At 73.5% G+C, this 55987-nt stretch carries 49 protein-coding genes, 3 tRNA genes and 1 pseudogene (1 of these 53 only partly in view); 18 read left to right on the top strand and 35 right to left on the bottom strand.

Annotation, left to right across the window (positions count from 1 at the left end; all coding sequences use genetic code 11):
* Positions 1–58: 58 nt before the first annotated feature.
* Positions 59–817 (top strand): IclR family transcriptional regulator, encoded by a 759-nt coding sequence (locus AC5K6T_RS25025; protein WP_493212432.1) that lies wholly within the window; start codon positions 59–61, stop codon positions 815–817.
* A 100-nt stretch (positions 818–917) separates the two neighbouring features.
* A tRNA-Lys gene (locus tag AC5K6T_RS25020) sits at positions 918–994 on the top strand.
* Between the two features lie 221 nt (positions 995–1215).
* Here the strand turns inward: AC5K6T_RS25020 and AC5K6T_RS25015 are convergent.
* From AC5K6T_RS25015 to AC5K6T_RS25005, 3 genes are all read right to left on the bottom strand, one after another.
* Positions 1216–1821, bottom strand: a complete 606-nt coding sequence (locus tag AC5K6T_RS25015) for a lytic polysaccharide monooxygenase auxiliary activity family 9 protein (RefSeq protein WP_493212430.1) — start codon at positions 1819–1821, stop codon at positions 1216–1218.
* Between the two features lie 96 nt (positions 1822–1917).
* Complete coding sequence (locus AC5K6T_RS25010) at positions 1918–2988, bottom strand: SPFH domain-containing protein (RefSeq protein ID WP_493213457.1); 1071 nt, start codon at positions 2986–2988, stop codon at positions 1918–1920.
* Between the two features lie 943 nt (positions 2989–3931).
* Entirely contained in the window at positions 3932–5311 is a 1380-nt protein-coding gene (locus AC5K6T_RS25005; protein ID WP_493212428.1) for a peptidoglycan-binding protein, read from the bottom strand.
* 239 nt (positions 5312–5550) lie between these two features.
* Here AC5K6T_RS25005 and AC5K6T_RS25000 point away from each other — a divergent pair.
* The 3 genes from AC5K6T_RS25000 (at position 5551) to glxA (ending at position 9856) form a co-directional block, all read left to right on the top strand.
* Positions 5551–5624 (top strand) — tRNA-Lys (locus tag AC5K6T_RS25000).
* A gap of 354 nt (positions 5625–5978) precedes the next feature.
* A complete protein-coding gene (locus tag AC5K6T_RS24995) occupies positions 5979–7922 on the top strand; it encodes a glycosyltransferase family 2 protein (RefSeq protein WP_493212426.1) in 1944 nt (647 codons plus the stop codon).
* Complete coding sequence (gene glxA / locus AC5K6T_RS24990; protein WP_493212425.1) at positions 7919–9856, top strand: radical copper oxidase GlxA; 1938 nt, start codon at positions 7919–7921, stop codon at positions 9854–9856. Before AC5K6T_RS24995 ends, glxA begins: the two co-directional genes overlap by 4 nt.
* 122 nt (positions 9857–9978) lie before the next feature.
* Here the strand turns inward: glxA and AC5K6T_RS24985 are convergent, their stop codons facing one another.
* The 13 genes from AC5K6T_RS24985 to AC5K6T_RS24925 all read right to left on the bottom strand — a co-directional run bounded on the left by AC5K6T_RS24985 (position 9979) and on the right by AC5K6T_RS24925 (position 23479).
* On the bottom strand, positions 9979–11067 hold the full coding sequence (locus AC5K6T_RS24985; protein ID WP_493212423.1) for a glycoside hydrolase family 6 protein: 1089 nt from the start codon (positions 11065–11067) through the stop codon (positions 9979–9981).
* 77 nt (positions 11068–11144) lie between these two features.
* Positions 11145–11810 (bottom strand): class F sortase, encoded by a 666-nt coding sequence (locus tag AC5K6T_RS24980; protein WP_493213455.1) that lies wholly within the window; start codon positions 11808–11810, stop codon positions 11145–11147.
* Between the two features lie 5 nt (positions 11811–11815).
* Positions 11816–12376, bottom strand: a complete 561-nt coding sequence (locus AC5K6T_RS24975) for a hypothetical protein (protein WP_493212421.1) — start codon at positions 12374–12376, stop codon at positions 11816–11818.
* A 118-nt stretch (positions 12377–12494) separates the two neighbouring features.
* Positions 12495–13274 (bottom strand): HAD-IIA family hydrolase, encoded by a 780-nt coding sequence (locus AC5K6T_RS24970; protein WP_493212419.1) that lies wholly within the window; start codon positions 13272–13274, stop codon positions 12495–12497.
* 240 nt (positions 13275–13514) lie between these two features.
* The gene (locus AC5K6T_RS24965; protein WP_493212418.1) at positions 13515–14567 is read right to left on the bottom strand and encodes a 2-aminoethylphosphonate ABC transporter substrate-binding protein; all 1053 of its coding nucleotides are present in this window, start codon (positions 14565–14567) and stop codon (positions 13515–13517) included.
* Between the two features lie 82 nt (positions 14568–14649).
* Complete coding sequence (locus tag AC5K6T_RS24960; protein ID WP_493212416.1) at positions 14650–15447, bottom strand: ABC transporter permease; 798 nt, start codon at positions 15445–15447, stop codon at positions 14650–14652.
* Positions 15434–16360, bottom strand: coding sequence for a 2-aminoethylphosphonate ABC transporter permease subunit (locus AC5K6T_RS24955; RefSeq protein WP_493212414.1), 927 nt, complete (start codon positions 16358–16360; stop codon positions 15434–15436). Before AC5K6T_RS24955 ends, AC5K6T_RS24960 begins: the two co-directional genes overlap by 14 nt.
* A complete protein-coding gene (locus AC5K6T_RS24950; protein WP_493212413.1) occupies positions 16353–17405 on the bottom strand; it encodes an ABC transporter ATP-binding protein in 1053 nt (350 codons plus the stop codon). The genes AC5K6T_RS24955 and AC5K6T_RS24950 overlap by 8 nt, the downstream gene beginning before the upstream one ends.
* A complete protein-coding gene (locus AC5K6T_RS24945; RefSeq protein WP_493212411.1) occupies positions 17402–18070 on the bottom strand; it encodes an HAD family hydrolase in 669 nt (222 codons plus the stop codon). Before AC5K6T_RS24945 ends, AC5K6T_RS24950 begins: the two co-directional genes overlap by 4 nt.
* A gap of 7 nt (positions 18071–18077) precedes the next feature.
* Positions 18078–19202, bottom strand: a complete 1125-nt coding sequence (locus AC5K6T_RS24940; RefSeq protein ID WP_493212409.1) for a TIGR03364 family FAD-dependent oxidoreductase — start codon at positions 19200–19202, stop codon at positions 18078–18080.
* A gap of 470 nt (positions 19203–19672) precedes the next feature.
* Entirely contained in the window at positions 19673–20428 is a 756-nt protein-coding gene (locus tag AC5K6T_RS24935; protein WP_493212407.1) for a GntR family transcriptional regulator, read from the bottom strand.
* Positions 20429–20535: 107 nt separating this feature from the next.
* Entirely contained in the window at positions 20536–21420 is an 885-nt protein-coding gene (locus AC5K6T_RS24930; RefSeq protein WP_493212406.1) for a hypothetical protein, read from the bottom strand.
* 649 nt (positions 21421–22069) lie between these two features.
* On the bottom strand, positions 22070–23479 hold the full coding sequence (locus AC5K6T_RS24925; protein ID WP_493213453.1) for an ROK family transcriptional regulator: 1410 nt from the start codon (positions 23477–23479) through the stop codon (positions 22070–22072).
* Between the two features lie 89 nt (positions 23480–23568).
* Here AC5K6T_RS24925 and AC5K6T_RS24920 point away from each other — a divergent pair, with 89 nt between their 5' ends.
* The gene (locus AC5K6T_RS24920) at positions 23569–24762 is read left to right on the top strand and encodes a Gfo/Idh/MocA family oxidoreductase (protein WP_493212404.1); all 1194 of its coding nucleotides are present in this window, start codon (positions 23569–23571) and stop codon (positions 24760–24762) included.
* A complete protein-coding gene (locus AC5K6T_RS24915) occupies positions 24759–25289 on the top strand; it encodes a heme-degrading domain-containing protein (RefSeq protein ID WP_493212402.1) in 531 nt (176 codons plus the stop codon). The genes AC5K6T_RS24920 and AC5K6T_RS24915 overlap by 4 nt, the downstream gene beginning before the upstream one ends.
* A 138-nt stretch (positions 25290–25427) precedes the next feature.
* Here AC5K6T_RS24915 and AC5K6T_RS24910 read toward each other — a convergent pair whose 3' ends face one another.
* The 4 genes from AC5K6T_RS24910 to AC5K6T_RS24895 all read right to left on the bottom strand — a co-directional run bounded on the left by AC5K6T_RS24910 (position 25428) and on the right by AC5K6T_RS24895 (position 28550).
* Positions 25428–26285 (bottom strand): fumarylacetoacetate hydrolase family protein, encoded by an 858-nt coding sequence (locus AC5K6T_RS24910; RefSeq protein WP_493212400.1) that lies wholly within the window; start codon positions 26283–26285, stop codon positions 25428–25430.
* A 150-nt stretch (positions 26286–26435) separates the two neighbouring features.
* On the bottom strand, positions 26436–27131 hold the full coding sequence (gene yidC, locus AC5K6T_RS24905) for a membrane protein insertase YidC (RefSeq protein ID WP_493212399.1): 696 nt from the start codon (positions 27129–27131) through the stop codon (positions 26436–26438).
* Positions 27132–27296: 165 nt separating this feature from the next.
* Positions 27297–27605 (bottom strand): DUF6412 domain-containing protein, encoded by a 309-nt coding sequence (locus tag AC5K6T_RS24900; protein ID WP_493212397.1) that lies wholly within the window; start codon positions 27603–27605, stop codon positions 27297–27299.
* Between the two features lie 51 nt (positions 27606–27656).
* Positions 27657–28550 carry a class E sortase gene (locus AC5K6T_RS24895; protein ID WP_493212395.1) on the bottom strand — a complete coding sequence of 298 codons (894 nt, stop codon included), beginning with the start codon at positions 28548–28550 and terminating at the stop codon, positions 27657–27659.
* Positions 28551–28686: 136 nt separating this feature from the next.
* Here AC5K6T_RS24895 and AC5K6T_RS24890 point away from each other — a divergent pair, with 136 nt between their 5' ends.
* Positions 28687–29703, top strand: coding sequence for an SEC-C metal-binding domain-containing protein (locus AC5K6T_RS24890; protein ID WP_493212393.1), 1017 nt, complete (start codon positions 28687–28689; stop codon positions 29701–29703).
* A 110-nt stretch (positions 29704–29813) separates the two neighbouring features.
* On the top strand, positions 29814–32954 hold the full coding sequence (locus tag AC5K6T_RS24885) for a DEAD/DEAH box helicase (RefSeq protein ID WP_493212391.1): 3141 nt from the start codon (positions 29814–29816) through the stop codon (positions 32952–32954).
* Here AC5K6T_RS24885 and AC5K6T_RS24880 read toward each other — a convergent pair.
* Positions 32887–33819 (bottom strand): GlxA family transcriptional regulator, encoded by a 933-nt coding sequence (locus AC5K6T_RS24880; RefSeq protein ID WP_493212389.1) that lies wholly within the window; start codon positions 33817–33819, stop codon positions 32887–32889. The genes AC5K6T_RS24885 and AC5K6T_RS24880 overlap by 68 nt on opposite strands.
* 292 nt (positions 33820–34111) lie before the next feature.
* Between AC5K6T_RS24880 and AC5K6T_RS24875 the strand changes: the two genes are divergently transcribed.
* Positions 34112–34561 carry a hypothetical protein gene (locus tag AC5K6T_RS24875; protein WP_493212387.1) on the top strand — a complete coding sequence of 150 codons (450 nt, stop codon included), beginning with the start codon at positions 34112–34114 and terminating at the stop codon, positions 34559–34561.
* Between the two features lie 196 nt (positions 34562–34757).
* Here the strand turns inward: AC5K6T_RS24875 and AC5K6T_RS24870 are convergent, their stop codons facing one another.
* The gene (locus AC5K6T_RS24870; protein ID WP_493212386.1) at positions 34758–36185 is read right to left on the bottom strand and encodes a DUF445 domain-containing protein; all 1428 of its coding nucleotides are present in this window, start codon (positions 36183–36185) and stop codon (positions 34758–34760) included.
* Between the two features lie 143 nt (positions 36186–36328).
* Here AC5K6T_RS24870 and AC5K6T_RS24865 point away from each other — a divergent pair, with 143 nt between their 5' ends.
* Positions 36329–37720, top strand: coding sequence for an SGNH/GDSL hydrolase family protein (locus AC5K6T_RS24865; protein WP_493212384.1), 1392 nt, complete (start codon positions 36329–36331; stop codon positions 37718–37720).
* A gap of 64 nt (positions 37721–37784) precedes the next feature.
* Here the strand turns inward: AC5K6T_RS24865 and AC5K6T_RS24860 are convergent.
* From AC5K6T_RS24860 to AC5K6T_RS24845, 4 genes and pseudogenes are all read right to left on the bottom strand, one after another.
* Positions 37785–38465, bottom strand: a pseudogene (locus AC5K6T_RS24860) (DUF1707 SHOCT-like domain-containing protein); the annotation flags it as partial.
* Between the two features lie 106 nt (positions 38466–38571).
* A complete protein-coding gene (locus AC5K6T_RS24855) occupies positions 38572–39585 on the bottom strand; it encodes an ABC transporter ATP-binding protein (RefSeq protein ID WP_493212382.1) in 1014 nt (337 codons plus the stop codon).
* Complete coding sequence (locus AC5K6T_RS24850) at positions 39543–40307, bottom strand: ABC transporter permease (protein WP_493213452.1); 765 nt, start codon at positions 40305–40307, stop codon at positions 39543–39545. The genes AC5K6T_RS24855 and AC5K6T_RS24850 overlap by 43 nt, the downstream gene beginning before the upstream one ends.
* 376 nt (positions 40308–40683) lie before the next feature.
* Positions 40684–41484 carry an ABC transporter permease gene (locus AC5K6T_RS24845; RefSeq protein ID WP_493212381.1) on the bottom strand — a complete coding sequence of 267 codons (801 nt, stop codon included), beginning with the start codon at positions 41482–41484 and terminating at the stop codon, positions 40684–40686.
* Between the two features lie 205 nt (positions 41485–41689).
* Between AC5K6T_RS24845 and AC5K6T_RS24840 the strand changes: the two genes are divergently transcribed.
* Positions 41690–44158, top strand: coding sequence for a transglycosylase domain-containing protein (locus AC5K6T_RS24840; RefSeq protein WP_493212380.1), 2469 nt, complete (start codon positions 41690–41692; stop codon positions 44156–44158).
* A 651-nt stretch (positions 44159–44809) separates the two neighbouring features.
* Here AC5K6T_RS24840 and AC5K6T_RS24835 read toward each other — a convergent pair.
* The 3 genes from AC5K6T_RS24835 to AC5K6T_RS24825 form a co-directional block, all read right to left on the bottom strand.
* A complete protein-coding gene (locus tag AC5K6T_RS24835; protein WP_493212378.1) occupies positions 44810–45130 on the bottom strand; it encodes a DMT family transporter in 321 nt (106 codons plus the stop codon).
* Positions 45131–45357: 227 nt separating this feature from the next.
* Positions 45358–45660 (bottom strand): GroES family chaperonin, encoded by a 303-nt coding sequence (locus tag AC5K6T_RS24830; protein WP_493213451.1) that lies wholly within the window; start codon positions 45658–45660, stop codon positions 45358–45360.
* A gap of 128 nt (positions 45661–45788) precedes the next feature.
* Positions 45789–46118 carry a DUF3618 domain-containing protein gene (locus AC5K6T_RS24825; RefSeq protein ID WP_493212377.1) on the bottom strand — a complete coding sequence of 110 codons (330 nt, stop codon included), beginning with the start codon at positions 46116–46118 and terminating at the stop codon, positions 45789–45791.
* A gap of 93 nt (positions 46119–46211) precedes the next feature.
* On the opposite strand from AC5K6T_RS24825, the gene bcp reads away from it, so the two are divergent.
* The 3 genes from bcp (at position 46212) to AC5K6T_RS24810 (ending at position 48068) form a co-directional block, all read left to right on the top strand.
* Positions 46212–46679 (top strand): thioredoxin-dependent thiol peroxidase, encoded by a 468-nt coding sequence (gene bcp / locus AC5K6T_RS24820; RefSeq protein ID WP_493212376.1) that lies wholly within the window; start codon positions 46212–46214, stop codon positions 46677–46679.
* A 257-nt stretch (positions 46680–46936) separates the two neighbouring features.
* Positions 46937–47827 carry an HNH endonuclease gene (locus tag AC5K6T_RS24815; protein ID WP_493212374.1) on the top strand — a complete coding sequence of 297 codons (891 nt, stop codon included), beginning with the start codon at positions 46937–46939 and terminating at the stop codon, positions 47825–47827.
* 156 nt (positions 47828–47983) lie between these two features.
* Positions 47984–48068 (top strand) — tRNA-Leu (locus tag AC5K6T_RS24810).
* Positions 48069–48136: 68 nt separating this feature from the next.
* Here the strand turns inward: AC5K6T_RS24810 and rdgB are convergent.
* From rdgB to AC5K6T_RS24790, 4 genes are all read right to left on the bottom strand, one after another.
* Positions 48137–48742, bottom strand: a complete 606-nt coding sequence (gene rdgB / locus AC5K6T_RS24805; protein ID WP_493212373.1) for an RdgB/HAM1 family non-canonical purine NTP pyrophosphatase — start codon at positions 48740–48742, stop codon at positions 48137–48139.
* A 534-nt stretch (positions 48743–49276) separates the two neighbouring features.
* On the bottom strand, positions 49277–49672 hold the full coding sequence (locus AC5K6T_RS24800; protein WP_493212371.1) for a hypothetical protein: 396 nt from the start codon (positions 49670–49672) through the stop codon (positions 49277–49279).
* A 210-nt stretch (positions 49673–49882) separates the two neighbouring features.
* Complete coding sequence (gene rph, locus AC5K6T_RS24795) at positions 49883–50608, bottom strand: ribonuclease PH (RefSeq protein WP_493212370.1); 726 nt, start codon at positions 50606–50608, stop codon at positions 49883–49885.
* Between the two features lie 317 nt (positions 50609–50925).
* Entirely contained in the window at positions 50926–51159 is a 234-nt protein-coding gene (locus AC5K6T_RS24790) for a PTS sugar transporter subunit IIB (protein WP_493212369.1), read from the bottom strand.
* A gap of 185 nt (positions 51160–51344) precedes the next feature.
* Between AC5K6T_RS24790 and AC5K6T_RS24785 the strand changes: the two genes are divergently transcribed.
* Both AC5K6T_RS24785 and AC5K6T_RS24780 read left to right on the top strand, forming a co-directional pair.
* Positions 51345–52634 (top strand): PTS transporter subunit EIIC, encoded by a 1290-nt coding sequence (locus AC5K6T_RS24785; protein WP_493212367.1) that lies wholly within the window; start codon positions 51345–51347, stop codon positions 52632–52634.
* A gap of 202 nt (positions 52635–52836) precedes the next feature.
* A complete protein-coding gene (locus AC5K6T_RS24780) occupies positions 52837–54087 on the top strand; it encodes a PTS transporter subunit EIIC (protein WP_493212366.1) in 1251 nt (416 codons plus the stop codon).
* Between the two features lie 110 nt (positions 54088–54197).
* Here AC5K6T_RS24780 and AC5K6T_RS24775 read toward each other — a convergent pair whose 3' ends face one another.
* A complete protein-coding gene (locus AC5K6T_RS24775; protein WP_493212365.1) occupies positions 54198–54950 on the bottom strand; it encodes an MBL fold metallo-hydrolase in 753 nt (250 codons plus the stop codon).
* 212 nt (positions 54951–55162) lie between these two features.
* Here AC5K6T_RS24775 and AC5K6T_RS24770 point away from each other — a divergent pair, with 212 nt between their 5' ends.
* Positions 55163–55603: a type II toxin-antitoxin system PemK/MazF family toxin gene (locus AC5K6T_RS24770; protein WP_493212363.1), complete on the top strand. Its 441-nt coding sequence runs from the start codon at positions 55163–55165 to the stop codon at positions 55601–55603.
* Between the two features lie 123 nt (positions 55604–55726).
* Here AC5K6T_RS24770 and AC5K6T_RS24765 read toward each other — a convergent pair whose 3' ends face one another.
* A protein-coding gene (locus tag AC5K6T_RS24765; RefSeq protein WP_493212361.1) for a PLP-dependent cysteine synthase family protein crosses the window boundary here: on the bottom strand, positions 55727–55987 show its final stretch. Its footprint extends 690 nt past the window's final position; the window shows 261 of its 951 coding nt (coding positions 691–951); the start codon falls outside the window, past its right edge — the gene reads right to left on this strand; it ends in the stop codon at positions 55727–55729.

The raw sequence follows: 55987 nt of genomic DNA, 5'->3' as shown, positions 1-55987 counted from the left end.
TCGTTGAGTCGGTCCGGCACCCCGGATCACGGCCAGGAAAGCGACCGCAGGGGGAACCGTGGCGCTGAAGCACGAGCCGACCGCGCCGTACCACTCGGCACAGGACGCTCTGCGCGTCCTGGAGACCGTGGCACGGCACCCGCTCGGCGTGACCACCGCCGAGCTCGCCCGCGACACCCGCATCGCGCCGGAGCGGCTGACCTCCCTCCTGCGGATGCTGGGCCGCGAGGCCTATGTCGCACAGGCCGCCGACGGCACGTACGTCAGCGGCGACGCACTCGGCCGGCTGGACACGGTCCACCGGAGCGAGGAGGCGGTGCGCGAGCAGCTCCAGACGGTGCTGGACCGGCTGCGGGACTCCGTCGGAGCCGCCGTCTACCTCAGCCGGTACGTCGACGGCGAGGTGAAGATCACGCAGTACGCGGACGGCCCGGCCACACCCGCGGTGCACGAGTGGGTGGACTTCCGCTGCTCGGCGCACGCCACCGCGGTCGGCAAGAGCCTGCTGGGCCAGCTCGACCACGCCGGCCGCCGCGACCATCTCGCCCGGTACAGGATGCCCCGCCTCACCTCGCGCACCATCACCAGCGACAAGGTGCTGCTCTCCCGGCTGGAGTCCCAGCCGCCGACGGTGCCGGTCCTCGACCTCCAGGAGTACGCGGTCGGCACGGTCTGCGCGGCCGTCCCGATCACCGCGGGTTCCTCGGTCGGCTGCCTGGCCCTGTCGCTGCCGGTCGAGCACGCCCACCGGCTGCGCCAGGCCGCCGACGCCCTGAACCGGAACGCGGCCCCGGTGCTGCTGTCGCTGGCGTTCTGAGACCGGTCCGCGGCTCCCGGCCAGGTGGTCGGGAGCACTCCTGCGGACCGGGTACTATTTTCTCCGTCGTCGGCCGCGAGAAGCGGAAGGCGAGGGTCAGGCGCCGCTAGCTCAGTTGGTTAGAGCAGCTGACTCTTAATCAGCGGGTCCGGGGTTCGAGTCCCTGGCGGCGCACCACGGAAGGGCCTCTCGTACACACGAGAGGCCCTTCGGCGTGTCCGCCCGTGCACCGGGACGCGTCACCCCGTGCGCGGCAGGGTTCCGGCGGCGCACGGGGCAACGGGCCGCGCACGGAGCGGGGCCCGTTCCCGTACCACCTGTACCGCTCGTAACGTTCGTAACGTTCGTGGCGGTCGTGGCGCTCGTAGCGCTCGTAACGGTCGTGGCGCTCGTAGCGCTCAGAACGTGACGTCGGAGCAGGCGTAGAACGCGTTGGGTGTGTCGTTGATCGTCCACACCGCCACGATCATGTGCCGACCGCTGAGCCCGGACGGCAGCGTGCCCGTGTGCGAGAGCGTGGACGGGGGCCGCTGACCGAAGTAGGGCACGGTCAGGAACGGCGTCAGGTTGAGGTCGGACCGGGCCAGGTTGTGGTTCTGGTTCCAGCCCTGCCTGGTGACGAAGTACTTGAAGTCGGTCGTCGCGTGCATGGCGGTGAACTGCCAGCGGAACGTGTAGCTCTGCCCGCCGTTGACCGAGGTGGCCGGCCAGGCGCCGCCCGCGGGCGTGCGCGGAGCGTCCAGCTGGGAGAACCGCGTGTTCGCGCCGGAGCAGATCCGCCCGTCCGCCGGGCCCGCGGCGGGGAAGCCCTTGAGGCCCTCGACGCTCTGCGGCTCCCACCGGATCTCGCCGCAGCCGGTCACGGTGCCGTTCTGGCACAGCTTCTGCCGGCTGACGGGGAGATCGGTGTAGCCGTGACCGCTGGCGCCGCCGGAGGAGAACACCAGGGCGCCGGTGGTGGCGAAGCCCACCGCGGCCGCGTACAACTTGGTCTTTTTGCGCATACTGCCGCTCCTGGAGAACGTGGGGAGGTTCAGCGAGCCGTGCAGGTCTAGACCAAGTCTGAGGTTATTGCCGTGAGTTGAACATGTCCATACCAGTCACGAGCCGGGTTCCTGGCGTCCCGCGCAGAACGCGACGGTGAGGTCCTTCACCAGCGCCTTGCGCTCGTAGTCGTCCAGCTCGACCAGCCCCCGCGTGGTCAGCCGGGTCACCGTGTCCTCCACCGAGTCGACCACCGAGGTCAGCACGCTCGCCCGATGCCGGGCGTCCAGCGCGGCGATCCTGCGCCGGTGCATGGCGGCCGCCACCTCCGGGGCGTACTCCACCCGCACCGGCCGCACCGAGAACACCTCCAGCCCCACCGCCGCCGCCTCGGCCGCCACCAGCCGGGTCAGCGCCTCCCCCGCCGAGGCCACCGAGCCGCCCGCCCCGCCCGGCATCTCCACCGGCACCCGGGCCAGCGCCGCCTCCACGCACTCGCGCAGGTACGTCTCGTGGTCGTCCACGCCGAGCACCGCCCGCGCGGTGTCGCGCACCCGCCACACCGCCAGCACCACCACCCGCAGCGCCACCCCGCTCGCGTCGGCCGCGGGCATGGCCTCGCTGCGCCAGTGCCGCAGCCGTACGTCGACACGGCGGCGCAGCAGCAACGGGTTGACCCACATCAGCCCGGTCCGCCGGACGGTGCCCCGGTAGCGGCCGAACAGGCCGAGCACCCAGGCCCGCCCGGTCCGGCCGCGGGCCAGCCCACCGAAGCCGAACAGGCCCAGCGCGCCCGCCCCGGCGTAGGCCGCCCACTGCGCCGGGCCGAGCCCGGCCGCCGCCGACACCGGCAGGCCCAGCGCCTCCACCGCGAGCGGCGGCAGCGTGCCCGCCCACCAGGACGCGGCCAGACAGCCCGCCGCGCCGCACGCTCCGGAGAGCACCCCGACCGCGCCGGGCAGCACCCGGGCGGGCCGCTCGACCAGCTCGGGATCGATCTGCGGGGCCGGGCGGGCCGCCGCGTGGCCGGGCCGACGCACCCGGGGCTGCTCCCCGGTGCCCTGGCGGCGTCCGACGACCGCGGGCCCGAGCGGCACCGGTGCCGGGTCCGGGTCGTCGCGGAACAGCAGGTGGACGGGGATCTCGGTGGTCGACTCGTTCTGGATCAGCCGGCCCGGCCGCAGGATCCCGCCCTCGGGCGCACCCGGCTCGGGGACGGCCGCCCCCGGGACGAGCGGTCCGGGCGAGGCCGGACCGCCGGTTCCGACCGGCCCGTCGGTTCCGGGCGCGGCGGGTGTCGGGGCCCCGAGGGCCCCCGCCCCGGACGCCCGGTGCTGCTCGGCCGGCCCCAGAGCCGTCGGGCGTCCGGGGCTCGCGGCCTCCGCGCTCGCCGAGCCGGGAGGCGCGGGTGCCGTGGTCGAGGACTCGGCGTCCGGAATCTCGGGGATCGGGGACTCGGGGGTCGGCGACTCGGGGATCGGCGACTCGGGAAGCGGGGCCTCAAGAGTTGGGGACTCAGGGGTGAGGGCCTCGGGGGTGAGGGTCTCAGGGGTCGGGGACTCAGGGGTCGGGGACTCAGGGGGAGTGGTCGTGCTCATGCGTGCCTCCAGCCTCCGCGCCAGATGCGTCATGACAGTGGGTGGTTCGGGTGAGCTGCGGTTGCGAGTGGGGGACGGCGGGTCGCACCGTTGCGGCGGACCGCGCGCGCCGCGGGACACACGCCCCACCCGGCGAGGACGCCGGGGTGCGCCGGGCGCGCGCCTCCGGACGGACGGCCGGAGCCGGACCGGTGCCCCGGCCCGGACCGGCGCCGGGGCCCGGACGGGAGCCCCGGGCGGGAGCCCCGGACGGGAGCCCCGGACGGGACGGCGAGCCCGAGGCCGGGAGCCCCGCGGGCTCCGCGGGTCCGGGACTCCGGGGCCCCGCGGGTCCAGGGCTCCGCGGCTCCGGGGCTCCGCGGGTCCAAGGCTCCGCGGGTCCAGGGGTCCGGGGCTCCGCGGGTCCAAGGCTCCGCGAGTCCAGGGGTCCAGGGCTCCGCGGGTCCAGGGGTCCAGGGCTCCGCGGGTCCAGGGGTCCAGGGCTCCGCGGGTCCAGGGGTCCGGGGCTCCGCGGCTCCGGGGTTCGGGGCTGCTACGAGAACAGCCGTCGCCATGTCTCCGGCCCCGGGTAGCCGTCCGCGTCGCCGCCGCGCCAGCCCTGGGCGCGCTGGAACGCTTCGGTGGCGCGGCGGTCGGCCTCGCCCCAGCGCGGTCCGGGCCCGACCGCGTAGAACCTGCCGAACCCTTTCTTCACCAGCTGCCGCCCCAGCTGGGTGACGTGGGAGTTGTTCGCCCCGGGCCGGAGACTGTCCCGGCCCGGGAAGGCGGGCACCCCCGGCGAGGAGGGGGCGGGCGGGCCGGCGGCCCCGCTGGTGATGCTCCGGCCCTTTCCGTTGACCAGCAGCGACCAGGTGTGCGGCCCCGGCAGCCCGTCGGCCTCCGCCCCTCTCCAGCCCTGGGCCAGCTGGAACGCCTGGGTCGCCCGGCGGTCGGCGTCCGACCAGCGCGGACCGGGCCCGGACGAGTAGAAGCGCGCCGCGCCGCGCTCGACCAGCATGCGGCCGAGCAGGGTGACGTAGGTGTTGTTCGCGCCGGGGCCGAAGTAGCCCGCCCCCGGGAACGGAGGCTTGGCCTCCGGACCGGAGCCGGAATCCGGTCCCGGGTTCGCCCCCGGGCCCGGACCGGAGCCCGGACCGGAGCCCGGCTCGGCCTCGGGGCCGCCGGCTCCGGTTCCGGCCGTGACGCCTTTGTAGCGGTAGGGCAGATAGCGGTCGGAATTGCTCCAGTAGGGGTAGGGAGTGGACTGCCGGCGGGTGGACGGGCGGGTCTGTTCGTAGGCGATGTAGTAGCTGTGCGTGTAGTCGGTCCAGCCGCCGAAAAGCGTGACGTGGGAGCCCTTCTGCGGGTCGGCCGGATTGTGGAAGAGGAGAATGTCCCCGGGCTGGAGTTCCTCCGTGGTGATGCGGTCCGCGTACCGGCCGAGGCTGCCGGTCCATTCGTTGCCCGGCAGGTTCCACGCCATCGACACGAAGCCCGAGCAGTCCTGCCGGTATCCGTCGGACCAGTAGGCGGTCATGCTGTACGGCACCTTTGCCGCGACCCATTTCTTGGCCCGGTTGATGATCTCCGCGCGGGTGATCTGCGGCGCTGGCACCTCGGGCGGGACGCTCGTCGGGCTGACGGCCGGGCTGCCCGACGCACCGTGCAGCGGTGCGGTGCTCCCCTGCGGGGTCTCGGGCTCGTCACCTGCGGGAACGCCGGGGCGCTGGGCGGCGTGCGAGGCGGCGGCGGCCGGCACGGCGTGCCCCGCGCCGAGGGCGGCGGAGGCGGCCGCGGCCACCGCGAGCACGCGGTGCGCGGCCGGGTGGCCGCCTCCCTCGGACCGGGACGGGACGCGCCCGGCACAGCCCGGGCAGCCGCAGTCGTCCGCGGGATCGAATTCCTCGAATACCGGAGTCTCCGGAGCCTTCATGCGATTCTCCTCACACTCCAGGTGGAATTGTCCAATCCTGTGCACATTGATCAGTTTCCCAACTGACAAAGGGGTCCGCATGCTGACGGTCCGAATGGTGTACGGCGGCCCCGCCCCGCCCCCCGTACGGCCCCTCGGGACCCTCGCGGGCTCTTCCCCGCTGCCCGCGGTTCCCCGGCGGGGACCACGGGTGGTCCGGAGCACCCCCGCAGGTCATGTAGAGTGAACGCCGTCAGCAGGCGCCGCTAGCTCAGTTGGTTAGAGCAGCTGACTCTTAATCAGCGGGTCCGGGGTTCGAGTCCCTGGCGGCGCACGACACGGAAGAAGGCCCTCTGCCGCGGCAGAGGGCCTTCTTCTGCATCGCGCCTTGCGATCATGGCGAGCGCCGTAGAACCCTGACACGTGTACGGCCACGGGCCGCGCCGACGGGGTCGGCCGGAGGCGCCGTGGAAACCGGTTGCGGGACGCGGGGTGCGGGGACTCCGTTTCCGAACCGATGCCAAGGGGGGCGTCATGCAACCGGAGGATCGGGTTTCCGTGTCTATAGGGTGGGGACGGCGTGGTGACCTGGACCCACGAAAGACACGCCTGGACAGGTCGAGGGGGACCCGTCTCAGGTGGAAGGAACCGACAGACACGCGGTGACCTGCGTGTGGGGGGATGACTCATGACGTCTACTCCGACGGGCGCCGGAGGACACACCGACCCGTCACAGACCACCCAGCTGCGCGTGGTCTCGCCTCGGACGGGCAACACCGGCGCGTTCCGGCGGATCAAGAAGTCGCTGCCGCGCTACGACTACGAGCACTACAGCCGGCTGGCGGGCCCCCTCACCCAGCCCGATCCGAACCGGCCGTACCGGGTGCAGTACCGCTCGCTCATATCCCAGGAGCCGCACCGCATCCGGGTGGCCCTGATGCTGGCGGCCGCGCCGCTGCTGTCCCTGGTGCTGCTCGCCTGGCTGCTGCAGCCCGAGCACTGGACCGAACGCGACTATCCGGCCTACGACTTCCTGCCGGCCCTCGACGTCGTCATGCTCGTCTCGATCGGCCTGATCGAGTTCTTCCGCTGCATGAACGTTCTGTCGAACGCGCACGCCACCCTGGTCGCCCGCGACCCGGTGCCGGTGGTGCCCGAGACCGGCACCCGGGTCGCCTTCCTCACCTCCTTCGTGCCCGGCAAGGAGCCGCTGGAGATGGTGACCAAGACCCTGGAGGCCGCCGTCAAGATCCGGCACCGGGGCGTGATGCACGTCTGGCTGCTCGACGAGGGCGACGACCCCGAGGTCAAGGAGGTGTGCGCGCGGCTCGGCGTGCACCACTTCTCCCGCAAGGGCGTGGCGCGCTGGAACCAGGCCAAGGGCCCGCACCGCGCGAAGACCAAGCACGGCAACTACAACGCCTGGCTGGAAGCCCACGGCGACGACTACGACTACTTCGCCTCCGTCGACACCGATCACATCCCGCTGCCCAACTACCTGGAGCGGATGCTGGGCTTCTTCCGCGACCCGGACGTCGGCTTCGTCATCGGCCCCCAGGTGTACGGCAACTACGACACCTTCGTCACCAAGGCCGCCGAGTCGCAGCAGTTCCTCTTCCACGCCCTGATCCAGCGCGCCGGCAACCGCTACGGCGCCCCGATGTTCGTCGGCACCTCCAACGCCGTGCGGATCAAGGCGCTGAAGCAGATCGGCGGCCTGTACGACTCGATCACCGAGGACATGGCGACGGGCTTCGAGATCCACCGCCACAAGAACCCGGCCACGGGCAACAAGTGGCGTTCGGTCTACACCCCCGACGTGCTCGCCGTCGGCGAGGGCCCCAGCGCCTGGACGGACTTCTTCACCCAGCAGATGCGCTGGTCGAGGGGCACCTACGAGACGATCCTCAAGCAGTACTGGAAGGGCTGGTTCTCGCTGCCGCCGGGCAAGCTCTTCAACTACACGATGATGATCATCTTCTATCCGATCTCGGCCCTCAACTGGATCCTCGCCGCGCTCAGCTGCGCGCTGTTCCTGGGCCTGGGCGCCTCGGGTGTGAACATCGACCCGACGGTGTGGCTGATGCTGTACGGCAACGCCTCCGCCCTCCAGATCGGCCTGTACATCTGGAACCGCCGCCACAACGTCTCCCCGCACGAGCCGGAGGGCTCCGGCGGTGTGGCCGGCATGGTGATGTCCGCGCTGTCCGCGCCGCTGTACGCCAAGGCCCTGATCGACTCCGCGCTGCGCCGCAAGAGCAAGTTCGTGGTCACCCCCAAGGGAGACTCGGCCAGCCCGGACCGGTGGTTCGCCACCTTCCGCTACCACTGGTACTTCATCGTGATCTTCGGTGGCTCGATCGCCGCGGGCTTCGCCCTCGGCCACGCCCACCCCGCGATGATCGTCTGGGCCGCGTTCGCGCTGCTGATCACCGCCACCCCGGTCTTCGTCTGGCGCTACGAGCTGCGCCAGGACCGCAAGAAGCCCGCCGCGAGCACGCCGGGTCCGCGGCACGCCGCCACGCCCGCGTCCGCGCCGGGGACGCCGCACCCGCACCAGCAGGCCTGGGCCGCTCCGGAGCAAGGAGCCGACCAGACCATGCAGATCGCCCTTGGGGGACGTAAGGAATGAACGACCGTGCAGGCCGCCGTCGGGCTCGTCGACTCGCGATAGGCACGGCGGTGGTACTCGCGCTGGCCGGGATGAACGGGCCGTGGCTCTACCGCTTCGGCACCGAGAAATACCACCAGTACAAGATCAACAAGCCCGAGTACAAGGCCGCCAACGGCCACTGGGAGGTCATCGAGTTCCCGGAGGAGTACCGGCAGAACACCATCCACGCGGCGCTGCTGCGCACGGGCAAGATCCTGATGGTCGCCGGGTCCGGGAACAACCAGGACAACTTCGACGCGAAGAAGTTCGACACCCGGATCTGGGACCCCGTCAAGGGCACCATCAAGAAGGTGCCGACGCCCAGCGACCTGTTCTGCACCGGCCACACCCAGCTCGCCAACGGCAACCTGCTGATCGCGGGCGGCACCAAGCGCTACGAGAAGCTGAAGGGCGACGTCACCAAGGCCGGCGGCCTGATGATCGTGCACAACGAGAACCCGGACAAGCCGATCACGCTGCCCGCGGGCACCCGGTTCACCGGCAAGGCCAACGGGAAGACGTTCGTCTCCAAGGACCCGGTGCTGGTGCCGCGCGCCAAGAAGGTGTTCGACCCGCAGACCGGCGAGTTCCTGCGCAACGACCCGGGCCTGGGCCGTATCTACGTGGAGGCGCAGAAGAGCGGCGCCCAGTACGAGACCGGCACCCAGGACAACTACCGCGTGCAGGGCCTCGGCGGCGCGGACGCGCGCAACACCTACGGCATCGCGCAGAAGCTCGCCCTCGACAAGAAGGACTTCCAGGGCATCCGGGACGCCTTCGAGTTCGACCCGGTCGCCGAGAAGTACATCAAGGTCGACCCGATGAACGAGGCCCGCTGGTACCCGACGCTCACCACCCTCAGCGACGGCAAGATCCTCAGCGTCTCCGGCCTCGACGACATCGGGCAGCTGGTGCCGGGCAAGAACGAGGTCTTCGACCCGAAGACCAAGAAGTGGACGTACACCGAGGGCGTCCGCCAGTTCCCGACGTACCCGGCGCTGTTCCTGATGCAGAACGGCAAGATCTTCTACTCGGGTTCGAACGCCGGCTACGGGCCCGACGACGTGGGCCGCGACCCGGGTGTGTGGGACGTGGCCACCAACAGGTTCACCGAGATCCCCGGGCTGAGCGACGCCGACCAGATGGAGACCTCCGGCACCGTGCTGCTGCCTCCGGCGCAGGACGAGAAGTACATGGTGATCGGCGGCGGCGGGGTCGGAGAGTCCCGCAAGTCCAGCAACCGGACCCGGATCGTCGACCTCAAGGCGGACGACCCGGAGTTCACGGACGGGCCGTCGCTGGAGAAGGGCACCCGCTACCCGCAGTCCTCGGTCCTGCCGGACGACACCGTGCTGGTGTCGGGCGGCTCGGAGGACTACCGCGGACGCAGCGACTCCAACATCCTCCAGGCGCGGATCTACCACCCGGACCGCAACGCCTTCGACCGGGTCGCGGACCCGCTGGTGGGCCGCAACTACCACTCCGGGTCGATCCTGCTGCCGGACGGCCGCGTGATGTTCTTCGGCTCCGACTCGCTGTACGGGGACAAGGCCAACACCAAGCCGGGCACCTTCGAGCAGCGGGTGGAGATCTACACGCCGCCGTACCTGTACCAGGGGCCGCGGCCCTCGCTGTCGGACGGTCCCGAGTCCCTCGCGCACGGCGAGTCCGGCACGTTCACCTCCGCGGACGCCTCCACGGTGAAGAAGGTGCGGCTGATCCGCCCGTCGGCGTCCACCCATGTCACGGACGTCGACCAGCGGTCGGTCGCGCTGGACTTCACCGTCTCCGGGAACCAGGTGACGGTCACGATGCCGGAGAACCGCAACCTGGTGCAGTCCGGCTGGTACATGCTGTTCGTCACCGACGGCGAGGGCGTGCCGTCGAAGGCGCGCTGGGTGCAGGTGCCGTAGCGGGTCGCCCGTGTGCCGACGGCCGGGGCCCGTCCACCGTGCGGTGGGCGGGCCCCGGCCGTCCGTGCTGCGGGCGGCGGCGTCCGTGCCTTCGGGCGCCGTCCGCTATCGGGCCTCGCCCGCTATCGGGCCTCGTCCGTGCCGGCGCCGCCGTCCGCGCCGCCGCCCGCGTCCGCGCTGCCGCCCGCGTCCGTGCCGCGGGCCAGGTCCAGGGCGTAGTCGGCCCACCACTGGCCGGCCTTCGGGCCGCCCTTGCACTCGCCGTCCGACTCGCCGGGCCGCTTGACCCACAGGTAGGCGTCCACGAGCGGGTCGGCGGTCTTCGTCGTCGGGGTCTCCCCCAGGGCGCGGCCCGGCGGGTTGCACCAGCGCTCGCTCTCGTCGCCCCCGGTGTAGGGGCCGTTGCCGTTGCGGCTGGTGTCGACGACGAACGGCTTGCCGCCCACCCTGGCGGACAGCTGCTTGCCGTAGGCGACGGACTCGTCGGTGGTGTAGTAGTTCGAGACGTTGACGGCGAAACCGTCGGCCTGGTCCACGCCGGCCCACTTCAGCGGTTCGAAGATCTGGTCGGGGTGACCCCAGCCGGCGTTGCCCGCGTCGAGGTAGACCCGGGTGGCGGGCAGCGCTCCCAGCTTGCCGACGGCGTACTTCAGCAGGTCGTAGCGCTCCTCGTGGAACTCGTCGGGGGTACAGCCGTCGACGAGGTGCAGGACGGCGTCGGGTTCGAGGACGACCGTCGCGGCGCGCTCGCCGATGCCGCGGGCGACGGCGTCGATCCAGGAGCGGTAGGCGTCGCCGTCGGCGGCGCCCCCGCCGGAGTACTGGCCGCAGTCGCGGTGCGGGATGTTGTAGAGGACCAGCAGCGCCGTGCGGTCGGCCTGTGCGGCGGCCTCGGTGTAGCCGCGGGTCTCGTCCTCGGGGCTCTCCGGGCTGATCCACTCGCCCATCGGCTGCTCCGCGATACGGCGGGCGAGCCGGGCCTCGGCCTGCCGGCCGTCCTTCTCGTACGCCGCGACCTGTGCCGCCGCCTTGCTGTCGGGGTTGACCCAGAACGGGTCGGCGCCCTTGGGCTGCTGGGTGATGCCGGCCGCGACCGGGCCCCTCCCGCCGTCGCCGTCGTCACCGCCTCCGGTGCAGCCCGCCGTCAGCAGCGCCGCCCCCAGCAGCGCCGCGGAGGCGTACCGGTGCCCCGCCCCCCTCGTGCCGTACATCCCACTTCCCCCTAGGCGTGCCGTGTTCCGAGGCCCAATCCTGACACAGGCGCGCGGGCGGGCGGCGGGCCCGCAGGTCAGGCGCCGCTTCCGGTGAGGTAGGCCGAGACGATGACGTTGGCGGTGTAGCCGCGGCCGGCCCGGTCGAAGGTGCCGCCGCAGGTGATGAGCCGCAGTTCGGCGCGGCCGCGCTCGTGGGCGCCGTAGGCCAGGTCCGCGTCGAAGTGGTCGCGGGTGACGACGTCGACGGCGTCGACGGTGAACTCGGCGAGCCTGCCGTCGTCCCGGACCACCCGGACCGTGTCCCCCGGTGCCAGCGCGCTCACCTTGTAGAACACGGCCGGGCGGGTCTCGGTGTCGACGTGTCCGACGAGCACGGCGGCCCCGGGTGCGCCGGGAGCGGCGCCGCCCGCGTACCAGCCGACGACGCCGGGCTGGTCGAACGGCGGCGGTTCGACGGCGCCCTCGCGGTCCAGGCCGCGGGCCACCACCGGGGCCTGGATGCCGAGGCCGGGGATGTCGACGCGCTGCGGGAGGGCGTCGCCCAGCGGTTCCAGGGCGGGCGGCAGCCGGTCCCGCGGGGGCCGGCCCACCGCGGCCATGTCGCCGGTGGCGGGCGGCGCGGCGCCGTGGCGCCCGCCGGTGAGCTCCTGACCCCACAGCCACAGACCGAGCAGCAGCACCGCCCAGATCAGGCCGGTGACGAAGCGGCCGGTGCCCGCAGGGCGTTCGGAACCGGGCATGGCGGTCACGTCCGTCCGCGGCTCCGCCGCGCCCGGGAGGTCCGGCCGGGCCGGGCGAGGCCGAGGGCCCGGGGCAGCAGCAGGACGGCCGCGGCGGCGGCCCCGGCCAGGACCAGCCCGGTCACCGCCTGGACGATGCCCGGCCCGGTGCCGTCGCGGGCCTCGGCGGAGCCGAGGGCGGGCGCTCCGCCGCCGCCCGCGAGGACGGGCGCGATCGGGGAGGCGGGGGCGGACGGGTGGGCGGCGACGGTCACCGACGCGGTGCCGTGGGCGTCGCCGCAGGCGATCGTCAGGTCGTAGGAGCCGGGTCCGGCGTCCGAGCGGACCCGGGTCTCGCCGGTGAGGGTGCCCTCGGCGCCGGTGAGGTGGGCTTCGGAGACGAACGCGGGTGAGGCGACGGTGCCGGTGTGCCCGGCGCAGCCGGTGATCCGGAACGCGACCTCGCCGCCGGGGGCCGGGGCCTGGGGCCGGATCGAGACACCGGGGTCCGCCGCGTGGGCCGCCGGGGCGGCCGGGGCGGCGAGAGTCAGCACCCCCGCACAGAGAGTGGCGCGTAGGTAACCCATGGTGAACCTCCAGACATCTGGAGCGTCCCCCGGGCAGCCGGACCCCGCATCCTCCGGCGGGGTCCGGCTGGTCCGTACGGGTGGGTTCCCCCGGCGGGCGGGTTTCGGAGCCGCCCGGTCAGATCCGGTCGACGAGTCCGGCGATGGAGTCGACGACCCGGGACGGCCGGTAGGGGTAGTTCTCGACCTGGCCGCGCCCGGTCAGTCCGGTGAGCACCAGGAAGGTCTGCATGCCGGCCTCGATGCCGGCGAGGACGTCGGTGTCCATCCGGTCGCCGATCATGGCGCTGGTCTCGGAGTGGGCGCCGATGGCGTTCAGGCCGGTCCGCATCATCAGCGGGTTGGGCTTGCCCGCGAAGTAGGGCTGCTTGCCGGTGGCCTTGGTGATGAGGGCGGCGACGGCGCCGGTGGCGGGCAGCGGCCCCTCGGTGGAGGGGCCGGTCTCGTCGGGGTTGGTGCAGATGAAGCGGGCGCCCGCGTTGATCAGCCGGACCGCCTTGGTCATGGCCTCGAAGGAGTACGTACGGGTCTCGCCGAGGACGACGTAGTCGGGGTCGTGGTCGGTGAGGACGTAGCCGATGTCGTGCAGCGCGGTGGTCAGCCCGGCCTCGCCGATGACGTAGGCGGTGCCACCGGGGCGCTGGTCGTCGAGGAACTTCGCGGTGGCCAGCGCGGAGGTCCAGATGTTCTCCACCGGCACGTCCAGGCCCATGCGGCTGAGCCGGGCGTGCAGGTCGCGCGGGGTGTAGATGGAGTTGTTGGTCAGCACCAGGAAGGGCTTCCCGGACTCACGGAGCTTCTTCAGGAACGCGTCGGCGCCGGGGATGGGGACGCCCTCGTGGATGAGGACGCCGTCCATGTCGGTGAGCCACGACTCGATGGGCTTGCGGTCTGCCATGTGCTTCGGTCTCCTGGCGATGCGTACGGGCGGGCTGTGGGCGCCGGAACCACGGCGTGCCGACGCCCACAGCCTATGGCCTGCCGCAGGAGACCGGCCGTCCGCCCGGAGGGCGGGGCCGTCAGGCGGGAGGCGCGTGGTCCGGGACCGGTCGGGAGCTGGTGATGCGTACCCCGTCGATCACCCGGTACCAGCCGGGTCGGCGGTGGGGCGGGCGCGGGGTGACGTGTGCCGCCCGTCTCAGCTGCCGGTCGCGGACTTCCAGGCGTCGACGTACGCCGACAGGTTCTTGTCGATGTCGTTCCAGTCGGGCTCGAAGATCTCGACGCCGTCGATCAGCTGGTCCAGCGCGATGGCGTTGGCGTCGGTGGCCTTGACGTCCTGGCGGGCGCTGAAGCCGCCGCCGATCTCGCTGACCTGGCGCTGGGCCTCCTGGCCGAGCATGAAGTCGAGGAGCTTCCTGCCGTTGTCGGAGTGCGGGGCGCCGGTGACCAGGCCGGCCGCGTAGGGCAGGGCGAAGGTGGTGGGCCTGCCGCCCTCACGGGCCGGGAACCAGATGCCGAGGTGGGGCATGGTCTTGGCCTGCGCGAAGTTCATCTGGACGTCGCCGTTGGCGACGAGGATCTCGCCCTTGTCGACCTTGGGGGCGAGCTTGCCGGTGGAGGCGGACGGGCCGACGTTGTTGGCCTGGAGCCTGCCGAGGTAGTCCAGGGCGGGCTGCCGGCCGCCGAAGTCGTGCATGGCCTTGATCAGGACGGCGGTGCCGTCGCCGGCCACACCGGGCGTGGAGTACTGGAGCTTGTTCTTGTACGAGCCGTCGAGCAGTTCCTCCCAGGTGGTGGGGGCCTCGGTGAGCTCCTTCGTGTTGTAGACGAAGCCGAAGTAGTTGTTGACGACGGCGGTCCAGCTGCCGTCGGCGGCCTTGTCGGCGCCGCCGACCTGGTCGGCGCCCTGCGGGGTGTACTTCTGGAGCAGGCCCTTGCCGTCGGCCTGCTGGATGAAGGGCGGGAGGGTGACGAGGACGTCGGCCTGCGGGTTGCTCTTCTCGCGGACGGCGCGCTGCACCATCTCGCCGGAGCCTCCCTCGACGTACTCGACCCTGATGCCGGTCTCCTTCTCGAAGTCCTGGAAGACGCGGTCGTACCAGCCGTCGCCGTTCTCGCCCTTGAGGCCGTCGGCGCTGTAGACGGTGACGACAGGCTCGTCGGAGGCGGCGGAGTTGGCGCCGCAGGCGGTGAGCGGGACGGCCAGGAGGGCGAGGGCGGCGACCGGCCTGAGGGCGTGCTGGGGCATGACGAGATGAACTCCTTGCGTGGCAGGGGCTGTTCGCGAGGTCGGCGTAGTCAGGGTGTTCGGAGGTCCGGAGAGTCGGGGTTCAGCGGTAGGAGGCGCGGTTGCGCAGGCGGGAGACGGCGAGCAGGGCGAGCAGGGTCGCCGTCATCAGGACCACGGCGAGCGCGGACCCGGCGAACAGGGCGCCGCGGTCGGTGGCCGCGTGGATGAGGACCGGAAGCGGGGTCCAGTCGGGCGGGTAGAGCATCATCGTGGCGCTCAGCTCCCCCATGGACAGGGCGAAGCAGAGGCCGGCCGCGGCGGTCAGGGACGGCAGCAGCAGAGGCAGCCTGACCCGCCACAGCACGTACGCGGGGCGGGCGCCGAGGGAGGCGGCGGCCTGTTCGCAGGCGGGGTCGAGGCGGACGATCGCGGCGGACACCGACTGGTGGGCGAAGGCGGTGACCAGCACGGTGTGGGCGACGATCACGATCTGGGGGGTGCCGTTGAGCAGCAGCGGCGGCTGGGAGAAGGCGACCAGGGTGGCGAGGCCGACCACCACCGAGGGCACCGCGACGGGCAGCACGAACAGCGCGTCGAGGACCCTGCGGTGGCGCCTGCCGAGCGCGGCGGCCGCGAGGGCGGCCCAGGTGCCCGCGGCCAGTGCGAGCAGGCTCGCCACCAGGGCGGTGACCAGGCTGGTGGTGAGCGCCCGGAGGGCCTCGCCGCGGGTGGCGGCGTCGTAGTGGCCGGTGGTGAAGCCGGAGGGCAGCACGCCCGACCAGTGGGTGGCGGACGACGCGGCGAGGACGACCAGCAGGGGCAGGGCGAACAGGGGCAGGAAGAGCGCGAGGAACACGGCCCACACGGCCCACCTCGCTCTGCGGCTATGCACCAGCACGGCGGCTCACCACCCGGTAGAGGCCGTACAGGCCGACGGAGACCGAGACGTTGACGACGGCGACGACGCAGGCGCCCGGGTAGTCGGACTCCAGGATCGCCTTGCCGTAGACGAGCATCGGCAGCGTGGTGACGCCCTTCGCCCCGGTGAACAGGACGATCCCGAACTCGTTGAGGCACAGCACCAGCACGAGGCTGCCGCCGGTGGCGAGCGCGGGCAGCGCCTCGGGCAGGATCACCTGGCGGATGATCCGCGGCGCCCGCGCGCCCAGCGAGCTCGCGGCCTCCAGCTGGGCGGTGTCCAGCTGGGCGAAGGCGGCCAGCAGCGGCCGCATCACGAACGGGGTGAAGTACGTGATCTCCGCGAGGAGTACGCCCCAGGGCGTGGTGAGGAACCGGAAGGGTCCCTCGGCGGCGCCGGTGACGTCCGTCCACAGCCCGTTGGCCATGCCGGCCGTGCCGTAGACGAACAGCAGGGCGAGCGTGACGAGGAAGGACGGGAAGGACAGGAAGACGTCGACGAAGCGGGACACCGCCCGGGCTCCGGGGAACGGCACGAAGGCGATGACCAGCGCGAGCACGAACCCGAGGACCAGGCACCCGGCGGTGGCGGCGAGCGCCAGCCAGACGGTCGTCCACAGGGCGTGCCGGAACGCCTCGGAGGCGAACACGTCGGCGTACGGCGCGAGGGAGGTGCCGCCGCCGTCCGGCCGGAGGGACTGCCGGACGACGAGGGCGAGCGGGTGGAGGAAGAACACCGCGAGCAGGGCGACCGGGGGCAGCGCCCACAGCAGCCGGCGCGCGGTGGCCGCCGCGGACGGCCCGCCGTCGGAGGCGGGCCGTCCGTCGTCGGGGGCGGCGGCCGGCGGCGGGGCCGCGGGGCGGGCCGGGGCCCCGGCGGCCGGGCTAGTCATCGCCGGCTCCGGCCGCCAGCAGCACGCCGTCCTCGGGCGCGAAGTGCAGGGTCACCGTCTCGTCCAGGGCGGGTGGCTGCTTCAGCTCCGGCAGATCGGCCATGACACGGTGTCCGTCGACGTCGACGTGCAGCCGGTGGGTGGCGCCGCGCCACTGGATCTCCCGTACGGTCCCGGTGAGCCGGTTGGGTCCGTCGCCGAGGCCGACCAGGTGGGGGCGCAGGCACAGGGTGGCGCGGGTGCCGGGCCGCGCCGGCGGGGCGGAGGTGCGCAGTTCGGAGCCGGCGAAGGCGGCGCCGTCGGCGGTGACGGTGACCGGCAGTAGGTTGGCGTCGCCGACGAAGGACGCGGTGAACGCGTCGGCCGGGGCCCGGTACAGCTCCTGCGGGGTGCCGCAGGCCTGGAGGCGGGCCTTGTCCATGACGGCGACGCGGTCGGCGAGGGTGAGCGCCTCCACCTGGTCGTGGGTGACGTAGAGGATGCTGACGTCGGGCAGTTCGCGGTGCAGCCGGGCGAGTTCGGCGAGCATGCCGGAGCGGAGCCGGGCGTCGAGCGCGGACAGCGGCTCGTCGAGGAGCAGCACCGAGGGCCGGATGGCCAGTGCCCGGGCGATGGCGACGCGCTGCTGCTGGCCGCCGGACAGCTCGCGAGGGTGGCGGCGGGCGTACGCCGCCATGCCGGTCATCTCCAGCGCCTCGGCGACCCGGGTGCGGATCTCGGCCCCGGGGGTGCGGCGGGCCTTCAGGCCGAAGGCCACGTTGTCCTCGACGCGCAGGTGCGGGAAGAGGGCGTACTGCTGGACGACCATGCCGATGCCCCGCCGGTGCGGCGGCAGGTCGGTGACGTCGCGGTCGCCGAGGCGGACCCGTCCGGAGGCGGGCCGCACGAACCCGGCGACCGCCCGCAGCGCGGTCGTCTTGCCCGACCCGGACGGGCCGAGCAGGGCCATCACCTCGCCGGGGGCGACGTCGAGGTCCAGCGCGTCGAGGACCACGGTGCCGTCGTAGGCGACGGTGACGGAGTCGAAGCGGATGCCGCCGCTCACGCGAGGACTCCCGGCAGCTGCGCGACCGAGGGCAGGACGCGGTCGGCGCCGGCCGCCTTCAGGGCCCGCTCGTCGTGGGCGCCGGTGAGCACCCCGGCGACCAGACCGGCGCCGGCGCGGACGCCGCTGAGCATGTCGTAGGAGGTGTCGCCGACCACCGCGACCTGGGCGACGGAGTCCGCGGCCGCCGTCCGCAGGAAGGCGGTGAGGACCATGTCCGGCCAGGGGCGGCCGCGGCCCCCGGCGTCGGCCGGGCACAGGGTCAGCGGCACCAGGTCCTGCCAGCCCAGCGCGGTCAGGATCGCGTCCTGCGTGGTGCGGGCGAAGCCGGTGCTGAGCACCACCGTGCGGCCCTGGGCGGTGAGTTCCTCGACGGCCTCGCGGGCGCCGGGGAGGGCGCTGACGCCCCCGCCGTGGACGGCCCGTGCGTACGCCGCCTCGAAGGCCCGGTTGGCCTCCTGCGCCCGGGTCCCGTCGCCGAACAGGTGCCGGAAGACGGAGATCTTGGACTCGCCCATGGTGGCGCGGACGTGGTCGATCAGGCCGGCCGGGTCCTCGCCGAGGTGGCGGGCGGCGGCCGTGAAGGCCTCCTCGACGAGGCCGCCGTCGGCGACGGTGGTGCCGGCCATGTCGAGGACGACGAGACGGATGTCGTCGGTGGTCATGTGTTCCTCACCAGCCCAGTTCGTTCGCGGTGGTCTCGGCTATCGCGGGTGAGCAGGTCATGCCGCGCCCGCCGGGCCCGGTGACCAGCCACACCCCGTCGCTCACGCGCTGGCGGTGCACCACGCGGGTGGTGTCGGTGCACTGCGCGTACACCCCGGCCCAGCGGCGGCGGATCCTCGGCAGCGGCCGGCCGAGGATGGACTCGACGACCTCGGCGAGGTGGTCGTAGGGGTCCTCGACGGTGTCGAAGGCGAAGGGGTGCTCGTACTCGTGGGTGTCGCCGATGGTCAGGCCGCCGTCGGCGCGCTGCACCATGAGCAGTTGCATGGCGTTGCGGGCGGCCGTCGCGGTCTGCGGCTGTCCGGCCCGCAGGGCGTCCAGCTCCAGGCTGCGGTAGGCCGGGTAGTAGCGGAAGCTGTCGGCGTCGGCGACCGAGGTGGTGAGGGGCTCGCCGAGGGGGTCGGTCTGCATCATCTGCAGGCGGACGCGGCGCACCGGCAGGCCGGGGCCGGCGAGTTCGCGGACCAGTCCGCTCAGCGCGGCTCCGGTGCACAGCACGACGGCGTCGCCGGCGTGCACCTCGCCGTGGTCGTCGCGGACGGCTCCCGGGCCGGCCACGTCGCGGACCTCGCGGCCGGGCAGGAAGCGGTAGCGGGGGGACTTCAGCAGCTCGGCGCGCAGGGCGAGCTGGGCGGTGCGCGGTTCGACGGCGGCGTCCCGCTCGCAGTACAGGGCGGCGTCGAACGTGCCGCGCAGGGCGGGGTTCAGGGCGCGTGCCTCGCCGGGGGTGAGCAGCTCATAGCCGCGGGCGCCGGCGTCCTCGCGGGCCAGGGCGGCCTCGGCGACGGCGAGTTCGAGGCCGCCGCGGACCGGGGTGAGGGAGCCGTTGGCGCGGAAGCCGAGGGCCGGCACGCGGGTGCCGATCTCCTCCCACAGCTCTCGCGCCCGCAGGGCGGTCTCCACCTCCTCCCCACCGGCTCGGCCACTGACCCAGATCTGGCCGAAGTTGCGCAGCGAGGCACCGCGGGCCTCGGTCTCGCGCTCGATCTGTACGACCTCATGGCCGCGCTGGACTGCATGCCAGGCATGCAGGGTGCCCACCACGCCGGCTCCGACGACTGTCAATCTCACGGCGGCAACGCTCCTCGGCGTCGGGGAACCGGAAAGGTCCGGCCGACAACGAGAGCGTGAACCCGGTATCACGTTTGGGCTAGACCCGTTACCTTTTTGTGATGCGCGAAGAGTGCGTTGTGATACACGGAGAGTGCGCGAGGAAGCGCTTTTCGGCCGACCGGGAAAGAGGGGCTTCGCCCCGGACCGGGCGGATCACGACCGCCGGGCCGGACGGGAGGCTGCCCCGGCCCGGCGGCGCAGGCCGGCGGGCGGCGGCCCCGGCCCAGCCGCGCTGACGGGCGGGCGGCGGCCCCGGCCCGGCGGCCCCGACGGGCGGGCGGTGACCCCGGCCCGGCGGCCCCGACGGGCGGGCGGTGACCCCGGCCCGGCGGCCCCGACAGGCGGGCGGTGACCCCGGCCCGGCGGCCCCGACAGGCGGGCGGTGACCCCGGCCCGGCGGCCCCGACGGGCGGGCGGCTGACCCCGGGTCAGCCGCCCAGGTGGGCGGTGAACGAGAACCGGTCACCGCGGTAGAGCGTGCGCACCCGCTCCAGCGGACGCCCCTCGGTGTCCCGGGACACCCGGTGGATCAGCAGCATCGGCAGCGCCGGCGGGGTCCCGACGAGCAGGGCCTCGCGGGGGGTGGCCAGAACCGTCTCGATGCGCTCGTCGGCGTCACCGAACCCGATGCCCTGTGCGTGGAGATAGGCGTAGAAGGACGAGTCCGGGTGGAAGTCGTCGCCGAGCCTCGGCACCCGGGCGACCGCGACGTACGTGCTCTCCAGGCCGACCCGTTCGTCGTCCGCGAGCAGCACGCGCTCCATGTGCCAGACGGGCTCCCCGCGCACCAGCCCGGCCTCGTCGGCCAGCGCCTGCGGGCACGGGAACCGGTCGAGGGTGACCAGGGTCCGGCCCGGGGTGCGGCCCTGGCGCCGGACACCCTCGGTGTAGCTGGCGAGGGACAGCGGCTGCTCCAGCTTGGGCCCGGCGACGACGGTGCCACGCCCCTGGCGGCGCAGCCTGCCCTCCAGCACCAGTTCGCGGATCGCCTGCCGCACGGTCTCGCGGGCCGCCTCGTACCGCTCGGAGAGGTCGCGCTCGGTGGGCAGGGCGTCCCCCTCCCCCAAGTCCCGCACGAGGGTGTCGATCTGCGCCTTCACCGCGTAGTACTTGGGGATACGGCCGTGCTCGGGGATGCCGCGGCGGACGGGCGCGCCGGGATCCTGGTCGTTCGGGTAGTCCACGGGGGGATCGTCGCAGATGCGACGGGGGCGCCGGAGGGCACCGCGGCCTCGTCCGCCCACGACGCACGGGCCCTTGGCTCCGGAGGGGGCAGGCCGGCGGTCCACCGTCAGCGGCGGCCGCGGTTCCTGGCGAGTACGGCGCCGCCGGCCAGCAGCAGGGCGCCGCCCGCGGCGAGCACGGCGGGGAGCACGGACGGGCCGGTGCCCGCGAGTTCGGCCGGGGACGGGAAGCGTTCCGTGCGCGGTGGGGCGGAGGCCGTACCGGAGGTGTCCGGCTCGGCGGAGGCGTCGGTCCCGCCGGAGGCGTCCGGGGCGGGCGGGGTGGCCGGAACCCCGGAGTCCTGGTGGGCGCCGTCGGGGCGGTCCGGGCCGGGCCGGACGGTGAAGCGGTAGTCGTTCGAACGGCCGACCCACTCACCGTCGTCGTCCCGGCGCTGGACGACGGCCGCGGTGACGGTCACCTCGTTGGGGGCGGTGTCCGCGGACAGCGCCAGGCGCACCCTCACCCGGACCGTCCGCCCCGGGCCGACGCTGAATCCGGGGAAGCCCGCGGCGTCGTCGGCGAACGCGCCGACCAGCTCGTCCTCGTCGGTGCTCTCTAAGTGCACCGGGTGCGGGCGCCCGTCCGCGTAGAAGTCCAGCCGTGCCTGGCCGGGGCGCAGCACGCGGTCCCGGTCGGCCAGCACGACGACCGGGTGCACGCCCGCGCAGACCCGGTCGGTGGTGTTGGTCAGGGCGACGTACCAGACGCCGTACCCCCCGCCGGGCCGGTAGGTGCCGGGGCCGTCCTCGATACGGGCGGTGAGGGGGAAGGCGGGTCCGCCGTGCGCGGCACAGGCGGGGGCGGCGGCGTACGGGGCGGTCCGGGTGCCGTCCTCCGCCTGCGCGGGGGCCGCGGGGGCCGCGAGGGCCGCGAGGGCCGCGGGGGCCGCGGGGGCGAGGAGGGCGGCGGCTGCGGCGAGGCAGAGGGAGGCGGAAGTACACAGTCGCATGAACACATGAGCATCACGGACAGGGCCGGAGCGACGGTTGCCGCACCGAGCGGGACGCCAGGTCCGCTCGATCGGCGCAGGGCCGCGCCCTCCGCCCGCCGGGCGTCCCCCGCCGCTCGTCGCCCGCCGCCGTCCACGGGCGGTCGCGGCCGACGACGGCCGGCAGACGGTGAGCCGTCCGGCGGGCGGAGGGCGGCACGCGACGGGCAGGGCTGCGGGCTGCGGGCGGGGCAACACGCGACGGGCAGGGCTGCGGGCTGCGGGCGGGGCAACACGCGACGGGCAGGGCTGCGGGCTGCGGGCGGGGCAACACGCGACGGGCAGGGCAGCACCCGACAGGCGGGGCAACACGCGACGTCCGGGGCGGCGGGCGACGGGCAGGGCTGCCGGCTGCGGGCAGGGCAGCACCCGACGGGCAGGGCTGCGGGCTGCGGGCGGGGCAACACGCGACGGGCAGGGCAGCACCCGACAGGCGGGGCAACACGCGACGCGCGGGGCGGCGGGCGACGGGCAGGGCTGCCGGCTGCGGGCGGGCCAGCACACGACGGGCAGGGCAGCACACGACAGGCGGGGCAACACGCGACGCGCGGGGCTGCCGGCGGCGGGCGGCCCGCTCCCCCGACGGTCCGGCGGTCCGGTGGTCAGGCGGTCAGGTGGTCAGGCGGTCCTCCTGCCCGAACAGCGGGGCCAGCAGGAGGTGGGCCGCGCCCTCCGCGACACCGCGTGGGCCGCCGGGGGCGATGCGGACCGGCACGGAGGGGCAGGGCCCGCCCGCGCGGCGGGCATGGGCGTCCAGGACGGCGCCGACGCCGTGGACGAAGGCGTCGGGTGCGGCGGCGACGGTGCGGCCCCCGAGCAGGACGAGGTCGATGTCGAGCAGTCCGGCGACGTTGGCGGCGCCGACGCCGAGCACCCGGGCGGCCTCGGCGGTGTCACCGCGGGCCACCGCGGCCAGGCACAGGGCCTCCACACAGCCCCGGTTGCCGCACGGGCAGGCAGGCCCGTCCAGCGCGACCACCTGATGCCCGAACTCCCCCGCCCCGGTTCGGGCGCCCCGGTGCACGACGCCGCCGAGCACCAGACCGGCCCCGAGGCCGGTGCCGAGGTGGAGGTAGACGAAGGAGGCGCCCGGGGCGGTGGACGGAGCCCCGGGCGGGGCGGCGCCCGGGGCGGTCGCCGGGCGGGTGCCCCGGCCGGAGCCCGCACCGGCGCCCGGCGCGGCCCGGGCGGGCCCGTCCGCGGCGAGGCCGAGGGGGCCGTCCGCCGCAAGGCCGAGGGCGAGGCCGTCCGCCGCGAGGCCGAGGGCGGCGGCGTTGGTGTCCTTGTCGACGACGACCGGCACCCGGAGCCGTTCCGCCAGCGCGTCCCGCAGCGGGAAGCCGTCCCACCCGGGGAACCCGGTGACCCGGCGCAGCACCCCCCGCGTGTGGTCGAGCGGCCCGGGGAGGGCCACGCCGACCCCGAGGAGCGCGGCCGTCCCGGAGCGGGGGCGCTCCCGCTCCGGGCCGGGACCCGCCGCGCCCGGACCGGAACCCGCCCCGACGGCGCCGGACCCGGCCACACCCGCACCGGGCTCCCCCGCGCCGGCCCCCCGGGAGGCCGGCCCCGCCTCCCCGGCCAGCCGCTCCACGGCACGGCCCACCGCGCCCAGGACGGCCTCCGCACCCGCCCCGAGGTCCAGCGGCATCAGCTGCTCCGCCCGCACCTCACCCGCGAGGTCGACGAGCACGGCGCGCAGTTCGTCGCGGTCGAGGTGGACCCCGACGGCGTGCCCCGCGCCGGGGACGAGGCGCAGCACGGTGCGCGGCTTGCCTCCCGTCGAGGCCCGCCGCCCCGCCTCCGCGGCCAGTCCGCCGGCCCGCAGCCGAGCGGTGATCTTGCTGACGGCCTGCGGGGTCAGCCCCGTCCGCTCGGCGAGCTCCAGTCTGCTGATCCCGTCCGGTCCCGCCGCCCGCAGCAGCCCGAGGACGAGCGCCGTGTTGTGGCTGCGCAGGGCGGGCAGGTTCGCGCCCGCCGCCCGCACGGGCCCGGCGGTACCCGCCACGCCGTCGCCTCTCACCCGGTCCGCCTCGTCCGCCGTCGCCGTGTCCACCCGCCCATTCTGCCCCGCGCTTGCACTTTGGCAACACTGTTGCGAAAGTGGCCCCCATGACTGGCACTGCTACGGGTCCCGGCGCCCCTCGCCCCGGCGGCCCCTCCGGCCTCCCCTCCGGCAGCCCCTCAGCCACTCCTTCGGGCGCCGCCTCGGACGAGGGCGGCGCCCTGCGCGTCGGCCTCGTCGGATACGGCCTGGCCGGCTCCGTGTTCCACGCGCCCCTGATCACCGCCACCGAGGGCATGGCCCTCGACACGGTCGTCACCGCGAACCCGGGGCGGCAGGCGCAGGCCCGCGCCGACGTGCCGGGCGTGCGGATCGCCGGAACCGCCGAGGAACTGCTGGACCGGGCCGGCGAACTGGACCTGCTCGTCGTCGCCTCCCCCAACCGGACCCATGTCCCGCTGGCCGCCGCCGGGCTGCGGGCGGGCCTGGCGGTGGTCGTGGACAAGCCGCTCGCGGGCACCGCCGCCGAGGCCCGGGAGCTGGCGGCGCTGGCCGAGAAGCAGGGCCGTCTGCTGTCGGTCTTCCAGAACCGCCGCTGGGACAACGACTTCCTCACCCTGCGCGGGCTCGTCGAGCGGGGCGAGCTGGGCGACGTGTGGCGCTTCGAGTCCCGCTACGAGCGCTGGCGCCCGCAGCCGAAGGGCGGCTGGCGGGAGTCCGGCGACCCGGCGGAGATCGGCGGGCTGCTCTACGACCTCGGCAGCCACGTCGTCGACCAGGCGCTGGTGCTGTTCGGCCCGGCCGTGTCGGTGTACGCGGAGTCCGACGTGCGGCGCCCGGGCGCGCAGGCGGACGACGACACCTTCATCGCGCTGACCCACGCCGGCGGCGTCCGCTCCCACCTGTACGTCTCCGCGACGGCCGCCCAGCTCGGCCCCCGCTTCCGGGTCCTCGGCTCACGCGCGGGCTACGTCAAGTACGGGCTGGACCCGCAGGAGGCGGCCCTGCGCGAGGGCGCCCGGCCGGGGGACGGCGGCGGCCGGTGGGGCCGGGAGCCCGAGGCGCTGTGGGGCAGGCTGGGCGCGGGCGGCACCTCCTTCGGCCCGGAGGCGGCCCGCCCCGGCGAGGAGCGTGCCGTGCCGACCCTCCCGGGCGACTATCCGGCGTACTACGCCGCCGTCGCCGCCGCCCTGCGCCACGGAGCGCCGAACCCGGTGACCGCGCTGGAGGCGGCCGCCGCTCTCGACGTACTGGAGGCGGCCCGCCGTTCGGCCCGGGACGCAGTGGCGGTGGCGCTGTGACGCACGACCCGAACACCCCGAACACCCCGAACAGGCAGGCCGTGCCCCCCAGGACCGCGCCCGAGCTGACGCCCGGGGTGGAGGAGCTGGAGGCGCAGGAGCGGCGTCTGGTCTTCAGGGAGTTCACGGCGGACGACGCCTGGCGGCTCGGCTCGCTGCTGAGGGAACTGGCCCGGGAGCGCCGGGCGCCGGTCGCGATCGACATCCACCGCGGCGGCCAGCAGCTCTTCCACGCCGCCGCGGAGGGCGCCACGCCCGACAACGACGCGTGGACCGCCCGCAAGCGCCGCGTCGTGGAGCGCTACCACGCCTCCTCGTACCTGGTCGGAGCCCGGTTCCGGGCCAAGGGCACGACGTTCGAGGACTCCTCGCGCCTCGACCCGGATGTGTACGCGGCCCACGGCGGCTCCTTCCCGATCAGGGTCGAGGGCGTGGGCGTGGTCGGCGCGGTGACGGTCTCCGGGCTGCCGCAGCTCCAGGACCACCGCTTCGTGGTGGAGGCGCTGGAGGAGTTCCTCGGGAGCTGACGGGCGGGTCCCGGCGACGGCGCGCCCGCGGGGTGCGCCGCCCCGGCGGAGCGGGGGCGCGCGCGGCCTCGCACCCCCGCCCCGCGCCCGCCCCGTCGGGCGCCGTCCCCGCCCGGGCGCGCCGGGCGCCCGCGCCCCTCACGCGTCCTTGAGTTCCTGCCGCTGCCGCCCGAGCCCGTCGATCTCCAGCTCCACCACGTCGCCGGCCCGCAGGTACGGCTTGGGCTCGGGCTGCCCCAGGGCGACGCCCGCGGGCGTGCCGGTGTTGACGACGTCGCCGGGGTACAGCGTCATGAACCGGCTGACGTAGCGCACCACCTCGCCCACGGGGAAGATCTGCTGCGCGGTCGTGCCGTCCTGCCGGAGCACGCCGTTGACCCACAGCCTGAGCCGCAGCCCCTGCGGGTCGGCGACCTCGTCGGCGGTCACCAGCCAGGGGCCCAGCGGGTTGAACGTCTCGCAGTTCTTGCCCTTGTCCCAGGTGCCGCCCCGCTCGATCTGGAACTCCCGCTCGGAGACGTCGTGCGCGACGGTGTAGCCCGCGACGTGCGCGAGGCCCTCCTCGGCCGAGTCCAGGCAGCGGGCCGTACGGCCGATGACGACGGCGAGTTCGACCTCCCAGTCGGTCTTGGCGGACCCGCGCGGCACGAGCACGGTGTCGTACGGGCCGACCACCGTGTCCGGCGCCTTGAGGAAGACGACCGGCTCGGCGGGCGGCTCCGCACCGGTCTCGCGGGCGTGGTCGTGGTAGTTCAGCCCGATGCACACGATCTTGCCGATCCGTCCGAGCGGGGGCCCGACCCGCAGCCCGGCCGGGTCCAGCGCGGGAAGCCCTCCGGCGGCCGCCGCGGCCCGGATCCGGCTCAGCGCGGCGCCGTCGGCGAGCAGCGGGCCGTCGATGTCCGGGACCAGGCCGGACAGGTCCCGCAGGGTTCCCGTGGCGTCCAGCAGCGCGGGGCGCTCCGCTCCGGCCGTGCCGACACGCAGCAGCTTCATGCTGATCAACTCCCTCGATCGCGTACGCCCCGCCGATGTGTGCGGCATCTCAGGACTTGGCTGATCCTCCAAGGCGGTCGTCCGGTCCGCAAGACCCGGTTCACGTACTGGACCGGCCTCGGCGGAAGGCCCCTGCCGGTACGGCACGCCCTACGGGTACAGCAGGGCGCGCTCGGCGGCGCTCCAGGCCGCGCCGGTCACGACGTAGAGCCCGGCGGCGAGAGGGACGACGGCCACGGTGACGAGCGGGAAGAAGGACAGGAACGGCATCACCCGGGCCACCGCTCCGGCGCCCGGGGTGTCCGCCGGCAGGCCCCCGGCGAGCGAGGTCCGGGCCCGCCGGAAGCCGAGTACGGCGACGGCCGCCGCCACGGCGAACAGCCCCAGGTACACCGCCCCGGCGCCGCCGAGGACGCCGCCCGCGTCCAGGGCGTCCGCCCACCGGCCGCCCAGGGGTGCGCCCAGCAGCCGGTGCCGGAGCAGCGCGTTGGGCTCGCCGTCGAGGACCGGGCTGGAGAACAGGTGGTACAGCAGCAGGAACGCGGGCGCCTGGAGGAGGCCGGGCAGGCAGCCCGACAGCGGGGAGACCCTCTCCCGGGTGTGCAGCTCCAGCACGGCCCGCTGGAGCCGCTCGGGGTCGGCGGGGTACTTCCTGCGCAGGGCGGCGATCTGCGGCCGCAGTGCGGCCCGCTGCCGCGCCCCGCGCGCCGCGGCCCGGGACAGGGGGTGGACGAGGAGTCGTACGAGGGCCGTGAAGAGGACGACGGCGGCCGCGGCCGAGGCGCCGTGGAACAGAGGCCGGAGCAGATCGGCGAACTGCTCGACCAGGTGAGCGAAGACGGACATGGGTGAGCCCTCCGGGGGTCTCGTCGTGCCGGATGCGGAGATGACGGCATGACGACCCCGCGCGGGACCGGGAAACACCGAGGACGGCGTGCTACGCCGGACGACGCCGCGCCACGCCGGACGACAGCCTTCATCGCCGGACGAGAGCCTGCGCCGCCGGGAGGTCTACGCGGGGATCGCCGGGAGGGCGCGGCCGGGTGCGCGCGGCCTGCGGCGGCCCCGGGCGTCGGGATCGCGCTGCGGCAGGAACGCCGTACGCAGGTCGCGGTCCCGGATCGCCGTACGGACGCGGGTGCGCGGCACGGACGGCGTGCACCGTGCGGCGATGACGGCGCAGACGGCGAGCGCGGCTCCCGCGGCGGCGGTGGCGGCGAGCGCGACGGTGGCGAACAGACCGCCGGAGCCGGAGCCGGAGTCCAGCAGGACGACGCCGGGCAGCAGCAACAGCAGCACACCGAACGACCGTCGGCCCATCGGCTGCTCCTCCCCCTCCTCGGCTCCGTTCCCGGAGATCCCCACCGTACGTCAACGCGGCCGGGCGGCGGTGAGTTGACCCCACACGACGAGCCGGTACGCCGACGAGTAGGCGGGTGTGCAGGTGGTGAGGGTGAGATAGCTGCCGGGCCGGCGGTAGCCCTGACCGGGATGCACGAGGCTGGCGGGCACGGGCCGCAGCACACCCCGGTCGCGCGGGGAGGTGCGCGGCAGGACGCGGTCGACGGTGTACGTGAAGACGGCCCGGGCGGTCTCCACGTACACCGCGTCCCCCCGGCCCAGCCGGTCGAGGTGCCGGAAGGGTTCGCCGTGCGTGTTGCGGTGCCCGGCCACCGCGAAGTTCCCTCCCTGACCGGGCTGTTGCGTACCGGGGTAGTGCCCCGCGTACCCGAGGTCGAGCACGTCGGCCCGGCCGACACCCTCGGCGACGGGGACGCGCAGGCGGAGACGGGGAACGGACAGGACGGCGTAGGGCTCCGCCCGCTCCGGCCGGCCGGCCGCACCGGCACCGGCACCGGCACCGGACGCGTCGGAGGCCTCGGGCGCGTCGGACACCTGGGGCGCGGGCACGGGCGGCACCCCTGAAGCAGGCGGCACGGCAGACGGAGAGGGTCCCGACGAAGCCGACGAGGCCGACGAAGCCGACGAGGCCGACGAGGCCGACGCGGGAGGCGGCTGGAGGGACGGGTACGGGGGCGGGGACGGAGCCGGGGGAGCCGCCTCCTGCGCCCACTTCCGCTCCAGGGCCTGCACCTGGCGCTGGGCGCCTGCTCCGGCCTGCCGGTTGGTCCACCACAGCTGGTGGACGACGAGGAGGAGGAGAACGGCACCGACGGTGACCAGGAGTTCACCGCTGCCCCGCAGGACGCGTCGGCGCCGCTCGCGCGGGCGGAGGGAGCGGTGCTGGACGGCGGACACACGCATGGGGCGCCTCCCGGGTGGGCCCCGGCGAGGGTAGGGCGCCCTGGCGTAGGTCACCAGGCCCGTGCGCCCGGAGATACGGCGGCGGGGAAGGCGGGGAGGGTCTCCTTTGCCGGCGCCCGGCGCTACGGTGTGGACCATGCGCCCCGACACGCCTGCCGAGAACGTCGACCACTCCGCCGAAGCGGCACGCCTGGAGCGGACCGCCGACCTGTATCCCGAGGACGCCGAGGCCCTGCTGCTGCGCGCCGCGGCCCACCGGGAACTGGCCGGTGACCGGCCCGCGGCGACCGCGCTCTACGACCGCCTGCTGGCCTCCGCCGCGGCCCTGGACAACCCTGCCCTGATCCGCGCGCTCAAGGCGTCCAACCTCTGGGAGTACGGCCACGAGGCCGAGGCCAGAGCGATCATCGACGGCCTCCGCACGTCCGCCCCCCGCGACCCGGCGCCGTGGATCATCGCGGCCGAGGCCCTGGAGTCGCACGACGAGCTGGAGGCGGCGCAGGAGACCTACACCCAGGCGGCGGGCCTGCTGGTCGGGGACGCGGAGAACCCGCCCCGGCCGACACACCCGGTGCTGTTCGGCCGCCACCGGGTGCGCAGGATGCTGGGCTCGACGCACGACGCGTGGGACACCCTGGCGGACGGCCTGCACTCCTCCCCGGTGCCGCTGGACGAACTGCACGACCCGAAGCGGGTGTGGTCGCTGGGCTCGGACAACCCGGCGGAGCTGGCGGCGGAGATCGCCCGGCTGCGCGCGGAACTGGGCACCTACCGGGAGGCCCTGTCCCGCCCGTTCCCGGTGGCGATGCTGCACTGGCCGGCCGGTGAACTGTCCGAGCTGCTGGAGGCCTACCCGTCGCTGTCCGAGGAGTACCCCTCGCACGAGGAGCACCTGGCGGCCATAGAGTCCGCCCTGCGGGAGCTGTCCGCGTCCGGCACGCCCAACCTCGGCATCGTGCCGGGCACGGTCCCCTCCTACGAGGCCTTCGCCGCCTCCGAGGGCGCCTCCCCCGCGGACCCCGCCCTGCTCCCCCAGTACGCCACCACCCTGGCAGCCCGCGGCCGCGCGACGGCCTGGCCGCCCCAGCGGGGGGAACAGTGCTGGTGCGGGTCGGGGGCGGCCTACGGAGACTGTCACGGCTCGAACGCTTAGCGATCGACTCCGTCCGAAAACCGGTCGGTTGTCAGCGTCGACTGTTACTACTGCTCCATCGCGGCATGAACCGTCGTGCACGCGAACCGTGAGGCATCGAAGGAGCGGTCGTGGTGGATTCGGGGCGTCAGGCCGAGCCGGTCGCGGGTGTTTACGAAGAGTTGATCACTGACGATCTTCACGCCCGGATAAGGGGTCTCGAAGCCTCCGGGTGGAAGGCCATCGACGCAGAGGTCGGCGACGAGTCCGCGCCACACGTCCTGGCACGGTTCATCGGTGATGCGGTCGCGCGGCGGTTGAGTCAACTGTCGCGCAAGGATCAAGTCTCCGCCGCCAACGAGATCATCAGGTCGCTGGAGGCCGGCGCGCCCGATCCGGATGCCGCAGTAAGCACCATCGCCGACGGCCCGCGACAACTACTCGGCCTGGCAGAGCCGGAAGCACCTGGCGTCTACGCGATCCGCCCGCTCACGCCCCTGTCAGACACCTCGCTGATCACCAATGCGCCGGACGATCCCAACCTCGGCGCCGAACTGCGTGCCGAGATCGCCACCGCCAACCACGTCGACCTGCTCTGCGCGTTCGTGAAGTGGCATGGCATAAGAGTGCTGGAGGATGCCCTGCGCGCCGCAAAGGCGCGGGGTGTCGAGATTCGCGTCATCACCACCACGTACATGGGAGCCACCGACCGCAGGGCGGTAGACCGCCTGGTGCGCGAGTTCGGCGCCAAGGTGAAGGTCAACTACGAGATCCGTTCGACCCGACTGCATGCGAAGGCTTGGCTGTTCCGCCGGAATACCGGTTTCAACACCGCGTATGTCGGCAGCTCCAACCTGTCGAGGGCGGCCCTACTCGACGGCCTGGAGTGGAACGTAAGACTGTCGTCCGTCGCCACTCCCAGAGTGCTCGAAAAGTTCGAGGCGACCTTCGACGCCTACTGGGAGGACCGGGCCTTCGAGCTCTACGATCCGGACCAGGACGCGGCGCGCCTCGATGAGGCCTTGGCCCTGGCCGGAGGCAGGGGGGCGACCGACGAGCTGAAGATCAACCTATCCGGCCTTGAAGTACGCCCCTTTCCGCACCAGAGCGACATGCTGGAGCGTCTCCGCGTCGAGCGCGAGATCCATGAGCAGCACAAGAACCTCCTCGTCGCGGCCACGGGTACCGGCAAGACCGTGATGGCAGCCCTGGACTACCGCGCGCTCAGCATGAAGCGCGACGGAGACCTTCCTCGGTTGCTCTTCGTGGCCCATCGAAAGGAGATCCTCAAACAGTCTCTACGCACCTACCGCGAAGTACTCGCCGACGGCTCCTTCGGAGAGCTCTTCTACAACGGCGAGGAGCCGAAAGATTGGACTCATGTCTTCGCCAGCGTCCAATCCCTCAACCTGAGCCGCCTGGAACAGTTCGATCCTCACCGATTCGACGTTATCGTCATCGACGAGTTCCATCACGCGACGGCGAACACGTATCGGCGTATCCTCCGTCACTTCAAGCCAGTCGAACTGCTCGGCCTTACCGCAACCCCGGAGCGGATGGACGGGCTCAATGTGCAGGACGAGTTCTTCGACGGTCGGATCGCCGCCGAGATGCGACTCTGGGAAGCTCTCGAAAATGACCTTCTCTGCCCGTTCCACTACTTTGGAATCCCGGACAATACAGACCTTTCACAGGTCAGTTGGCGAGCCGGTTCCTACGACCGTGACGAGCTGCACAACGTCTACACGGCCAGTCATGCCCGAGCGCTCATCGTCATCAAGCAGGTCAAGGACAAGGTTTCCAACCCCGCCAGGATGCGAGCGCTGGGCTTCTGCGTGACGCGAGCGCACGCCCGCTTCATGGCCGACCGCTTCCGCGAGGCTGGGTTCCAGGCCGCCGCCTTGGACAGCATGTCAAGTTCCGCCGACCGACAGCGCACTCTGGACGACCTCAAGGCCGGGCGTATCCAGGTGATCTTCTCCGTCGACCTCTTCAACGAGGGGCTCGACATCCCGGACGTCGACACGCTTCTGCTGCTGCGCCCCACGAACAGCGCAACCGTCTTCCTTCAGCAATTGGGTCGCGGTCTGCGTCGCACGCCCGACAAGCCGGTATTGACCGTGCTCGACTTCATCGGCCAGCACCGGGCGGAGTTCCGATTCGAGGAACAGTTCCGCGCCCTGACCAACCTTTCTCGGAATCGGCTGGTCGAGAGCATCGAACGCGACTTCCCGCAGTTGCCTTCAGGATGCCAGGTCATCCTGGAAGGCAAGTCCAAGGATCTCGTCCTCGACAACATCCGTACGCAGCTCAAGGCCAACGTCAACACACTGGCCAAGGAGGTTCGGGACTACCGCACTCCCACCCTTGAGGCCTACCTGGGCGAGAGCCGACGCGAGATCAAGGAGCTGTACAAGAGCAGCAACTCGTGGACCGGGGTGCTGCGGAGGGCCGGGTTCGTCACACCACCGCCGCCTGTCGGCGAGGAGGCCCTCCTCAAGCGAGTGCATGCCTTCCTTCACGTCGATGACCCCGAACGCGCCGACGCATACCTACGCCTCCTGGCGGACGACGCCCCCGACTACGACGCTCTCACCTCGGCTGAGCAGGTGTACGGCCGCATGCTCTTCTTCAACCTGTGGGACAAGGCAGGCGGCTTCGACAGCTACGATGCCGGACTCGCGTCGTTGCGTGGTCACGGGCTCGTACGAGACGAATTGCGCCAGGTACTGTCCTACGTCCGCGACCGCATCGAGCACTACCCCATCCGCCTGGACGGCCCCCTGAGTCATCTGCCCTTGAGGATTCACAGCGCCTACAACCGCTCGGAGATCCTCGCGGCCCTCGGCGTCGCCCGACTTGGCGGACAGATGCCCCGAGACTTCGGTCAAGGTGTGCGGTGGATCGAGGAGCTGAAGACCGACGCCTTGTTCATCACCTTGGAGAAGAGCGAGCGGGATTTCTCGCCCAACGTTCGCTACAAGGACTACGCGCTGACCCCGACTCGCTTCCACTGGGAGTCTCAGCGCGACACTCCTGCGAGCTCGCCGACGGGTCTTCGCTACCAGAACCACGAGCGGCTTGGCAGCCATGTGCTGCTCTTTCTCCGTCGCTACAAGAACAACAGCATCGGCAAGGCCGAACCCTGGATGTTCCTCGGCCCGGGCCGCTACAAGAGGCACACCGGAAGCAAGCCCATGGCCATCACGTGGGAGCTTGAGCACGAGATTCCGGCGGACGTGTGGACCTACTCGACGATCGCGACCGGCTGACATCACGGGCCGTGCCCGACCGAAGGTCCTCAACGGGTCGATTCGACCGGGCATCACCCCGCCACCTCTCCCTCGAACCGCGTCTGCGCCCGGTCGAGCACCTCGTAGCCGTCCCAGCCGTGGACGCGGAGCCAAGGGTGCGGGTGCTCATGCCCGCCTCGGTCGCGATGTCGGCGAGGGTCAGGTCGCGGGCGCAGTTGGCGGAGAGCCAGGCCAGGAGGGGCTCCAGGGTTGCGCCCGAGGGGGCCGGGGGCAGGTCCTGGACGATGAACTGGGCCTGGCCGCCCTCGCGTTCCAGGGGCATCACCGACATCCGGGCCGTGTACGCCGCCACCGCCGAGCCGTGGTCCCTGCGGACCATGTGCAGGCACATGTCGAGCGCCGCGGCCGCGCCCGCCGAGGTGAGGAACTGGCCGCTGTCGACGTAGAGGACGTTCGGGTCGACCGTCACCCGCGGGTGGCGGGCCGCCAGGTCGGGGGCCGCGGCCCAGTGGGTCGTGGCGCGCCGGCCGTCCAGCAGACCCGTCGCCGCCAGGACGAACGCGCCCACGCACACCGACGCGATCCGGGCGCCCCGCGCCGCCGCGGCGCGCAGTGCCTCCCCGACGCCCGGCGGGAGCTCGGCCCCGGGGTCCTGGACACCCGGCACGATGACCGTGTCGGCCCGCTCCAGGAGGTCCAGGCCGTGCGGCGCCCGCACCGTGAACGCGCCCGCCCGTACCTCCTCGCCGCCGCGCGGCGAGCAGACCCGCACGTCGTAGGGGCACCGGCCGTCCGGCAGGCGCGCCCAGCCGAAGGTGTCGACCGGGGCGGAGAGGTCGAAGGGGATCACGCCGTCGAGTGCGAGTACGGCCACCAGGTGCATGGCCCGAGGCTAGGGCGTGTTTCGAAAGTCCCGCCTGCCTGGCAGCGTCTGGCACGCACGCTCGCCGCGTTGTCGGGCTCGCCCCGATACATCCAGTATCGGGGCGACCCTCCGCCTCGCGATCGCACGCACCAGACGCCGCCAGACCTGCCCTTCGGGCAGACGACGCTACTTTCGAAACACGCCCTAGCCGCCGCCCTCGCGGCTCCCGTGGGCGCCCTGGCGAGAACCCGTCGGACCCTGGCACTCCCGCCGCTTCCGGCCCGCCCCGGCGCCGCCTAGCGTCACGGCCGTGACCAAGTTCCTGCTCTCCGTCCACGTCCTGGCCGCCATCGTCGCGATCGGCCCCGTCACCGTCGCCGCCAGCATGTTCCCGCCCGCCGCCCGCAGGGCGCTGGCCGCGCCCGGGGACACGCGGGCCGCCGGGACCGTACGGCTGCTGCACCGCATCTGCCGGGTCTACGCCGTCGTCGGCGTCGTCGTGCCCGTCTTCGGGTTCGCCACGGGCCGCGCGATGGGCGTGCTCGGGGACGCCTGGCTGGTCGTGTCGATCGTGCTGACCGTGCTCGCCGCGCTGGTGCTCGGCGGGCTCGTGCTCCCGCGTCAGGAGGCGCTGGCGGAGGGGGCCGGGGACCAGCGGGCCACCGTACGCCTCGCCGCGTTCACCGGGATCTTCAACCTGCTGTGGGCCACCGTGACGGTGCTGATGATCGTGCGGCCGGGGTCCACCACCGGGGCCTGAGCGCCCGGGTGCGGCTTCCGCCACCGGGCTCCGGCCGCACGCGGCCGGGGTGCGGCCGCCGGCACCCCGGCCGCACCCCGACCGCACGCCGGCCCGCCGACGCCCCTCCGCACTCCGGTCCGCCCGCACACCGGTCCCCCTCGCCCCCGGTCCCCCGCACCCCGACCGCCCGCACCCCGACCGCCCGCGGACCGCTCTACGCCCCCAGCGCCCGCGACACCGTGTAGATCACCAGGCCCGCCAGAGAGCCCACCACCGTGCCGTTGATACGGATGAACTGCAGGTCGCGCCCGATGTTCGCCTCGATCTTGCGGGTGGTGTGGTCGGCGTCCCAGCCGGCGACCGTGTCCGTGATCAGGGAGGTGATCTCCTTGCGGTACGTCGTCACGACGTGCACCGCCGCCCCCTCGACCCAGCTGTCCACCTTGTTCTGGAGGCGCGGCTCGGTCGCCATGCGGGCGCCCAGCGTCAACAGGGAGGCCCGCACCCTCAGGCGCAGCTCGCTGCGCTCGTCCTCGGCCGCGGAGACGATCATGGACCGTACGGCCGTCCAGGCCGACGCGATGAGGTCCTGCACCTCGCCGCGGTCCAGCACCTCGCCCTTGAGCCGCTCCACCCGTGCCCGCGTCTCGGTGTCGGACTGCAGGTCGGAGGCGAAGTCGGTGAGGAAGCGGTCCAGGGCGCCGCGCGCGGGGTGGGAGGGCATGTCCCGCATCTCGGCGCAGAACCGCAGCAGCTCCCGGTAGACCCGCTCGCCGACCCTCCGGTCGACGAAACGCGGCGTCCAGCCGGGCGCGCCGCCCTGCACGGCGTCCATCACCGAGTCCCCGTGCAGCACCAGCCAGTCGTGGGCGCGGCTCACCACCAGGTCGACCACGCGCTTGTGGCCGCCGTCGGCGACCACCCGGTCGAGCATCTTGCCGATGCCCGGCGCGATCTCCTGCGCGTCGGCCCGCCGGGTGATCGCCTCACCCACGACCGCCTGCACATCGGAGTCCCGCAGCACGGTCAGCGCGCCCCTGAGCGCCGTGGCCAGCTCGGCGGTGACCCGGTCGGCGTGTTCCGGTTCGGCCAGCCAGGCGCCGAGGCGGCTGCTGATGCCGACGGACCTCAGCCGCTGCCGTACGACGTCCTCCGACAGGAAGTTCTCGCCGACGAACTCGCCCAGCGAGGCACCGAGCTGGTCCTTCTTGCTGGGGATGATCGCGGTGTGCGGGATCGGCAGGCCCAGCGGATGCCTGAAGAGCGCGGTGACGGCGAACCAGTCGGCGAGCGCGCCCACCATGCCGGCCTCGGCCGCCGCGGCCACGTACCCGGTCCAGGGGCCGGCCCCCGCATGGGAGGCCCAGGTGGCGAGGACGTAGACCACGGCCACGAAGAGCAGCAGACCGGCCGCGGTGAGCTTCATCCGGCGCACCCCGCGCCGCTTCTCCTCGTCCGCCGCGCTGAACACCGTCATCGCGCGGGCGGCCGGCCCCCGCCCCGCGGCCCCCGCCGCACCGCCGGCGCCCCCCACCGCCGCCGGCCCCGCGCCCCCCGCCGCGCCGCCGCGCGGCGGCATCGCGCCGCCCGCCGCGCCCCCCGCCGCCGGCTCACCCGTCTCATCCGGTTTCGTACGGTCCATGCACTCCACCCGCTCGCAGTCCCCGACACCGACATTGTCCCTTCCTGACCGACTCCCGGAACGGGACGGGAGTTCCCGGCGTTGGTCAGGGTGATCGCACCGGAGTCCCGCGCGGCTCCCCGGACCGAGGAGCCGCACACCCGATGACCGGCCGCCACCCGCGGGGCTGTGCACCGCTCGCGGCGATCACCGCGCTGACCGCCGCGCTCTCCACGGCGATCTTCCTCGGGGTCGCCGCGGACCCCGGCACGGCCCGCCGGGCCCCCGCGGGGCGGCCGCACGGCAGCACCGTCCCCGCCTCCACCGGTGTCTGGGTCGGCACCTGGTCGGCGTCCCCGGTCGCGGCGGAACCCGGCACCCGCACGGAGGGGCTCGCCGGACGCTCCGTGCGCAACGTGGTGCACACCAGCGTGGGCGGCACCCGCGCCCGGGTCACCCTGTCGAACCTCTTCGGCCGGCGGCCGCTCACCCTCACCCGCGCCAGCATCGCCCTGGCCGCCCGGGGCGCGGGCGCGGCCGCCGAACCCGGCACCATGCGGCGGCTGACCTTCGGCGGCCGCACCACGGTCGCCGTGCCCGCCGGGCGGCACGTGGTCAGCGACCCCGTCGCACTGCCCGTGCCGCCCGACCGCGACGTGCTGGTCAGCACCTACTCCCCCACCCCGTCCGGCCCGGTCACCCACCATCCGCGCGCCCGCCAGACCAGCTACGCAGCGGACGGCGACCGCACCGAGGACCTCGCGGGCACCGCCTACACCGACCGCGTCGACGCCTGGCGCTATCTGACCGCGCTCGACGTGCTCAGCGCGGACGCCGACGGCACCCTCGTCACGTTCGGCGACTCCCTCACCGACGGCTCCTCCTCCAGCCCCGGCGAGAACCGCCGCTGGCCCGACGTCCTCGCCCGGCGCCTGCGGGAAGCGGCCGCCGACGGCCGGGACGTACCGCGCTACGGCGTCGCCAACGAGGGCATCAGCGGCAACCGCGTCCTCGGCGACGGCTTCGTCGGCGCCGGACGCAGCCCCGCCGGTGAGGGGCTGCCCCGCGGCGACGACCCCGCGGACACCCGCACCGTCGACAACCCCAGCGGGCTGAGGCGGTTCTCCCGCGACGTCCTGGGCCGCGCCAACGTCAAGGCCGTCGTCGTGGACCTCGGCGTCAACGACATCCTGCGCGACCCGGGCACCGCCGACGCGGACCGGATCCTCGACGGCCTGCGGACCCTGGTCCGCCGTGCCCACGCCCACGGCATCAGGGCCGTCGGCGCCACCCTCATGCCCTTCCACGGCCACCCCGCGCACACCGGCGCCCGCGAGGAGGTCCGGCAGCGGATCAACGCCGAGATCCGCCGGGGCACCGTCTTCGACGCCGTCGCCGACTTCGACAAGGCGGTGCGCGACCCGTACGACCCGCGGCGGCTGCGCCGCGACTACGACTGCGGCGACCACCTGCACCCCAACGACCGCGGATACGAGCGGATGGCCCGGACCGTCCGCCTGGACGACCTCGGCCCGGCCGCCCCGGACCGCCCGTGACCCCGGCCCCCGCCACAGCCCCGCCGCGGCCCCGCCGACGGGGCGCGCCTCAGTCCTCGTCCGGCTCGCGGAGTGCCGCCTTGCGGTCCCGCTTCGCCTGACGGCGCTCCAGCCGGCGCCGCTCCCGCTCCGCGCGGGTGAGCTTGCGTTCGACGCCGACCCCGCCCCAGAAGGCGAAACCGGTGATGACCACGCGCGGCGCGCCCGGTTCGCCCGGCACCCCGTCCTCGGTGTGGTCGAAGCCGCCCATGATGCCGACGCCGCGGACCACGACCTCCACCCCGGGAGGCACGGTCACCTGCATACCGCCCATGATCGCCATGCACCTGATCTCGACCTCGCGGTCGGCGAAGACCGCCTCGCGCAGGTCGAGCTCACCGCCGCCCCAGAAGGCGAACGCGGTGAACTTCCGCGGCACCGTCCAGCGGCCCCTGCGCTGGAACCCGCCCATGATCGCGAACGCACCGCTGGACGACCCCTCGCCGCCGACGATCCGCCCGGCCCAGCTCCCGGGCTCCGCAGGCGCCTTCGTCATCGACACCGCCTGCGGCGCGGTGCCCGGCACGGGCAGGTCCCGGGTGAGGGGGACGAGCTCCCCGTAGGTCCGTGCCGTGTAGGCGGCCTCCAGGCGGTGCTCGAACTCCGGCATGTCCAGCCGGCCTTCCGCGAGGGCGTCCCGCAGGGTCTCGGCGACCCGCTCACGGTCGGCGTCCGAGGCTCTCAACTCCGGCGCATCGTCGGTCATGGAAGCAGCCTACGAGGTCCGCGCGCCGGGCACTACGCCCCGGTCGGCCCACCCGGCGGGGCCGTGCGGGCCCGCCACCGAGCCGTACACCGCCGTGCCCCGGGGGTTACGCCGCGGCACGCCCCGCGTACATCTTCGCGATCACCGCCTCGATGTCCGGCTCCCGCACCGACAGGTCCACCAGCGGATAGCGGGCCGCGATGTGCGCCACCAGCGGGGCCGCGGACTGCGCCGCGGGGAAGGCCAGCCACTGGCGGGGGCCCTGCACCCGGACCACCCGGGCGGGCGCGGCCTCGATCGGCGGCAGCTCCCGCTCCAGGTCGACCACCAGCGTCCGCTCGCTCTCCCCCGCCTCGTGCAGTCCGCCGAGCCCCCCGTCGTACACCAGGCGGCCGTGGTCGATCACCGTCACCCGGGAACACAGCTGCTCGATGTCCGTCAGGTCGTGCGTGGTCAGCAGCACCGTCGTGCCGCGCTCGGCGTTCACCTCCCGCAGGAACTCCCGCACCCGGGCCTTGGAGACCACGTCGAGGCCGATCGTCGGCTCGTCCAGGTAGAGCACCTCCGGGTCGTGCAGCAGCGCCGCCGCGATGTCCCCCCGCATCCGCTGGCCCAGCGACAGCTGCCGCACCGGCACGTCCAGCAGACCGGCGAGGCCGAGCAGGCCGACGAGCCGGTCCAGGTTGGCGCGGTACCGGGCGTCCGGGATGCGGTACATGCGGTGCATCAGCCGGTACGAGTCGATCAGCGGCAGGTCCCACCACAGGGTGGTGCGCTGCCCGAACACCACCCCGATCCGGTGCGCCAGGCGGATCCGCTCCCGGGCCGGGTCGATGCCGGCGACCCGCAGCCGGCCGCCGCTCGGCGTGAGGATGCCGGTCAGCATCTTCACCGTGGTCGACTTGCCCGCGCCGTTCGGGCCGATCAGCCCGACCATCTCCCCGCGCCGCACCGTGAACGACAGCGCGTCCACGGCCCGCACCCGTCGGCGCTCCCGCCGCAGGAAGCCTGTCCTGCGGCGCACCTCGAAGACCTTCTCCACACCGTCCAGTTCGATGAACACCCCGGCCACCGGCCTCAACTCCCCGTACTCCGATAGGACCTCAGCCCCGCCCGCCATGCCACCGCCGCCCCCGCCAGACACACCGCGGCCACCAGCGGCGGCGCGAACGCCGCCCACCCGGGCAGCCCCACCGGGTAGGGCCTGCCCAGCACGTACGAGGCGGGCACCCAGTTGACGAACGCCAGCGGCAGCAGGAACGTGACCGACCGCACCAGGTCCCGGCCGAACACGCTCGGCGGGTACTGCAGCAGCGTGGTACCGCCGTAGGTGAACGCGTTCTGCACCTCCGCCGCGTCCTGCGCCAGGAACTGGAACGCCGCGCCCGCCGTGAACACCGCGCCGAACACCAGCACCCCGCTCACCACCGTCACCGGCATCAGCAGCAGCCTGCCCGCCGTCCAGTCGACGTCCGCGGCGGACACCGCCCACCCCAGGATCAGGACGCCCTGGGTGACCCGGCCCAGGCGGCGCAGGGCGAACCGGTCCGCACCGGCCTGCGCGAGCACCGGCGCGGGCCGCACCAGCAGAGTGTCGAAGGACCCGTCCCGGATCCGGGTGCCCAGCGCGTCCATCGACCCGAACAGCAGGTCGGCGCCGCCGAACGCGGTCGCGGACAGCCCGTACAGGAACGCCACCTCCGGCAGGCTCCAGCCGCCCAGCGAGTCCACCTGGGAGAACATCAGCAGGATCCCGACGAAGTCCAGCCCGGTCAGCAGCAGGTTCCCGGCCACGGTGAGCGCGAAGGAGGCGCGGTAGGCCATGGTGGAGCGGATCCACATCCCGGCGATCAGCCGGTAGGCCCGCGCCCCCTCCGCCAGCCGCACCGCGCTCCCCCGGAACCCGCCCCTCCGCAGGCCCGGCCCCGGGAACTCCCCGAACCGCGTCTTGCAGGACTCCGTCCGCCAGGACTCCGCCGGCCCGGGCGCGGTCCGCGGAGACGCGACGTCCGCCCACCCCGTCTCCCGGGACCCCGCCCCCGCAGAGCCCACCCCCGCAGATTCCGCCCCCGCAGAGCCCACCCCCGCAGATTCCGCCCCCGCAGATTCCGCTCCCGCACGACCCGTCTCCCGCGACCCCGGCTCCCCGCGGACCGGATCCCCCCGGACCGGATCCCCCCGCCCCATCTCCCGAGAGCCCGGCTCCCGGAAGTCCGCCTCACCCACCCTGCACCACCGCCCGCCGCGTCGCCGCCGACTGCACCAGCCGGCCCGTCGCCAGCAGGGCCACCGCCCACCCCCACTGGAAGGCGAGCGCCCCGCCCACGCCGGTCTCCCCCATCAGCACGTCCGCCGGCACCTGGAGCTGCGCCGCCCACGGCAGCGCCCGCACCACGTCCCCGAAGCCGTCCGGGAACGCGTTCAGCGGCAGCAGCATCCCCGAGAAGAACACCCCCGTGACCATGACGGCCTGGCTCACGCCCCGGTCGTCCATCAGCCAGAACACGCTCAGCGCCGCCAGATGGCGCAGGCCGAAACTGACCAGCATGGCCGGCACCAGCGCGGCCAGGAACGCCGTCCAGCTCAGGGGATCCGCCGGCAGCGCCATGTCGAACAGCAGCGCCCCGAACACGAACGGCACCGCCCCGCGGCCCAGCACCTGGAACAGCGACCGGCCCAGATCGGTCGCCAGCCACCACAGCTGCAGATCGGCCGGCCGGTACAGGTCGATCGCGATCTGCCCCGTACGGATGCGGGCCATCAGCTCCTTCTCCGCCCCGCCGCCCTGCAGCGCCAGCGTCGAGTACAGCGCCTGCCCCAGCCACGCATAGGTGACCGCCTGCGTCCGGTCGTACCCTCCGAGGTGGGGCTTCTCGTCCCACAGCGCCAGATAGACGAACACCACGATCACACCGAACACGGTGTTGGTGAAGATCCCGGCGGCGGTGGCCACCCGATAGGTGGCGTACCGTCGGAACGCCCCCGCCGCGACCGCCGCGTACAGCCGTGCCGCGCCCACACCGCACCCCCCTTCCGGACCCGTCCGCGCACCGAAGCGCAGGAGCCTACTGGGGGCGTGCGGCGGCCCGCCACGCATTTCCCGGCGAATGCGTGCCGCTCGCCGGGAACGGAACGCTTGGTGCGAGAGTCTTCGACTGGGGGCGCAGAAGGCGTACGAGGGCGTACGGGAACGTACGACGCGAAAACGGGAGTCCGTGCACGAGATGAGCGACGAGCCGCAGCCGCAGCGACCGGACGAGGGCCGGACGTCCAGAACGGGGCCGCAGGACCCGCGGGGGGACGCGGACGGAGGTGACCGCGGCAGCGAGCGCGGACCCAAGCGGCCCCGCCGCACCGGATGGCGCAGGCTGGTGCCGACCTGGCGGATGACGCTGACCGCCCTCGTCCTCGGCGTCGCGCTGCTCGCCGGACTGTTCTTCCTGGGCTACTCCCTGGTCAAGATCCCCCCGGCGAACGCGCTCGCCACCAAGCAGAGCAACGTGTACCTGTACGCCGACGGCAGCCAGCTGGCCCGCGACGGCGAGGTCAACCGCGAGAACGTCACCCTCGCCCGGATCTCCCTGGACGCCCAGCACGCGGTGCTGGCGGCCGAGGACCGCGACTTCTACTCCGAGTCCGCCGTCGACCCCAAGGCGATGCTGCGGGCCGGCTGGAACACGGCCACCGGCAAGGGCAAGCAGTCCGGCTCCACGATCACCCAGCAGTACGTGAAGAACTACTACCTGGCCCAGGAGCAGACCGTCACCCGCAAGGTGAAGGAGTTCTTCATCGCGATCAAGCTGGACCGCGAGGTCACCAAGGACGAGATCCTCCAGGGCTACCTCAACACCAGCTACTTCGGACGCAACGCCTACGGCATCCAGGCCGCCGCCCAGGCCTACTACGGCGTGGACGCCACCGAACTCGACGCCGCGCGCGGCGCCTACCTGGCGGCGCTGCTCAACGCGCCCAGCGAGTACGACGTCGTCGCGCACCCCGAGAACCGGCCGGCCGCCGAGGCCCGCTGGAACTACGTGCTCGACGGCATGGTGAAAGAGGGCTGGCTGACACCCTCCGAGCGGCAGCAGGCCCGGTTCCCCGCGCCCAGGGAGACCACCGTCTCCATCGGCCTGTCCGGGCAGCGGGGCTACGTCGTGGACGCCGTCAAGCGGTACCTCACCGAGCACGACATCCTCACCGAGGAGGAGCTGGAGGGCGGCGGCTACCGCATCACCACCACCCTGCAGAAGAAGCGGCAGAACGCCTTCGTGAAGGCCGTGGACGACCAGCTGATGTCCAAGCTGGACAAGGAGAACCGCGAGGCCGACAACTACGTCCGGGCGGGCGGCGCCTCCGTCGACCCCAGGACCGGCAAGGTCGTCGCGATGTACGGCGGCATCGACTACGTCAAGCAGTACACCAACGGCGCCACCCGCCGGGACTTCCAGGTCGGCTCCACCTTCAAGCCGTTCGTGTTCACCGCGGCCGCCCAGAACGGCTCCACCACCCAGGACGACCGGACCATCACCCCGAACACCGTCTACGACGGCACCAGCGCACGTCCGGTGGAAGGCTGGGACGGGGGCCACTACGCGCCCGAGAACGAGGACCACGTCGACTACGGCGACATCAGTGTGCGCGAGGCCACCGACAAGTCGGTGAACTCGGTGTACGCGCAGATGGCCGTCGACGTCGGCTCCTCGAAGGTGAAGCAGACCGCGATCGGCCTCGGGCTGCCCGCCGACACCCCCGAACTGGTCGCCTCCCCCTCGATCGCCCTCGGCGTCGCCCAGGCCAGCGTGCTGGACATGGCGGAGGCGTACGCGACGCTCGCCAACCACGGCAAGCACGGCACCTACACCCTCGTCGAGAAGATCACCAAGGACGGCAGCGAGGACATCGCGCTGCCCGGCCGCACCACCCGGCAGGTCGTCAGCCGCGAGGCCGCCGACACCACGACGTCGATCCTGCAGAGCGTCGTCGACAACGGCACCGCCTACGCCGCGCAGCAGGCGGGCCGCCCGGCCGCCGGCAAGACCGGCACCGCCGAGGAGGACAAGGCCGCCTGGTTCGCCGGCTACACGCCCGAGCTGGCCACCGTCGTCGCCGTGATGGGCCAGAACCCGGAGACGGCCGCGCACGAGCCCCTGTACAAGGCGCTGGGGCTGCAGCGCATCAACGGCGGCGGGCCGCCCGCGCAGATCTGGGCCCAGTTCACCCGGGACGCCCTTCAGGGCGCCCCCGTACAGGACTTCGACCTGTGGCTGCAGGAGGAGCCGCGGTGGGAGATGCCGGCCGTCACCCCCACCGAGGACGAGCCGACCCGGGAGCCCACCTCGCAGGCCCCGACCGGCCCTCCGGCGACCGGCGGCCAGGACGGCGGCACCACCACCGGGGGCGGCACCGACGGCGGCACCACCGGGAACGGCGGCGCGACCGGCGGCACCGGCGACGGCGGGGCGACCACCGGCGACGGCACCAACGGCGGCACCACCGGAGGTACCGTCGGCGGCACCATCGGCGGCACCGCCGACGGCGGCGGCACGGGGACCGGCGGCGCGACCGGCGACACCGGCACCACCGGAGGCGCCGGCGGGACCGGCGGCAGCACCGACGGCGCGACGAACGGCGGCGAGAGCGGAGGCCTCGTCACCGGCGGCAGCGGCCCCTTCGACCCGGCCCGGACCCCCTGAGACGGCTCCGCGGCCCGGGCCGCGCCGGGTCCGCGGCGCGCCGCGGACCCGCGGGCACGACGCAGCGGGACGGGCGACGACGGGCGCGGGGACATGGCACAGCGGCACGGGCGGCGACGGCCGCGGGCACGACGCAGCGACACGGGCGGCAACGGCCGCGGGCACGACGCAGCGACACGGGCGGCAACGGCCGCGGGCACGACGCAGCGACACGGGCGGCAACGGCCGCGGGCACGACGCAGCGACACGGGCGGCAACGGCCGCGGGCACGACGCAGCGACACGGGCGGCAACGGCCGCGGGCACGACGCAGCGACACGGGCGACGACGGCCGCGGGGACGACGCAGCGACACGGGCGACGACGGCCGCGGGGACGCGGCACAGCGACACGGGCGACGACGGCCGCGGGGACGCGGCACAGCGGCACGGGCGACGACGGCCGCGGGGACGCGGCACAGCGGCACGGGCGGCGACGGCCGCGGGCACGACGCAGCGACACGGGCGACGACGGCCGCGGGGACGCGGCACAGCGGCACGGGCGGCGACGGCCGCGGGCACGACGCAGCGACACGGGCGACGACGGCCGCGGGGACGCGACGCAGCGACACGGGCGGCGACGGGCGCGGGGGCATGGCGTGCGCCGGGCCGTGGTCAGTGGCCGGAGGTCGCCTTCAGCCCCACCACGGCGACCAGCAACAGGCCCACGAAGAAGATCCGGGCCGCCGTGACCGGCTCTCCCAGCACGGCCATACCGAGCACCGCCGCGCCGGCCGCGCCGATCCCCACCCACACGCCATAGGCGGTGCCGATCGGCAGGGAGCGGGCGGCGTGCGACAGCAGCAGCATGCTCGCCACGATGCCGGCGCCGGTGAGCAGACTGGGCAGCGGGCGGGTGAAACCGTCGGTGTACTTCATGCCGACCGACCAGCCGACCTCCAGCAGACCGGCGACGACGAGCAGGACCCACGCCATGGGGAGCACCTCCGGGAGACGGGCGTGTCAGGGCGGTGCGTCGTCTTTGCGACCCGTCCGCGATGCGGTCGGTCCCGGTACGGCGCGTCTCGTCGGGGTCCTTCGAATCTAGCAGCAGAACGGCCGAGGGGCCGGTGACATCGGTCACCGGCCCCTCGGCCCGGCGATGAATCGCAGGAACCCCCGGGTCCTCGGGGCCTCGCGGCGTCCCCAGGGGCCGCGAGATGTCAGAGGTACAGGCCCGTGGAGTCCTCGCCCCCCTCGAACCGGTCCGCGGCCACCGCGTGCAGGTCACGCTCGCGCATCAGCACGTACGCGGTGCCCCGCACCTCCACCTCGGCCCGGTCCTCCGGGTCGAACAGGACCCGGTCGCCCGGCTCCACCGTCCGCACGTTCTGCCCCACCGCGACGACCTCGGCCCAGGCCAGCCGGCGGCCCACGGCGGCCGTCGCCGGGATCAGGATGCCGCCGCCGGAACGCCGCTCGCCCTCGCTGGTGTCCTGCCGCACGAGGACGCGGTCGTGCAGCATACGGATGGGCAGCTTGTCGTGATGGGTGCTGTCGTTGTTGTTGGCGCTCACGCCTCGAACCTACCTGCCTTCGGCACGTCGTCCCACGGGAGGGGCCCGCCGTGCGTCACGTCCTCGCGCGGACGGGGTCAGCGCCTGCGGCGCCGGACGCCCACGACGAGCAGCCCGACGACACCGGCGGCGACCAGGGCGGCCGGCAGCACACGCTCCGGGCGCGGCGCGCCGTTCTCGTCCACGAACTGCGCGCGCACCTCGCTCACGACCCGGTTGACCTGCACATAGGCCTTGCCCACAGTGTGATCGACATGGGCCGCGACCCTGGCCTTGGCATCGCCGACGATGGTCTTCGGGTGCACCCGCACCCCGATCTCGTCGAGCGTCTCGGCCAGCACTTCACGGCGGCGACTGATGTCCGCCTCGATCTGCGCCGGTGTTCTGGTGTCCGACGTGTCCGCCACCGTACGGCCTCCGTGTCTGCTGATGCTGTTCTGGACAGTCTGTCAGCTCTCGGCGCGACCGCACTGTCAGGACCCCCGGTTACGCTCGATGCCATGAGCGAACGACTCCAGCCCGGGGACACGGCCCCCGCCTTCACCCTGCCCGACGCGGACGGCAACGAGGTCTCGCTGGCCGACCACAAGGGCCGCAAGGTCATCGTCTACTTCTACCCGGCCGCCCTCACCCCCGGCTGCACGAAGCAGGCCTGCGACTTCACCGACAACCTCGACGTCCTCGCCGGCGCCGGCTACGACGTCATCGGCATCTCCCCCGACCGGCCGGAGAAGCTCGCGAAGTTCCGCGACAAGGAGAACCTCAAGGTCACCCTCCTCGCCGACCCCGAGAAGACCGTCACCGAGGCCTACGGCGCCTACGGCGAGAAGAAGAACTACGGCAAGACCTACCTGGGCGTGATCCGCTCCACGGTCGTCGTCGACGAGGACGGCAACGTCGAACGCGCCCTCTACAACGTCCGCGCCACCGGCCACGTCGCCAAGATCATCAAGGACCTGGGCATCTGACACCCCACGCCCGTCCGCACCTCCCCCGCCCACCCGTCCCTGCCGCCTACGCCCGCCCGTCGCTGCTTCTCCCCGCCCGCCCATCCCTGCTTCCCCCGCCCACCCGTCCCTGCTTCCCCCGCCCACCCGTCCCTGCTTCCCCCGCCCGCCCGTCCCTGCTTCCCCCCGATCCGGCCGGCCGTGACCCGGCCCCGGCCTTCTCGTTGACCCGTACGAAACGAGAACGCACGGCCGAACCGGGCCGGATCGGAGGGGACATGGGCGGCGACGCCACGCCCGCAGGCGCGACCCCGGCCGCCGCGGTCAGCCGGTCGCGCTCCTGGAACGAGCTGATGCGGCTCCTCGGCTTCGAACCGAGCGGAGGACGGCGGCGCGCACTCCAGCGCGCCGTCGCCGCCCACGGCATCGACACCGGGCACTTCGCGCGCCATCCGGTGCAGTACACCGACCAGGCGATATCAGAGGCCGTCGCGGGTGCCTCGACGCTGCGCGAGGTGGCGCTCCGGCTCGGCGCCCGGCCCGCGCCCGGCACGCTCAGCCACCTCAGGCGCCGCATCGACGCGGCCGGTATCGACAGCAGCCACTTCCCCGGCCTCCACCGCGCCGCGCCCGGCCTGCCCTTCACCGACGACGAGCTGAGGGCCGCGGCCGTCGGCGCCGACACTGTGCGCGCCGCAGCCCGGCATCTCGGCGTCCCCGACGACGGCCGCACCCGGGCCGCCCTGGGGCGCCTGCTCCGGGAGCGGGACATCGACACCACGCACTTCCGGCACGCCCGCCCCGCCCTCCCCGAGGACCGGCTGCGCGCCGCGGTGCGCACGGCCGACAGCTACGCGGACGTCATGCGGGCGCTGGGGCTGGACGCCGACCACGCCAACCACCGGCGGGTCCACCGCAAGGTGGCGGAACTCGGGCTCGACACCGGCCACTTCCGCCGACGCTCCTGGGCCGCCGCACCGCGGGCCCGGCAGACCCCGGTGCGCGTGCTGCGGGTGCACCCTCCGGGCTCGGCCCGCCCGAACCGGGAGCGGCTGCATACGGCCCTCCAGGAGCTGGGGGCGCCCTACCGGTGCGCCTCGTGCGGCAACGCCGGGGAGTGGCTGGGGCGGCCGATCACTCTCCAGATCGACCACATCAGCGGCGACTGACTCGACAACCGGCCCGGGAACCTCCGCTACCTCTGCCCGAACTGCCATGCCCTGACCGATACATGGTGCCGCCGGAAGACCGGGCGCGCCGAGCGGGGCCACCCCCGTACACTGAGGTCACCCGACGGCACCGGAGAACCGGATGTCCGTCTTGGGGCGGTCGTGGCGAAATAGGCGATACGCGCGGGTTTTAGGTGCCCGTGGGAGCAATCCCGTGTGGGTTCGAGTCCCACCGACCGCACACGTGCCGACGCCGCCCCGGTGACCCCTGCCGCCGAGGGCCACCGGGCTGCCTCTCCGTCACCGCCCTCAGGCGCCCAGGAGTTCGCGGATCGCGGGGGTCAGGGCGCGGAAGGCCTTGCCTCGGTGGCTGATGGCGTTCTTCTCGGCCGGGGTGAGTTCGGCGCAGGTGCGGGTGTCGCCCTCGGGCTGGAGGATCGGGTCGTAGCCGAAGCCGTTGCTGCCGGACGGGGCGTGGCGCAGGGTGCCGGGGAGGCGGCCCTCGACGACGCGCTCGGTGCCGTCGGGGAGGGCGAGGGCGGCGGCGCAGGCGAAGTGGGCTCCACGGTGCTCGTCGGCGATGTCGGAGAGCTGGGCGAGGAGCAGGTCCAGGTTGGCCCGGTCGTCGCCGTGGGTGCCGGCCCAGCGGGCGGAGAAGATGCCGGGCGCGCCGTGCAGCACGTCCACGCAGAGGCCGGAGTCGTCGGCGACGGCGGGCAGGCCGGTGGCCCGGGCCAGGGTGTGCGCCTTGAGCAGGGCGTTCTCGGCGAAGGTGACGCCGGTCTCCTTGACGTCGGGGATGTCGGGGAAGGCGTCGGCGCCGACGAGCTCATGGGCGAGACCGGCGTCGGCGAGGATCGCCCTCAGCTCGGTGAGCTTTCCGGCGTTGCGGGTGGCGAGGATCAAGCGGGTCATGGCGTCCAGTATCGCGGGGCGGCCGTGGCCCGCCGCCGGTCGGGGTGCGGCGGTGGGCGCGGCGCGGGGCGGGGCGGGGCGGCACGACCGTACGGCGCGGGCCGAGTGACACGGGCGCGGCGAGGGCGTCCAGGGCCGGCTCCGGTGCGGCCCAGCCGCCGGTGCCCGGCATCCGACGGCACCCGGCGAGGTCCGGCCGCGCGATGCGGACGGTTGCGGGCCGGCCGTTCCGGGCCGGGGCCGGTTCGGCAACCGTCCCGCCGGTTCGGGACCGGGCGGGTCCGGGTTCGGGACCGGGCGGGTCCGGGTTCGGGACCGGGCGGGTCCGGGTTCGGTCCGGGGCCGGTCCGGGGCCGGTCCGGGGCCGGTCCGGACCTGCCCGGCCGCTGCACACCCGGTCCGGTCCGGCCGCTGCACACCCGGTCCGGGTCGGCCGCTGCACACCCGGCCCCGGTCCGCCGCTGCACACCCGGTCCAGATCGGCCGCTGCGCACCCGGTCCGGGTCGGGGGGTTCTCTTCGGGCCGCCCGTCGGTTACGGCGTGCAGACCTTGGTGAGTTCGCCCGCGGCGTCCGTGACGGGGCTGACGTCGGGGGTGGGGTCGCCGTTGTCGACGGCGGTGCGGACGTTGGCCACGGCCCGGCCGAGGTCGTCGACGGCCTCGCCGACATCCGCGTTGTCGGTCTCGGCCCTGATCTCGCCGAGGTTCCGCTCGATGGAGTCGAGGGATTCGGCGAGCTGCGTGGCGTCGTTCGAGGCGCTGTCGACGGCCTGCTGGAGCTGGGTGACGCTGTCGGCTATCGCGTCGGCGGTCTGGACGCAGTCCAGTGCCTTGCCGACGGCGTCGCAGCCGGTGGTCAGTCCGGCGGTCAGCGCGACGGCCATCAGGGTGGCGGCAGCGGCGGCGGTGCGGCGTCGGCTCAGGGCCATGGAACGGTTCCCTCCCTCTGGGGCCGTGTCGGCCCCTCTGCGACCGGGCGCGCGGAGCTGAGCCGTGCGCCCGTACCTCATGTGACGCGGCGGCGGGCGGCGAAGGTTGCCCCCGCAGCCCGCAACCCGCCGCACGCCGCCTGCCGCACGCAGCCCGCAACCCGCAGCCCGCCGCCTGCCGCGCGCGGTCCGCCGGTCACATGGGGAGGGTCACCGGGCGAGGGCCTTGGCCTGGAGCGCGGCGAGGTCGGTGCAGCCGGCGACGGCGAGGTCGAGCAGGGCGTCCAGTTCCTCGCGGGCGAAGGGTTCGGCCTCCGCGGTGCCCTGGACCTCGACGAAGCGGCCGTCGCCGGTGCAGACGACGTTCATGTCGGTCTCGGCGCGGACGTCCTCCTCGTAGCGGAGGTCGAGGAGGGGGACGCCGTCGACGATGCCGACGGAGACGGCGGAGACGCTGCCGGTGAGGGGGCGGCGGCCGGGCTTGACGAGCTTCTTCTCCTGGGCCCAGGAGACGGCGTCGGCGAGGGCGACGTAGGCGCCGGTGATGGCGGCGGTGCGGGTGCCGCCGTCGGCCTGGAGGACGTCGCAGTCGAGGACCACGGTGTTCTCGCCGAGGGCCTTGTAGTCGATGACGGCGCGCAGCGAGCGGCCGATGAGGCGGGAGATCTCATGGGTGCGGCCGCCGATGCGGCCCTTGACGGACTCGCGGTCGCCGCGGGTGTTGGTGGCGCGGGGCAGCATGGCGTACTCGGCGGTGACCCAGCCTTCGCCGCTGCCCTTGCGCCAGCGCGGCACGCCTTCGGTGACGGAGGCGGTGCAGAGCACCCTGGTGTCACCGAAGGAGACGAGGACGGAGCCTTCGGCGTGCTTGCTCCAGCCGCGTTCGATGGTGACCGGGCGGAGTTGTTCGGGGGTGCGGCCGTCGATTCGAGACATGGCCCCGAGCCTAGTGCCGCGGCGGACGAGGTCTGCCCGCCGGGGAGCGGCGTCCGGTGTGGGCTCAGGGGGTTCGGGGCCGAAGGCCTGCGGTGGGCCGGCCGGAAGCCCTCGTACGGGACGTACTCGGGCTCGGACGCCCCCGGGCGGGAGGGCGTGCCGGGCCGCGACGGGGCGGACGCCGCCTGCCGCGGTGCCGGCCTCAGGCAGGGGGCGTACGGGGCCGTCCGTACGGGGCGGGGCCGGCTCCGTGCGTGAGGGGCCCCTCCCGCGGCGCCATGGCGGGAAGGGCCCCTCACGTACGGAGCCGGGGTTGCTCACATCATGTCTTCGATCTCCGCGGCGATCGGGTCGGCGTCGGTGCCGATGACGACCTGGATGGCGGTGCCCATCTTGACGACGCCGTGGGCGCCGGCGGCCTTCAGCGCGGCCTCGTCGACCAGTGAGGGGTCGTTGACCTCGGTGCGCAGGCGCGTGATGCAGCCCTCGACCTCGTCGATGTTCTCGATGCCGCCGAGCCCGGCAACGATCTTCTCAGCCTTGGTGGCCATGTCCTTCTCCCTGATCAACCTGATGTGAGGGGTGTGAACCGCTTTGTCGCAGTAACCCACAGTTGGCCCAGCTTTGCGAGCATTCGGGCGGTATGGGCCGGAGGATGACGGCACGGCTCCACCATCGTCCGTGACTGGTCTACACCACCTGCCGGACGGTCGCCAAACCGCCCGGAGGGACACCGATGAGTCAAGCAGCCGCCGGCCCCGCACGTGCCCGCTGGAACAGACTGTTCCAGGGGCTGCAGAAGATGGGGCGCAGCCTTCAGCTCCCCATCGCCGTGCTGCCGGCGGCGGGCATCCTGAACCGGCTCGGCCAGCCCGACGTGTTCGGTGACGACGGGCTGGGCTGGACGGACGTCTCCAAGGTGATGGTGGGCGCGGGCGGCGCCCTGCTGGACGGGGCGCTGGGGCTGCCGCTGCTGTTCTGCGTGGGGGTGGCCATCGGCATGGCGAAGAAGGCCGACGGCTCCACGGCGCTGGCGGCGGTGGCGGGCTTCCTCGTCTACTACAACGTGCTGCTCCAGTTCCCCGAGTCCTGCCCGGCGGGGACTCAGGAGGTCCCCAACATCGGCTGCCAGGGCACCGCCGACGGGGCGATCACCGCGTTCACGTACCAGAACCCGGGGGTGTTCGGCGGCATCGTGATGGGTCTGCTGACGGCGTTCTTCTGGCAGCGCTATCACCGTACGAAGCTGGTGGACTGGCTCGGCTTCTTCAACGGCCGGCGTCTGGTGCCGATCATCATGGCGTTCGTGGCGATCGCGTTCGCCGCGCTGTGCCTGTGGATCTGGCCGCCGGTCGGCGACGGGCTGGAGGACTTCAGCGACTGGCTGAGCGACGCGGGTTCGTGGGGTGCGGGTCTCTTCGGCGTCGCGAACCGGGCCCTGCTGGTGATCGGCCTGCACCAGTTCCTGAACGTGCCCATCTGGTTCCAGTTCGGCACGTACACCAAGCCCGACGGCACCGAGGTGCACGGTGACATCAACATGTTCCTCGCGGGCGACCCGGACGCCGGACAGTTCCTGTCGGGCTTCTTCCCGATCATGATGTTCGCCCTGCCGGCGGCGGCGCTCGCGATCACCCACTGTGCGCGGCCGGACCGCCGCAAGGAGGTGGGCGGGCTGATGCTCTCGGTGGCCCTGACCTCGTTCGTGACCGGCATCACCGAGCCGATCGAGTACTCGTTCCTGTTCGTGGCGCCGGTGCTGTACGTGATCCACGCGCTGCTGACGGGTGTGTCCATGGCGGTGACGTGGGCGCTGGGCGTGCACGACGGCTTCAGCTTCTCGGCCGGCCTGATCGACTACGTCATCAACTGGAACCTGGCGACGAAGCCGTGGCTGATCATTCCGATCGGCCTGGCGTTCGCACTGGTCTACTACACCGTCTTCCGGTTCGCGATCACAAAGTTCGATCTCAAGACGCCCGGCCGGGAGCCGGAGGAGGAGCACGAGGACGTCACCAAGGCGTGACCGCCACGGCACCGCGACGGCCCTTCGGACCTGTGTTCCGGAGGGCCGTCGCCGTGCCCGCGCGCCGCCTTCGCGGCCCCTTCCGCGAGCACGGCGCGTAGCGCTCCGGTAGCTGGAATCGCGGGTTCCTTATCCGCCCTTCATCGTGCTACAACAGGTCTACACCACTGAGTGGTGTAGACCACCACCCGATGGAGGACGTATGAGCACCGCCACCGCATCGGCGGCCCCCGCAAAGAAGCGGGGATCCGGCCTTTTCCAGGGCCTGCAGAAGGTCGGTCGCAGCCTGCAGCTGCCCATCGCCGTGCTGCCCGCGGCGGGCATCCTGCTGCGGTTGGGGCAGGACGACGTGTTCGGCAAGGACGGTCTCGGCTGGAACAAGGTCGCGTCCGTGTTCGCCACGGCCGGTGACGCCGTGTTCGCCAACCTGCCGCTGCTGTTCTGCGTCGGCATCGCCATCGGCTTCGCCAAGAAGGCCGACGGGTCCACCGCCCTGGCGGCGCTGGTCGGCTTCCTGGTCTACAAGAACGTACTGACGGCGTTCCCGATCACAGAAGCAAAGGTCACCGAAGGTGCGGACATCGCCGCCACCTACAACGACCCCAAGGTCCTCGGCGGCATCGTCATGGGCCTGATAGCCGCCGTCACCTGGCAGCGGTTCCACCGCACCAAGCTGCCGGACTGGCTCGGCTTCTTCAACGGGCGCCGCCTGGTGCCGATCCTGATGGCCTTCATCGGCACCGCCGTCGGTGTGCTCTTCGGGCTGGTCTGGGAGCCCATCGGCGACGTCATCACGAACTTCGGCGAGTGGATGACCGGCCTGGGCGCCGCGGGTGCGGGCATCTTCGGCGCGATCAACCGTGCGCTGCTGCCGGTCGGTATGCACCAGTTCGTCAACACGGTGGCCTGGCAGGAGATCGGCTCGTTCACCGACTCCGCCGGCGGCGTCTGGCACGGTGACCTGCCCCGGTTCTTCCACGGCGACCCGACCGCGGGCCAGTTCATGACCGGCTTCTTCCCGATCATGATGTTCGCCCTGCCGGCCGCCGCCCTGGCCATCACGCACGCCGCGCGCCCCGAGCGCCGCAAGGCCGTCGGCGGCATGATGCTCTCGCTCGCGCTGACCTCGTTCGTCACCGGTATCACCGAGCCGATCGAGTTCGCGTTCATGTTCATCGCCCCGCTGCTGTATGTGATCCACGTGGTCCTCACCGCGGTGTCGATGGCGGTCACCTGGGCGCTGGGTGTGCACCACGGCTTCAGCTTCTCGGCGGGCGCGATCGACTACTTCCTCAACTGGGGCCTGGCCACCAAGCCCTGGATGATCATCCCCGTCGGTCTGGCCTTCGCGGCGGTCTACTACGCGGTCTTCCGCTTCGCGATCGTCAGGTTCGACATCCCCACCCCGGGCCGCGAGCCCGAGGAGGAGATCGAGGACCTCACGAAGGCGTAGCCCCTGCGCCGCCCTCCCGGACAGCGGTCCCGGACGGCGGTCCCGGACAGCGGCGAGGCCCCCCGGAAGATGTGGTTCCGAGGGGCTTCGGCGTGCCGTGGTGCAGTGCCTCAGATCTCGTACGCCGCCCTCGGGGCAGCCAGTTCCACCGGGCCCGGGTACGCCGCGCGGGCGTCGGCGAGGTTGACGGCGGGGTCCGTCCACGGGGGGATGTGGGTGAGGACCAGGCGGCGGGCGCCCGCGCGGGCCGCGGTCTCGCCGGCCTCGCGGCCGTTGAGGTGCAGGTCGGGGATGCTCTCCTTGCCGTGCGTGAAGGCGGCCTCGCACAGGAAGAGATCCGTGTCGCGGGCGAGTTCGTCCAGGACGGGGGTGACCCCGGTGTCGCCGGAGTACGTCAGCGACCTGCCACCGTGCTCGAGCCGGATGGCGTACGCCTCGACCGGATGGGCGACGCGTTCGGTGTGCGCCGTGAACGGGCCGATCTCGAAGGTGGACGGCTTGACCGTGTGGAAGTCGAACACCTCGCTCATCGAGGAGGCCGACGGGGTGTCGGCGTACGCCGTGGTCAGGCGGTGCTCGGTGCCTTCGGGGCCGTACACCGGGACGGGGGCGCAGCGGCCGCCGTCGTGCCGGTAGTAGCGGGCGACGAAGTAGCCGAGCATGTCGATGCAGTGGTCGGCGTGCAGATGGCTCAGGAAGATCGCGTCGAGGTCGTAGAGACCGCAGTGGCGCTGCAGCTCGCCCAGGGCGCCGTTGCCCATGTCGAGGAGCAGCCGGAAGCCGTCGGCCTCGACGAGGTAGCTCGAACAGGCCGATTCCGCGGACGGGAACGACCCCGAGCAGCCGACGACGGTGAGCTTCATGAAGCAGAAACCTCCGCTGGCGGGAATGTCCGGAAGGGGCGTCGGGGGTCGTGCGGTTCATCGAGCGTACGGCGCGAAACCTCCGGTCGCTCCTCCGCCCGGGGCCGTTGTGGGCGAACTCACCTGCGGTGTCACCGGTTCGGCTGGACCGGGAGCGCGGCCGGGGCGCACAAGGGCGCGCGGGCGCAGATGCGCGCCGGTACGGTCGTCGTATGGACACGTCCTGGTGGCTCGCGCTCGCGGCGGTGGTCCTGCTGGCACTGGTCGCCGCGCTCGTGGACGGGTGGGGGCGGCGTCCGGCGGGACGGCGCAGGCCGCCGGGCAGGCCGGGGCTGCGGGCCGCCCGGCCGCGGCCGGCGGAGATCTGGTGGGCGAGGGTGCCGTTCGAGGACGGGCCGGGCGCGAAGGACCGGCCGTGTCTGGTGCTGTCGGTGCGGGGGCGCAGCGCCACCGTCGCCAAGATCACCAGCAGGTTCCGGGACGAGCGGGCCGGGGTGATCCCGCTGCCGCCGGGTGCGGTGGGCGATGCGCGGGGGCGGGCGAGTTTCCTGGAGACGGACGAGTTGCGCCGGGTGCCGGTGCGGGACTTCCGCCGCCGGGTCGGCGTGGTGGACCCGGTCCTGTGGGACCAGGTCCGTCATCTCACGTCGTAGACGGGGGCCGCCGGACGGCCACCGCTGCGGCGGGCGGGGCGGCCGGGTGCGGTGCCGTGCGCGCGGCCGGCCGGGGTGCCGTGCGCGCGGCCGGGCGGGGCCGCGCGCCGTCGGTGTGCCGGGTCAGGCCCAGAGCTGGCCGTGCAGGGTCTCGATGGCTTCCTCGGTGGTGGCGGCCGTGTAGACGCCGGTCGACAGGTACTTCCAGCCGCCGTCGGCGACGACGAAGACGATGTCGGCGGGCTCCCCGGCCTTGAGGGCCTTCCGGCCGACGCCGATCGCGGCGTGCAGCGAGGCGCCGGTGGAGACGCCGGCGAAGATGCCCTCCTGCTGGAGGAGTTCCCGGGTGCGGGTGACGGCGTCGGCGGAGCCGACGGAGAAGCG

The organism is Streptomyces sp. B8-7 (genome assembly GCF_058833805.1).
Note: the sequence above shows the minus strand (reverse complement) of the source record. Positions and strands in the feature narration are given on the sequence as shown.

What these genes read in the sequence shown, in the direction of transcription:
- AC5K6T_RS25015 (WP_493212430.1), bottom strand. Translation starts at nt 1,821, where the DNA reads ATGCGCAAAAAGACCAAGTTGTACGCGGCCGCGGTGGGCTTCGCCACC.
- AC5K6T_RS25005 (WP_493212428.1), bottom strand. Translation starts at nt 5,311, where the DNA reads ATGAAGGCTCCGGAGACTCCGGTATTCGAGGAATTCGATCCCGCGGAC.
- AC5K6T_RS24995 (WP_493212426.1), top strand. Translation starts at nt 5,979, where the DNA reads ATGACGTCTACTCCGACGGGCGCCGGAGGACACACCGACCCGTCACAG.
- glxA (WP_493212425.1), top strand. Translation starts at nt 7,919, where the DNA reads ATGAACGACCGTGCAGGCCGCCGTCGGGCTCGTCGACTCGCGATAGGC.
- AC5K6T_RS24985 (WP_493212423.1), bottom strand. Translation starts at nt 11,067, where the DNA reads ATGTACGGCACGAGGGGGGCGGGGCACCGGTACGCCTCCGCGGCGCTG.
- AC5K6T_RS24980 (WP_493213455.1), bottom strand. Translation starts at nt 11,810, where the DNA reads ATGCCCGGTTCCGAACGCCCTGCGGGCACCGGCCGCTTCGTCACCGGC.
- AC5K6T_RS24975 (WP_493212421.1), bottom strand. Translation starts at nt 12,376, where the DNA reads ATGGGTTACCTACGCGCCACTCTCTGTGCGGGGGTGCTGACTCTCGCC.
- AC5K6T_RS24970 (WP_493212419.1), bottom strand. Translation starts at nt 13,274, where the DNA reads ATGGCAGACCGCAAGCCCATCGAGTCGTGGCTCACCGACATGGACGGC.
- AC5K6T_RS24965 (WP_493212418.1), bottom strand. Translation starts at nt 14,567, where the DNA reads ATGCCCCAGCACGCCCTCAGGCCGGTCGCCGCCCTCGCCCTCCTGGCC.
- AC5K6T_RS24955 (WP_493212414.1), bottom strand. Translation starts at nt 16,360, where the DNA reads ATGACTAGCCCGGCCGCCGGGGCCCCGGCCCGCCCCGCGGCCCCGCCG.
- AC5K6T_RS24945 (WP_493212411.1), bottom strand. Translation starts at nt 18,070, where the DNA reads ATGACCACCGACGACATCCGTCTCGTCGTCCTCGACATGGCCGGCACC.
- AC5K6T_RS24930 (WP_493212406.1), bottom strand. Translation starts at nt 21,420, where the DNA reads ATGCGACTGTGTACTTCCGCCTCCCTCTGCCTCGCCGCAGCCGCCGCC.
- AC5K6T_RS24920 (WP_493212404.1), top strand. Translation starts at nt 23,569, where the DNA reads ATGACTGGCACTGCTACGGGTCCCGGCGCCCCTCGCCCCGGCGGCCCC.
- AC5K6T_RS24910 (WP_493212400.1), bottom strand. Translation starts at nt 26,285, where the DNA reads ATGAAGCTGCTGCGTGTCGGCACGGCCGGAGCGGAGCGCCCCGCGCTG.
- yidC (WP_493212399.1), bottom strand. Translation starts at nt 27,131, where the DNA reads ATGTCCGTCTTCGCTCACCTGGTCGAGCAGTTCGCCGATCTGCTCCGG.
- AC5K6T_RS24900 (WP_493212397.1), bottom strand. Translation starts at nt 27,605, where the DNA reads ATGGGCCGACGGTCGTTCGGTGTGCTGCTGTTGCTGCTGCCCGGCGTC.
- AC5K6T_RS24895 (WP_493212395.1), bottom strand. Translation starts at nt 28,550, where the DNA reads ATGCGTGTGTCCGCCGTCCAGCACCGCTCCCTCCGCCCGCGCGAGCGG.
- AC5K6T_RS24890 (WP_493212393.1), top strand. Translation starts at nt 28,687, where the DNA reads ATGCGCCCCGACACGCCTGCCGAGAACGTCGACCACTCCGCCGAAGCG.
- AC5K6T_RS24880 (WP_493212389.1), bottom strand. Translation starts at nt 33,819, where the DNA reads ATGCACCTGGTGGCCGTACTCGCACTCGACGGCGTGATCCCCTTCGAC.
- AC5K6T_RS24870 (WP_493212386.1), bottom strand. Translation starts at nt 36,185, where the DNA reads ATGGACCGTACGAAACCGGATGAGACGGGTGAGCCGGCGGCGGGGGGC.
- AC5K6T_RS24865 (WP_493212384.1), top strand. Translation starts at nt 36,329, where the DNA reads ATGACCGGCCGCCACCCGCGGGGCTGTGCACCGCTCGCGGCGATCACC.
- AC5K6T_RS24855 (WP_493212382.1), bottom strand. Translation starts at nt 39,585, where the DNA reads ATGGCGGGCGGGGCTGAGGTCCTATCGGAGTACGGGGAGTTGAGGCCG.
- AC5K6T_RS24850 (WP_493213452.1), bottom strand. Translation starts at nt 40,307, where the DNA reads ATGTGGATCCGCTCCACCATGGCCTACCGCGCCTCCTTCGCGCTCACC.
- AC5K6T_RS24840 (WP_493212380.1), top strand. Translation starts at nt 41,690, where the DNA reads ATGAGCGACGAGCCGCAGCCGCAGCGACCGGACGAGGGCCGGACGTCC.
- AC5K6T_RS24835 (WP_493212378.1), bottom strand. Translation starts at nt 45,130, where the DNA reads ATGGCGTGGGTCCTGCTCGTCGTCGCCGGTCTGCTGGAGGTCGGCTGG.
- AC5K6T_RS24830 (WP_493213451.1), bottom strand. Translation starts at nt 45,660, where the DNA reads ATGCTGCACGACCGCGTCCTCGTGCGGCAGGACACCAGCGAGGGCGAG.
- bcp (WP_493212376.1), top strand. Translation starts at nt 46,212, where the DNA reads ATGAGCGAACGACTCCAGCCCGGGGACACGGCCCCCGCCTTCACCCTG.
- AC5K6T_RS24815 (WP_493212374.1), top strand. Translation starts at nt 46,937, where the DNA reads ATGGGCGGCGACGCCACGCCCGCAGGCGCGACCCCGGCCGCCGCGGTC.
- rdgB (WP_493212373.1), bottom strand. Translation starts at nt 48,742, where the DNA reads ATGACCCGCTTGATCCTCGCCACCCGCAACGCCGGAAAGCTCACCGAG.
- AC5K6T_RS24800 (WP_493212371.1), bottom strand. Translation starts at nt 49,672, where the DNA reads ATGGCCCTGAGCCGACGCCGCACCGCCGCCGCTGCCGCCACCCTGATG.
- rph (WP_493212370.1), bottom strand. Translation starts at nt 50,608, where the DNA reads ATGTCTCGAATCGACGGCCGCACCCCCGAACAACTCCGCCCGGTCACC.
- AC5K6T_RS24790 (WP_493212369.1), bottom strand. Translation starts at nt 51,159, where the DNA reads ATGGCCACCAAGGCTGAGAAGATCGTTGCCGGGCTCGGCGGCATCGAG.
- AC5K6T_RS24785 (WP_493212367.1), top strand. Translation starts at nt 51,345, where the DNA reads ATGAGTCAAGCAGCCGCCGGCCCCGCACGTGCCCGCTGGAACAGACTG.
- AC5K6T_RS24780 (WP_493212366.1), top strand. Translation starts at nt 52,837, where the DNA reads ATGAGCACCGCCACCGCATCGGCGGCCCCCGCAAAGAAGCGGGGATCC.
- AC5K6T_RS24775 (WP_493212365.1), bottom strand. Translation starts at nt 54,950, where the DNA reads ATGAAGCTCACCGTCGTCGGCTGCTCGGGGTCGTTCCCGTCCGCGGAA.
- AC5K6T_RS24770 (WP_493212363.1), top strand. Translation starts at nt 55,163, where the DNA reads ATGGACACGTCCTGGTGGCTCGCGCTCGCGGCGGTGGTCCTGCTGGCA.